The following is a 57,366-nucleotide window of genomic DNA, read 5'->3' as shown; positions in this document are numbered from 1 at the left end:
GGCCCAGGCGAAGATCGAGGTCGAGTTCGTCGATCTCCTCCTCGGTCAGCAAGTAGAGATCGTCCGGATCACTCGAGCCGGTGAGCAACTTCTTCGAGAGTTCGGTGCGGTCGTAGGGTGATCGCACCTTCTCTTCGCCGATGAGGGTGATGCCGCCGGAGTTTCCCAGGCGCCGCAATTCCTGGATCACGTTCATGCCGGCGAGGGAACCGCCGACCACGACGATCCGCTCGAACCTACTCATCACGGGTTCCCAACGCCTTGGCGGGGCAGGATCGAATCGCCCTGTCGGTCTTCGTATGCAAGGACTCGGGCGGGCTTTCCTGCAGCAGGATCACCTTGTTCTCGTCTTCGTCCAGATCGAAGACCTCGGGGGCTTCGAGCATGCAGCTACCGTAACCACGGCACCTGCCGGCATCTGCGGTGACATGCATGACTACACCTCACTGTTGGTGTCGTCCGCGACTGCTCGCGGTTGAAAATTGTTTGGTGACAACATTGTTCGTTCTTTCTCGAGTGGTGCGCCCGGCACGGCACAGCGGCCGGTCAGCCGACGAGGTATCCGCCGTCGATCGGCAGGACGACACCGGTGATGTAGCCGGCTGCGGCGGAGGCGAGGAACGACACTCCGGCCGCTACCTCCTGTGCATCTCCGGGTCGGTTCATCGGGATGTTCCCCCCGACGGGTGAGGGGTCGTCGGGGACGGATCCCCCGGCTCGCCGCAGTGCTGCCGCGCTGGTGGTGAACAGGTCGGTGGGAATCCACCCGGGGGCGACGGCATTGACACGCACCCCGCGACCGGCGTACTCCGCAGCGATTTTCAGGGTCAGACCGACGACCGCGTATTTCGAGGCGATGTAGGCGGACCCGCCGCCGCGGGGCACGAGCCCGGCCGACGAGGCGATGTTGACGATCGCGCCGCGGCCGCGTTCGACCATGAGCGTTCCGACCTCCCGCATCACATTCGCGGTACCCAGGACGTTGACGCGCAGGACCCGTTCCCAGGTGGCGGAGGTGAGCTCGTCGAAATCCAGGTTCTGGTCGAAGATGCCGGCGGCATTGACCAGGACGTCGATCTCTCCCAGGTCGGACGTGATCTCGCCGACCACCGTGCGGACACGCTCCTCGTCGGTGATATCCGCCGCGTAGGCGGTGCTGCGCCCGCCCGTCCCGGAGACGATCTCGGCCGTACGCTTGGCGCCCACGTCGTTGGCGTCGATCACCGCGACCGCGTATCCGTCGTCAGCCAGACGGGTGGCGACAGCGCGTCCGATTCCGCTGCCGCCACCGGTCACGACCGCCACTCGCTCGGCCCAATTCGCCACGGTGCTCACGCCCCCGCGGGCTTCTTGGTGCGCAGCAGGTCCACCGTCGTCCCGATTCCGTTCTGCACGGCCCTGTCGTAGATCACCTTGGCCGCGACCAGGTCCTGCAAGGCGGTGCCGACCGACTTGAACACGGTGATCGCGTCTGCGTCGTGGGCGGGCACTCTGCCGATGGCGAGGTCCGCGAGTGTCACGATCTTGCCGTCGAGGAGCCCCTTCTCGTCGGCCGCGAGCAGATCCCCGGACTCCATACGGGCCTGTTCGGGAGCGTCGCTGACCACGAGTGCGGCCCGGTCGACGACGTCGGTGTCGATCTCCCGCAACGAGGGCATGGTGGAACCGATCGACAGCACCGTGGTCCCGGGCGCGAGCCACTTGCCCTCGAGGGCGATACGTCCTGTTCCGGCACCGGTGTTGGTGGCGACCACGACGACCGGTGCGGCGGCGGCCTCGGCCGGATCGGATACCGGGACGACCTCCACGTCGAGGCGTGCGGCCATCCGCTCGACGAATGCATTCCGCCGCTGCGGGTTCGGGCTGAAGACCCGTACCCGTTTCACCTCGAGGGCGGCGAACACGCCCTCGAGGTTCGTCTCGGCCTCCAACCCGGATCCGATGACCCCGATCTCGACGGCGGTCCGCGGCGCGAGAAGACCGGCGGCCACGCCCGTGGTCGCGCCGGTCCGGGCAGCGGTGAGGTATGCCCCGTCCAGTTGAGCGAGCAACTCACCGGTCAGCTCGTCGAACAGGCCGATCAGGTACTGGACCCCACCTTCGGAGACCTGGTTGAAAACCTTGAATCCCATCAAGCCGGTGCCGGCCGATACGCCCGGCATCAGCCGGAAGAATCCGGGCGTCGACTCCAGGTTGATGCGATCCGGCAGTTGCGCACCGCCGCGGGCCTGCGTGCGGTAGCCCTCGCGGATGGCGCTGACGAGGTCGGACATCTGCGTGAGGCTTCGCACATGCTCGTCGGTCAGTAGCAGCATTGGTCGTTACTCTCTTCCGATTTCGGTGGTCGGGGGATCCTCGGGGCCGAACGGCTGGTCGAGGTAGGCGGAGATCGTTTCTTCGTTCTGCCAGCTCAGCCCTTCGAGCGCGAGGGCATCGAGGCGGATGTGGTGGTCGAGTCGGAGCGAGGTGATCTCGAGCCGTTGCCCGTTGCGGGTCAGGATCTTCCGCACCCGTACGGCGGTGAACTCGTTGACGACGGTGAACTCGGCATCGACGGTTCCGTCGCCACCGTGCGGGGCGAGCGAGTCGTCCGTCGGGCGTGTCCGGGGAGTTGACATCAGATCACCATTCGCAGGTGCGGCAGTCTGACGACGCTCTCGTCGAGATGGACCGTCCGTTCCACGAGACCCCAGCCGTCGCCGCGACGACGCAGGATGTCATGCCGTCCGGCCGCGGTCATCACCACCGGATCCGATTGGTGGACAACGGCCACCAGCACGTTCGACGTGACGGACACCTCGTCGGCGCGCCCGGTGTCGGCGACGGACAGGACCGAGACGAATCGCCGCACCCGCTGGAGTGGGACCTCCCCCCAGGAGAAGTCGATGTGGTCGGGTTCGAGGCGCCTCGCCCAGAGATTGGCCAGGGAGTCGCGGGATTCGTCGAGCAGGTACGCACCCGCCACGAAGGGTGACTGCGACGGGTCGTCGCGTGTCACGGTGACGGGGATCCGGTAGACGAACTCGGGTTCGAGCAGCGGAATCCACCGCGCGTAGTCGTGCGCGTCGAGCAACGCCGTCTCACGGCCGTAGAACCTGCTCACATTGGCGAACGTCGCATCGTCCGCGGCGACATCGATCCGTTCCGCGCTCAGCATTGGTCGGCCGTCCCGGTCGTGCGTGTGCAGATGCTGTCGTCGTCGAGCAGTTCGGACCACCTGCGGAACATCTCCCGCTGGTTGACCTCCGAGTGATCGACGTCGTAGACGGCGCCGGGCCAGCCGACATCGTCGGCCGGTTTGATACCGACACCGCCGGCGTAGACGAAATCGGTGGACTGCGACACCCGACCGCGGCTCATGTCGGCGACGCTCGTCCAGTTCTGGAAGTCGTCGGTGTCGAAGATCCCGGCGAGACCGACCATGCGGAGGTTCGCGCGCTGCGAGTGCGCGCGTTGCTCCTCGTCGTACCACCGCGGCACCAACGCGAACATGATCAGTTCGCAGTGCATCTCGTCGACCGGTTGCCACTGCCGGAGTTGGACGTACGACACGGCCGGGGTGTCGTCCCCGGAATAGAGGGCCGCGGCATCGATGAAGGACAAGTTGGGAAAGACATTTCCGTGTAGGACAGAGATTCTCGACATCAGGTCCGCCTGTCTCGGGTCGAGACCACTCGCGATGTCGGCCCAACGCTCCTCCGGGTATCCGAGAAACACCGGTTCATCGGTTTCCAGGCCGTAGTGCTGGACCCGGAGGGTATGCCCGTTGCCGGCGACGATGCATCGCCCACGCATCGCATCCATCGAGACGTCGTCCAGCTGCGGAAAGGCCTCGGTGTTCAGATACGTGCCCAGGTCTATCGGACTCTTGTGCGTCGTTCCCAGGTGATAACCGTCGCCGGCGAAGTTCTCCGCGCCCAGCTTCCAGTTGGTTCGCACCAGGGCGCGCGCCGGCGGACCGACGACCTGCAGGTCACCGGCCTTGTCGAGCACGGCTTCGAGATACCAGGCCATGTCGCCGAGTTCGTCGAGCAGCGAAGGAGCCTCGGGGTCCCAGCTCGCAAAGATCAGCCCGTGGAAGACGTCGACGTTCGGCGGCCCGACGAGGTTGTACTTGCTCTTGTCGAAGTCCGCGTCGAAGACCTGCTTGCGCTCGGGCACTCCCCGCAACGTGCCCTTGTTGGAGAAGGTCCAGCCGTGGTAGCTGCACCGAAAGTGCGATGAGTTGCCCATGTCGGCACGACACAATTGATTGCCTCGATGCGTGCACGAATTCAGGAGGATGCGGACGTCGCCGGTCTCGTCCCGGACGACGATGACGTCCTCGCCTCCCAGCTTCCTGGTGACGTAATCGCCCGGCGACGGAATTTCGCTCTCGTGGGCGGCGAACAGCCAGCACCGGCCGAAGACTCGTTCCATCTCGGAATCGAATTCGTCTCGGCCCCAGTAGGAACGGCGGCTCACGCGAGTGACGTCCGCGGTAACACGTGTCATCTGGATGACCCCTATCAGGAGTGGATTGATACACCAGGCCGTATGTCCAAATAATGGATACAGGGTCCGTCTGGTGGATGTGATGACGGTAACAACGTTTTGCCGCAGATGTCAAAGGGTCGACCGAGCTGCGCGGCCTCACCCCATCCACCTCACTCGCGGCCAGTCGAGAACGTCGACCGGAGAAATCGTTGACGGCGGACGACAGCCGGTGTTAGCGTCCACACATCCACATACCGGTCTGCATATCCATTATTTGGATATCGGTAAGAGGGTTGATCACCTACCTGCGCGCCGACATCACAGTCCGGCCGGGTACGGGCCGGCCGAAACCGCCCCTGCCTGCGCACCGCAAGAATCCGACGAACGGAGTTCCATTCATGAGCTATTCCCGGTCCGACGCCCGCTCCTGGGCCCAGGCGAACATGAAGGGCATCTGCGGATGCCTCCTGCCCACCTTCACCAGCGATCTGAAGGGAATCAACGAGCGCGCAATCCGGCACGACATCGCCCGAGAGAAGGAGCTGGGGATCTCGGGTGCACTACTCGTCGCCGAATGTGGAACCACTTTCGACGAGCTACTTCAGGTCACCGAAATCGCTGTCGACGAAGCCGCCGGCGGGCTCCAGACCGTGGTGCACGCTGTCCTGCCGACACTCGAAGACAACATCGCACTCGTGCGCGAGTCCGAGCGTCTGGGCGCGGACGTCGTCCTGGTCTCCTACCCGCTCACCTACTACCCGAAGTCCGAAGAGGAAGTCTTCGAGTACACCCGCGCGATCGCCGAGAGCACCAATCTGGGCATCATCGTGTTCGCGATGCACCTGTGGAACTTCCGCCGATTCCACCCGAGCCACTTCTCGCCGGACCTCATCGGCCGGATGATCAACGAGATTCCGAACGTCGTGGCCGTCAAGACGGAGGTCGGCGGTCCCGGCGTCGGCGGCATCGCGCAGATCTTCGAGCGCTACCGAAATGACGTGATCGTCATGGACCCGATCGAGTCGAACTCGCCCGCCTGGCACGCCGCGTACGGCATGCAGTGGATGGGCACGTCGAACTACGAGGCCTACGGCCCGTGGGTCGCCCGCTACTTCGACCTGATGCGCGACGGCAAGTTCGAGGACGCCATGGAGATCTACTGGAAACTCCACCCGATCCGGGAATCCGACGCGGTGGTGGTCGGGCAGGCACTCGCAGGGACCGCGATGGTGCCGCGGTACCTGTGGAAGTACCAGGGGTGGCTCAACGGATTCAACGGTGGTCCGCTGCGAGCCCCTCAGGCGCGCATCAACGACGGGCAGATGAAGCAGTTGCGGGCCGGGGCGGTCGCGGCCGGCCTCGACGTCACCACCTCGCTCGACGAGGAATTCCTGGTGGGCCGCAACCCGGCCTGATTCTCGTCGATCCATCCCACGACAGCCACCGGACTCTGGCCGGACCCAGAAAAGAAGGAAATTTCATGTCGCTCAACTCCGCCACCCTGCCCCGGGAGTTGGTCATCGGCGCACACCCGATCGAACGCACCCGGGAGTCGATCGACGTCCTGAATCCGTCCACCGGTGCGCTGATCGCCACGGTTCCCGACGGCACCGTCGAGGACGGACTGGACGCGGTCGGCGCCGCAGCGGCTGCGCTGCCCGCCTGGCGCGCCACCAGTCCGCGCGAACGCGCGGAAATACTCCGCCGGTGCTGGGAACTGATGACCGACCGCGCCGAGCGCATCGCCGAACTGATCTCCACCGAAAACGGGAAGACGCTCGCCGATTCGCGGGCCGAAACCGCATACGCGGCCGAATTCTTCCGGTGGTACTCGGAGGAAGCGGTCCGCGCGGTGGGACAACTCAGCACCTCTCCGAACGGTGCCAACCGCATATTGGTCGAGTACGAGCCGATCGGCGTCGCCGTGCTCGTCACCCCATGGAACTTTCCGGCCGCGATGGCGACACGCAAGATCGCGCCCGCCCTCGCTGCCGGTTGCACCGTAGTACTCAAACCCGCGACCGAGACTCCTCTCACCAGCCTGCTCATCGCCCAGATCTGCCGTGAGGCAGGCGTTCCGGACGGCGTGATCAATGTGGTGACCACCTCACGCGCGGGTCAGGTCGTCTCCGCCATGCTCCACGACTCACGCGTACGGGCGTTGTCGTTCACCGGCTCCACCGAAGTCGGGCGCACGCTGCTGCGCGAATCGTCGGATTCGATTCTCAAGACGGCCATGGAACTCGGGGGCAACGCGCCGTTCCTCATTCTCGAGGATGCCGACATCGACGAGGCCGTCACCGGCCTCATGATCGCCAAAATGCGGAACGGCGGCCAGGCGTGCACCGCGGCCAACCGCATCTACGTTCACAGGTCGATCATCAACGACGTGGCCGGGCTCCTCGGACAACGGATGGGCACACTGCGCGTCGGCGCCGGCACCAATGAGCGTTCGGAGTGCGGACCACTGATCAACGACAAGGCAGTCGACAAGGTGGAGCAGCTCGTCGACGCCGCCGTCGCCGACGGTGCGTCGGTGCTGACCGGCGGCCAGCGGCCGATCTCGAGGGGCTCCTTCTACTCTCCCACCGTCCTGGTGGGTGTCGACCCGCAATCTGCGATCGTGCGCGAGGAGATCTTCGGACCGGTCGCATCGTTGATCGCGTTCGACACCGACGACGAGGCTGTCGCCGCGGCCAACAGCACCGACCTCGGGCTCGCGGCCTATGTCTACAGCGGCAATCTGCAGCGCGCTCTGTCCGTGGCGAGCCGGTTGGAGGCCGGCATGGTCGCCGTCAATCGGGGTTTGGTGTCCGACCCCGCAGCACCGTTCGGCGGCGTCAAGCAGAGCGGACTCGGCCGCGAGGGCGCGCATGAGGGTCTGCTCGAGTTCATGGAAGCGAAGTACATCGCCACCAACTGGTGACGACGCCGCTCATTTCCCAGTTCAGCTCCAGGAGAAGACATGTCCTTTCCCTCAGTCCATCCCATCACCCACGTCCGCTCGGTCACCATCGCCGTCGAAGAACTCGCCACCGCAACCAACTTCTACCGCGACCTGTGGCAACTCGACCTCGTCACGAAAGATGACGGCAAGGCCTACTTCGGAACCGGATGCGCCGACAACTACGCCATCAAGCTCCGCGAAAACGATGTCGCCGGAATCGAACTGACCACGTTCGATGTGACCGACCGCGCCGGCGTCGACTTCCTCGCCAAGCGGGTCGCCGACAGCGGAGCCCGGATCATCCGCGAACCCGGTGATCGCAGCGACTTCGGCGGCGGCTACTCATGCATCTTCTTCGACTGCGACGGGCGCGCCATCGAACTCGCCGCCGAGATCGACCAGCGAATCTTCCGCGAAGTCGAAGCCGGAGAGTCCCGTCCGAAGTTCATCAGCCACGTCGTATTCAACACCGCCAACCTGCAGAAGACGATCAGATGGTACGGCGAGGTCCTCGGCTTCAAGATCTCGGACTGGCTCCAGGACTTCTTCTGCTTCATGCGCACCGGGCGCTGGCACCACATCATCGCCTTCGCCCAGTCGAAGAACACCAGCCTGAACCACGTCTCGTTCGAACTGTACGGAATCGACGAGTTCATGCGCGGCACCGGCCGCATGATGCGGGCCGGACACCAGCCCCTGTGGGGCCCCGGCCGCCACGGCGCCGGTGACAACACGTACTCGTATTTCCAGGAGCCGTCGAGTGGCTTCGTCATGGAGTACACGACTGCCCTTCAAGTCATCGACGAAGAGCACGGCTGGACTCCGAAGGTGTGGGGCACCAGCCTCGAGGAGCAGGATCAGTGGGGTACTGCCAACGTCTTCGACGAGGTGATCCTCGCAAAGATGGCGCCATCGGACGATCCCGTGCTGTGGACGCCGCCGCAACTGTAGTTCGCCCCGGCCCGCATCACGTGGCGGTGACGACAGCGTTCAGGAACCCGCGCGGAACAGCCGGCCATTCCGCCCGCCATCGGCCGGCTAGTTGCTCCTCCCGAAGTCCGGAGGCAACCGCGACAACCGACGGTCCGGCATCACACACGAGTCGAATGAGATTCAACTCGGCGCATGTCGCAGCAAGGGGGACGAGCTCTTCCATGGCTTCGGCCTTTCTGCCCGATGCAGACAGGCAGGCGGTCAGCAGAAGTCTCGCGTGCAACAACGCCCGCGGTCGATTCTGAGCCGCAACTGCGTGCACCAGGTCGTGAGCCCTGGTGCACGCAGAGCCGGCCTGACCCGGCGACCGTTCGGCGAGTAGTCGCCGGATGGCGCCGGACTCCCTCAGCTGCACCGTGATTGTTTCGATACCGTTGGCAGGCGCCTGATCCATCGCCCCCGGCGAGGGTGGCGCGCCCGTCTCCAGGCCTCGTCGTGGTTGTCGTACGCCGGATGGCACGACGAGCCCGAACCGGATCCTCTCGTCGTCGATCCGCGCCGCCAATCGCGGCAGTGCCATTACCTGCGCAATCCTGTCGCCCTCGTTCAACAGTGTTGTCGCAGATTCCCTGTCACCCGCCAGGACTTTGACGCGCGCCCCGGTCGCATAGATCGCGATCATGAAGTCGACCAAACCGATCTCCGAACCGAGCGCCCGGCTCTCGTCGAGAAGCCGTTCGGCTTCGTCGAGGTTGTTCTGCTCGTACATCATGTCGCCGAGGAGGGCACTGGCCATGCGTGCAGCGTGGGAGTGGATCCCCATCGATTCACGCGCAACCTGCACAGCCTTTCGATAGGTTTCCTCGGCAGCCACGACATCCAACTGCTCATTGGCGGCCAAGCCCGCGTAGCAGTATCCGTACACCGCACTGAACGGGCCGCTGGATTGTTCGTGATACCTGGCGGCCCAATCCTGGATATTTCGAGCCGCATCGAATTCGAACCGGCACATCCCCGCGAAAGAGGCCAGATTCGCCGCCACCGATACGCACCACGGACTCATTGTGTCCGGCTCGGCCAGACAACCCGCCACGAGTTCGTCCACCCTGTCGACGCGATCGGCGGTGACGTCGAGGAGCGCACGGACGAGATCGGATTCCAGCTCCGGGTCGTCGTCAGGCATGGGAATCGATTTCTGTGCGCGTAAGTACTCGGCACGATTCAACGCCGACTCCGCATCCTCGGAGTGGTGCAGGGAAACGTTGGCCCAAGCGAGGGCAATCTGCAATCGCGGGCGTTCCAGGACCGCGGTCGGCGGAAGCTTCGCGACCAGGCCGAGGAGCGTGGCCAGCTGTCCGTGCGAGACCAGGGACATTCCATGGGTCTCCACGAGTTCGACCGCTTCGTCGACCTGGGCGGCGGCAAGGGCGTGATCGACCGCCTCGCTGAGCAATTCGTGGCCGGCGAACCAGCGGAAGGCGATCGTGTGAAGACCTTTCACCCGATCGGGTCGGTCCCGTTCGAGCCGGGCACGGAGAAACTCCGCGAAGACACTACTGAATCGGTACCAGTCCCCCTCGTCGTCGACCCGGTACAGGAACAGGTCCCTGCTCTCGACCTCCTCCAACATCGCGCGACCATCGTCGCTGTGGACGAGCGACGACGCGAGATCCCCGCACATTCGTTCGGGCAGACAGATCGACAGTAGGAAGTTCACGGTCTTCGGCTCGAGCGAATCCAGGACATTCGCCACGAGATATTCCCCGAGCGCGCGGTGCCGCCCCGACAGCTTCTCGATGAATGTCGCTGGGTCGCCACGGCCGCGTAACGAGAGCGACACCAGTTGAAGCGCGGCCACCCATCCATCGGTCGATCCCACAATCGAGGCGACCTGTGCGTTCCCGAGCGCCAGCCCTCTCGACTCCACGAGAAACTCGGTCGACTCCCTGATATCGAATCTCAAGTCATGGAAGTCGATTTCGACCAACTCGTCGCGAACTCGGGCCCGACTCATCGGGAGCCCGGACTTGTTCCTGCTCGTCACGATGAGCTGCAGATGGTGGCAGCCGTTGTCGATCAGGTATTCCACTGCGGCAACGGAGGCGGTGTCCGTCACTCGATGCCAGTCATCGATCACGATTGCCAGACGCTCGCCCCCCTCGTGTATCTCGTCGATCAACGACGCGAGGACGAACCGTTCGACATCGTCACCGTGTTCTTCCAGCACTCGCACCAACTCTTCGGCGACGTTCGACCGGACCTGCCTGATCGCCTCGATCAGGTGGGCGAGGAACCAGTCCACGTTGTTGTCGTCGTGGTCGATCGCGAGCCACGCGACCGCGATTCCTTCCGCAATCAACTGGTTTCGCCATTGGGCGGCCAACGTGGTCTTGCCGAATCCTGCGGGACCGTGGATCACCGTCAGTCGTCGCCCCTGGCCCGCGCGAAGAATCCCGACCAACCGGCTGCGGTCGACCAACGGGTGGACGGCGGTCGGCGGCCGGTACTTGGTACGCGGCGTGGGCGGAGTCGACCGTGGCGGGCGCTCTGCTCTGCTCCCCTGCTCACCCGGCAGAGCCATGTCGTCGATGGTGAGCGAGTGCCTGCTCTGGACGAGGCGGAGCTCGTTGCCGAATTCGACAGCGGTTCCGGGGCGGTCGGCCGGATCCTGCTCCATCGCGTGCTCGATCGCAGCGCAGAGATCATCCGGAATGTCGTCGTATCGCAGGTCCGGGACCGGTTGGCGCACAATGCGAAGGAATTGGGCAACCACACTTTCGCCGGATCGGCGTTCGAATGCGGCGTGGCCGGTGAGGAGGCAGAACAGTGTCGCTCCGAGCGAGTAGACGTCCGATGCAGCGGTGGGCGCCTGCCCCTGGAGCAACTCGGGAGCAGTGAACGCAGGTGAGGCGGTGATGATGCTTTCGGACGTCTCGAACCCACCCTCGATCCGCGCGATCCCGAAATCGGTCAGCGCCGGCTCGTCGTAATCGGTGAGCAGGATGTTGGACGGTTTGATGTCACGGTGGAGAATGCCGAACCGGTGGGCAACTTCGAGAGCACCCGCCAGTCTGACTGCGATGCTGACCGCTGCTCGCCAGTCGAGGGGCCCCTCACCTCGAATCCGCGCATCGAGCGAACCTCTCGCGTGGTACGGCATCACGAGGTAGGGATGCCCGGATTTTGTGACCCCGCTGTGGAGGATGGCGACGATGTTCGGATGCCCGGACAACGCCCCCATGGCCTGCTGCTCGCGAAGGAAGCGCTCGCGGTTGTCGCGATCGACGTCCGACTGCAGGACCTTGATCGCGACGACGCGGTTCAGGTTGCGCTGGTCGAGCCGGTACACCGTGCCGAACCCGCCTCGCCCCACTACCCGGGCATTGTCGAACCCCTCGGCCTCCAGTTCGGCCGCGATATCCACGGCAGCATCCCGCTGAGTCGCTAGCGGATCGAACTCGACCATCGCCGGCCTCGACTTCCGGATCGGCTGATCACACCGTAGCGTCAGCATAGTGCCTGGTGAGCGGCGAAACTACTCGCACAGTCTCGACTCGGCACATCCCGGTGAGCGAGTACGGTTACTCGAAGATCCCGTGAGAGGAAAGCGACAGTTGTCATGTCCGCCGCACAACGCAAGTTGGGAAATGTGCCGTGTGAGCTGACCAGCTTCGTCGGTCGGCGCCGTGAAGCGGCGGAGACGAAACGGTTGCTGTCCGTGTCGAGACTGGTGACGCTGACCGGTATCGGCGGTGTAGGCAAGACTCGACTCGCGCTCCGGGTCGCCGACGACGCTCGCCGCGCGTTCGCCAACGGAGTGTGGCTTGTGGGGTTCGGTGAACTGCAGGCTCCGGAACTGGTCGAAGAAGCCGTTGCGAGCGCGCTCGGCGTGCGGGAACAGTCGGCATCGGGAACTTCGTCGATCCTGCAGAGGCATCTTCACGATCAGCAGTTACTGCTGGTGCTGGACAACTGCGAGCACCTGGTGGATGCCGTCGCGGCGCTGGCCGAGTCACTCCTGAAGACGTGCCCGAAGCTCCGGATCCTCGCGACCAGCCGCGAGCCACTCGGCATCGACGGCGAGGCCACCCTCCGGGTCCCGCCGCTGCCGTTTCCGGATTCGAGTCGACCGTCCCCTCCCGCGGGGCTCGCCCGTTACGACTCCGTTGCCCTCTTCGCTGAACGCGCTTCCAGGGCTTTACCCGGCTTCGCCATCACCGACGACAACGGCTCGACGATTGCCAGAATCTGTGAGCGTCTGGACGGACTGCCGCTGCCGATCGAGTTGGCGACAGCTCGGCTGCGGGCGATGACTGCGCAACAGATCCTCGACCGGCTCACCGACCGGTACACGTTGCTCACCTCGAGCACCCGAGGCGCTCCCTCTCGCCAGCAAACGCTACGTCTGTGCGTCGATTGGAGTTATGACCTGTGCACCCCGGACGAACGGGCACTGTGGGGTCGGCTGGCGGTCTTCGCCGGTGGGTTCGAGCTGGATTCGGCTGAAGGAATCTGCGCGGGCGATCTCGCCCCGGACGACGTGCTCGACGTGGTCGCGTCGCTGGTCGACAAATCGATCCTGATACGGGAAGAGGCCGGTGATGTCGTCCGCTTTCGATTACTCGACACACTTCGCGACTACGGCCTGGAAAGACTGCGCGAATCAGGTGAATACGACAGCGTGAGACGAAAGCACCGCGACTGGTTCGAGCGTCTGGCGTCGGACGCTCGATCCGGATGGATCGGCCCGAGACAGCTGGAGTGGGTTGCCCGGCTGAATCGTGAACAACCGAATCTTCGTGAGGCACTCGAATTCTCCGTGCGGCAGCCCACCGAGAACGAGTCCGCCCTTCGTATCGCCAACGCCCTGTATCTGTTCTGGCGCTCGTTCGGTCTGCTGAACGAAGGTAGGCACTGGTTCGATCGTGCGCTGACTCCGGCGCCTACGGCAGACACCGCCGAGAGGATCACCGCCTTGCACGCCGCCGGTATGCTGGCCGGGGCTCAGGGGGATCTCGAGGTTGCTCGTGCGTTCGTGGAGGAGGGACGAGTCCTCGCCGACCGGTCCGGGGACACGTCGATGCGGGCGCTCGTCACGTCTGCCGAGGGATTCATATCCCTGTTCCGTGGTGACGACCTCGCGTACGCGCTCGCGTGCTTCGAGAGCGCTCGGGAAGTCTTCCACACGGAAGGCGATTCACTCCAAGAAATTTGGGCACTCCTCGGACTCGGCCTGGCGAGCGCGCACCTCGGAGACGTGACCCGAGCTGTCGATTACCAGCGGAAGATTCAGGAGATCACCGAAGCACACGGCGAGTCGGTGTACCGCGGGTGGTCGCTGTGGACCGCGGCGCTGGCAATGTGGCAACGCGGCGAGCACGAACGGGCCAACGATTTCCTGCAGGACGGATTGCGCCAGACACGTCGGGCGGACGACCGCATCAACTCCGCGTGGTGCATGCAGATCCTGGCCTGGATCGCCGCCGACGATCACTCACCGGAACGCGCCGCGACCCTCATGGGTGCCGCCGAAGCGCTGTGGCAGGGTGTGGGCAGCCCGGCAGAGGTCTTTCCGCAGCTCGCAGGCCACCAGGACGAGCGCGAACGTCGAACCCGCCGTGATCTGGGCGGAAAGGCATTCGACACCGCCTTCCGGCATGGATCGAGCCTCAGCTTCGGGGACGCCGTCGCGTTCGCCTTGAACGAGCGGCCACGACCGATCGCGCAGTCACACAGCGACAATCCTTCCCTGAGCCGACGCGAGCGGCAGGTCGCCGAACTCGTCGCAGAGGGACTCACCAACAAGGCGATCGCGACCACTCTGGTCATCTCGCAACGCACCGCGCAGGGCCACGTCGAGCACATACTCGTCAAGCTCGGGTTCAGCTCTCGCGCCCAGATCGCCGCCTGGGTGGTCGAGCAGGGTCAGAGCGACCAGATCTGATCAGACCTTGCCGATCGTGTCGAGCACCCAGGCGAATTCGAACGCTACTTCCTTCCACTTCTCGTAACGTCCGCTGACGCCGCCGTGCCCGGCGCTCATCTCCGTCTTGAGTAGCAGCGGCGAGTCGCCCGTCTTGGTGGCGCGCAGTTTGGCGACCCACTTCGCCGGTTCGACGTAGAGCACCCTGGTGTCGTTGATGCTGGTGATCGCGAGGATCGCCGGGTAGTCCTTGGCCTCGACGTTCTCGTACGGACTGTACGAGCGCATGTATTCGTAGACCTCGGCATTCTCCAGCGGGTTGCCCCACTCGTCCCATTCGATGACGGTCAGCGGCAGCGAGGGGTCGAGGATCGACGTCAGCGGGTCCACGAAGGGGACGTTGGCGAGGATGCCGGCGAACAGTTCGGGAGCCAGGTTGGCCACCGCACCCATCAGCAGGCCGCCCGCGCTGCCGCCGTCGGCGACCAACTGCTGCGGCGTGGTGCGTCCGGTGTCGATCAAATGCCGTGCGCTCGCGACGAAATCGGTGAAGGTGTTCTTCTTCGTGAGCGTCTTGCCGGTCTCGTACCAGTGCCTGCCCATCTCGCCGCCGCCGCGCACGTGCGCGACCACGAACACCACGCCGCGATCGAGCAGCGACAGCCGGGCGACCGAGAACGCGGGATCCATGCTGGCCTCGTACGAGCCGTACCCGTAGAGGAGCGTGGGGGCGGGGTCGTCGGTGCCGTTCGTCTTCCGCCGGACGATCGAGAGCGGGATGCGCGTCCCGTCCTCGGCGACGGCCCAGTCGCGTTGCTGCTCGTAGTTGCCGGCGTCGAAATCGCCGAGCACGGGTTGCGACTTGCGCAGGGCGAGTTCACCCGTCGACAGCACGTAGTCGTAGACCTGACCGGGCGTGATGAACGACGTGAACGCCATCCGCAATGTCGGCTGCCGCCATTCCGGGTTGGCCCCGAGCCCGACGCTGAAGAGTTCCTCGTCGAATGYGATTTCGGTGAACTCGCCGTAGCCGCCCTCGCCGAGCGGCCAGATGGCCAGCCGGGTCAACGCTTCCCTGCGGTACCCGAGCACCAGGTGATCGGCGAACGCGTCGACCTCCTCCAACCGCACGTCGGAGCGGTGCGGAATGAGGATGGTCAGCGACGTCGGGTCGGACACCGGCGCCTCGGCGAGCACGAAGTTCTCGGCCTTCTCACCGTCGACGACGTCGTTGTGCATGATCAGGAAGCGGTCTTCGCCGGCGACGACGGCGTGTTCGACGCCGTACTCGACGCCCTCGCGCCGCGGCAGCACCACCCGGAACTCGCCCTCCGGATTCTCCGATTCGAGCACCCAGCCTTCGCTGGTGATCTTCGACCCCACCCAGATCACGAGGTACTTCTCGCTGCGGGTGGACCCGACCGACACCCAGAACCGTTCGTCCGGCTCGTGGAACACGGTGACGTCCTGCGCGCGGTCGGTGCCGAGCTTGTGCCGCCACACGGTATCGGGGCGCCAGGAGTCGTCGACGGTGAGATAGAAGACGTGACTGTGGTCGATCGCCCAGGTGACGCCGGGCGCGGTGTCGGGGATCTCGTCGGGCAGCAGTTCCCCGGTCTCGAGGTTCTTGAAGCGCAGCGTGTAGCGCTCGTCGCCGACCACGTCGACCGAGTACGCGAGGAGCGTGCCGTCGTGGCTGAGGGAGAAGGCGCCGACGGAGAAGAAGTCGTGGCCCTCGGCCTCGGCGTTGCCGTCGAGCAGAACCTGCTCACCGGGCAGTTCGACGCCCGGGGCCAGTTCCGGCGGGGTCCAGTCGTCGGCGCCCGCGATCGGGGCCCGGCACTGGACGCCGTACTGCTTGCCCTCGATGGTGCGGGCGTAGTACCACCAGTCGCCCATCCGGGTGGGAACCGACATGTCGGTTTCCTGCGTGCGGGACTTGATCTCCTGGAAGATCTGGTCCCGCAACGGCGCGAGATGCGCGGTCTGCTGCTCGGTGTACGCGTTCTCGGACTCGAGGTACGCGACGACCTCGGCGTCTTCCTTGGCCCGCAGCCACTCGTACTCGTCGACGAATGTGTGACCGTGGTGGACGCGTTCGGTGGCGACCTTCTTCGCGACCGGCGGGGTGAGTTTCGCGCCTTCGGAGGTCATGTCTCAGCCCACCCAGTCCGCGAACGACAGACCCGAGATCCGCTCGTACGCCTCGATGTACCGCTCACGGGTCGCCTCCACGATCTCCGCGGGCAGCGGCGGCGGCGGAGTGTCTGATGCCCGGTCCCAGCCCGATTCGGGTCCGGTGAGCCAGTTGCGGACGAACTGCTTGTCGAAGCTCGGCTGCACCTTCCCGGCCTCGTAGCCGTCGGCCGGCCAGTACCGGGACGAGTCGGGGGTGAGGACCTCGTCTGCGAGAATCAGGTTGCCCTTCGGGTCCAGTCCGAATTCGAGTTTGGTGTCGGCGAGGATGATGCCCCGGTCGGCGGCGAAGTTGGACGCCCGGCCGTAGACGTCGAGGGTGTCGTCGCGCAGCTTCACGGCCAGATCCTGACCCACCTTGTCGACCACGGCCTCGAAGCTGATGTTCTCGTCGTGCTCGCCCAGCTCGGCCTTGCTGGCGGGCGTGAAGATCGGGTCGGGAAGCTGACTCGCCTCCACCAGCCCCTCGGGCAGTGCGACTCCGCACACCGCGCCGGTCTCGTTGTAGTCGATCAGCCCGGATCCGGTGAGGTACCCGCGGGCGACGCACTCGACGGGAACCATCTTCAGCTTCCGGACCACCAGCGCGCGGCCGAGGACCTCTTCGGGGATCCGGCTGTCGTCGGGTTCACCGGCCAGGTGGTTGTTGCCGCCGAGGACGCCGAAGAAGAAGACGCTCATCGCGGTGAGCACCCGCCCCTTGTCCGGGATCGGGGTGCTGAGGACGTGGTCGTAGGCGGAGATCCGGTCGCTCGCGACCAACAGGAGGTGCTCGTCGTCGATCGTGTAGAGGTCGCGGACCTTGCCACCGGCCAGATGGGCGTATGAATCGAGTGAGGGGCGCACGGTGATCCAGCCTATCGGTCGGGCACCGACCGCCGGCCGCTGACCTTCGAGCTGGGGAGACGCCCCGCGGTCGACTTCCCCGTCATCTCGTCGTCCTCGACGAGCACGTCGAACTTCAGGTGCAGTCGCAGCGGCTTGGTGATGGACTGCGTCCAGGTGAGCCGGTTCCCGTCGAGGACGGGATCGGTGAGCGGCACCTCTTCGGCGTCGCCGCGGGCGATCCCGCGGAGTTCGCCGTCCTCGGTGAAGAAGGTCAGCTCGACCCGTTGCTTCCCGATGGGGGTGGCGATCACGACGTTCCAGGTGCCTTCGACAGACATGGCTGTGCTCCTCAGATGGTGGTGGGTTCGAACCCGCGGGGCCGCCAGACGGTGCCGCGGCGTTCGTGGGCGAACATCTGCTCGACGGCGTGCGCGATGCGCGGTCCCAGCTCCCGCTCGAGCAGATACAGGCCGAGGTCGAGCCCGGAGGTGACGCCGGCCGCGGTGACGAGGTCGCCGTCGTCGACGACCCGGGCGTCGACGACGACCACCCCGGTGGCGTCGAGCAGATCCATCCCCAGATGATGGGTGACGGCGTGGCGGCCCTCGATCAAGCCGGCCATCGCGAGCACCAGCGATCCGCCGCAGACGGTGGCGACGATCAGTTCCGGGTCGGTGCAGGCCTCCCGCAGCACGTCGGGGAGCCGTGTCTCGAGGGTCCGCCCGAGAATTTTCGGGATGGTGTCGTCGCCCTCGGTGCGCTCCTCCACGCGCCCCGACGCGCCCGGCACGAGGATCACATCGGCCCGGGACGTGTCGAGCACCTCGGTGGCGCGCAGGCTCAGCGACCCCGTTCCGCTGGGAACGTCGCGTGCACCCTCGACCGACGCCAATGCGACGGTCACCGCGCCTGCGGCGAACAGCCCACCCGCGTGGAGCACCTCGAAGGGAGCGATGACGTCGAGCGGGTCGAAGCCGTCGAACAGCGCGATCTGGACATGCATCGGTGGGACCTTTCATGGCGTGCCCCCGGCCGAATGCCGGGGCCGTGATGACGCTAGCCAGCCGGCCGATCCCGGAGAACTGGCATTTCTGCCATGATGCAACGGATTTTCGCCAGCCGACATCTCGCGATTACGACGGGCCGTGCCCTGAATTTCCCACGCTTCACATGCGGTTGGCGAGAACTCGTCGACTGCGTAGGTTGTAGCCATGCACACCGTGGCGGTTCTGGCGCTCGACGGGGTGATCGCGTTCGACCTCGCCACCCCGGTCGAGGTGTTCGGCCGCACCCGGTTGCCGGACGGACGCGCCGCCTACCGGGTGAAGGTGTGCGCACCGGACGGGGATGTGGACGCCGGCGCGTTCACGCTCCGCGCGCCCTGGGATCTGCGCGCCCTGGACACGGCAGACACGATCATCCTGCCGGGACTGGCCGACCCGACCGCCCCACTTCCGTCCGGCGTGCTCGAGGCGCTGCGCCGGGCCGCCGGCAGCGGCACCCGGATCGCGTCGATCTGCGTGGGAGCGTTCACCCTGGCGGCGACCGGACTGCTCGACGGCCGCCGGGCGACGACGCACTGGGCGGCGGCCGACCTCCTCGCCGCGCGCCACCCCCTCGTCGACGTGGACCCGGCCGTGCTCTACGTCGACAACGGCCAGTTCCTGACGTCGGCCGGTGCGGCGGCGGGCCTCGACCTGTGCCTGCACATGATCCGCTCCGATCACGGATCCGCCGTCGCCGCCGACGCCGCCCGGCTGTCGGTGATGCCGCTGGAACGCGAAGGCGGGCAGGCGCAGTTCATCGTCCACGACCGTCCCCCGTCCGCGGAACTGTCCAGCCTGGACCCGCTGCTCCGGTGGATGCACGAGAACAGCCGCGAAGACCTGACGCTCGACGAACTTGCCCGGCGGGCCGGGATGAGCGCCCGCACCCTGAACCGGAGGTTCCGCGAGCAGACCGGCACCACACCGTTGCAGTGGCTCCACCGCATCCGGATCCATCAGGCGCAGTATCTGCTCGAGACCACCTCGCACTCCGTCGACCGCATCGCCGTGCAGGTGGGGTTCGGTTCGCCGACCGCGTTCCGCGAGCGGTTCAAGCGCGTCGTCGGGACGAGCCCCCACTCCTACCGCGCGGCGTTCCGCGGATCCTCCGCCACCGCGTAGCCGCCCCGCGGGCACGGCCGTGGAACACATCGCCGCCCGGTGTCGTTACCGTTGTTCAGGAACTCTTGTGAGCGCGGTAACGGGAAAGGTGGCTAATGGCGACGGACACGGCCCAGGTGGACGTCGGATTCCGTTCGGAACGCGGACCGATTCTCGTGTCGCTGATGCTCACGACGTCACTGGTCGCGCTCGACGCGACCATCATCTCGACCGCGGTGTTCACCATCGTCGGGGATCTCGGCGGGTTCACGCAGTTCCCGTGGCTGTTCTCGATCTACCTGCTCACCCAGGCCGTGTCGGTGCCGATCTACGGCAAACTGGCGGACATCTTCGGCCGGAAACCGGTGATGCTCCTCGGCATTGCCCTGTTCGGCGTCGGCTCGGTGCTGTGCGGGATCGCGTGGAGCATGCCCGCGCTCATCGCGTTCCGCGCGGTGCAGGGACTCGGCGCCGGAGCGGTTCAGCCGATGAGCATGACCATCGCCGGAGACATCTACACCCTCGCCGAACGCGCCAAGGCCCAGGGCTACCTCGCCAGCGTGTGGGGCATGTCGGCGGTGGTCGGCCCGACCCTCGGCGGCCTGTTCTCCGAGTACCTGTCGTGGCGGTGGATCTTCTTCGTCAACATTCCCCTGTGTCTGCTCGCGGCCGTGATGCTGATCCGCAACTTCGACGAGAAGCGGGTGCGCACCCAGCGGTCCGTCGACTACGCAGGCGCCGGCATCCTGGCCGTCGGGGCGACGCTGCTCATCCTGGGACTCCTGGAAGGCGGCCAGGCCTGGGCGTGGAGTTCACCGGTCAGCCTCGGAATCTTCGCCGCGGGATTCGTGTTCCTCATCGCGTTCGTCCTCGTGGAACGACGCGCCGCCGAACCGGTCCTGCCGCTGTGGGTGTTCACCCGCAGGGTTCTCGCGGCCAGCAATCTCGTCTCCCTGCTGGTCGGGGCCATCGTCCTCGGCCTGACCACCTACGTCCCCACGTTCACCCAGGGCGTGCTCGGGACGGGCGCACTCGTGGCCGGGTTCGCGCTGGCCACCCTGACCATCGGCTGGCCGATCGCCGCATCGCAGTCCGGTCGGGTGTACCTGCGCTTCGGCTTCCGTGTCACGGCCACCGCGGGCAGCCTGCTGGTCGTCGCGGGCACCGCACTCACCCTGGCCCTGTCCATCGAGTCGGCGGTGTGGCAGGTGGCGATCTGCTGCTTCGTCATCGGCGGCGGCATGGGTCTCGTCGCGAGCCCCACCCTCATCGCCGCGCAGTCGAGCGTCGACTGGTCGGAGCGCGGCGTCGTCACGTCGACCAACATGTTCGCCCGGTCCATCGGCAGCGCCGTGGGGGTCGCCCTGTTCGGCGCCCTCGTCAATGCGCGGCTGGGCGGCGACGACCACCCGGCGCCGGTCGATCTGGCCGGCGCCCTGCACCTGGTGTTCCTGGCCGCTCTCGGCGCGGCCGTCGTGCTCGTCGTCGCCGCGGCGGCGATGCCGAAATCCGCCGCCGCACCGGAGGTCGAGCCGAACGCAGCGACGTCCGACCGTCCGCACTGAAGGAGACACCGTGCCCGACCCGTGCGTCGACGTGCTCATCGCGTCGTATCTCGAGCAGGACCTGGTCGACAGGATCGCAGGCAGCGACCCGCGGATCCGGGTGTCGTACGCCCCCGAACTGCTCCCCCGGCCCCGGTGGCACAGCGATCACGTCGGGGTGCCGCGCGAACTGACGGCCGGCGAGCACGACCGGTGGACGTCGATGCTGCGGACCGCCGACATCATGTTCGATTTCGACTGGCGCCACCCCGAACGCACGCTCGAACAGTCGCCGAATCTGCACTGGATTCAGGCGACGTCCGCGGGCGCCGGACAGCTCATCGAGAAATTCGGGCTGTCGCACGCCCCACTGACGGTGACGACCGCCGCGGGCGTCCACGCCGATCCCCTGGCGGAGTTCGCGCTCGCCGGCATTCTGCATTTCGCGCGCGGACTCCCCCGGCTCATCGCCGACCGGCGCGACCGGACGTGGCGCAAACAGGCGACGACAGAACTCGCGGGACGTCACGCGCTGATCGTGGGCGCAGGCAAGATCGGCTCGCGCACAGCGGAACTGCTCCGCTGCTTCGCCGTCACCGCCACCGGCGTCGCCCGCACGCCGCGACCCGCCGGCGGACCCTTCGACGTCATGACCACCACCGACCGGATCGCCGAGCATCTGCCCACCGCAGACATTCTCGTGATCTCCTGTGCCCTCACCGAGCACACGCGCGGCCTGATCGGACAGCTGGAACTCGCCGCCCTCCCCGAGGGCGCACTGGTCGTCAACCTCGGCCGGGGGCCGATCATCGACGAAGACGCCCTCGCGGAAGCACTGTCGGCAGGGCGCCTCGGCGGGGCGGTCCTGGACGTCACGTCCACCGAACCGCTGCGGGAGGACTCGCCGCTGTGGACGGCCGACAACGTCATCCTCAGCCCGCACAGCGCATCCAACGTGCCGTCGGAGAACGGGAAGATCGCCGATCTGTTCGTCGAGAATCTCGGACGCTACCTGTCGGGTGACGCCGCCCTGATCAACGAGTTCGACTTCGACGCGGGTTACTGACGGCCGCCGCCGACCGGTACCGGGTCACGCAGAATTCGAGCCCCCGAATGCCAGTCGGCGGAGCCGTACCCAGTCCACCGGCCGGGTCGGCGGGCGGACACCGGGACGGTTGCGTGGAACCCGTACCCGCAGCGCCCCGGGAGTGACGGTGCACCGTACGGGCGTCGGGATCACGAGGGCTTCGCCGTCGATCCCGGCGGGAATCGAGGGCGCGTCTGCGGTGATGACGACCTCGCGACCGGAATGCTGGATCAGCCCCTCCTGGCGCGCACGACGAAGCAGAGCCACGGCCTGCCGGGTGCTGCTCACCGAGATCGTCACCACGCCGAGGGTGCCGCGGTCGAGTCGCGGGCGGCGTCCGAGACCGGCCAGATCGTAGATCTCGTACGGCCCGTTGCTCACCAGAACGGCCTGGGGTCCCTCGACCTTCCTGTCCCCTAACCGGGCGAGGAGGCGTGCCCCGCGCTGCCCCTCGATCAGATCGGGAAGCATCCGCAGGGTGGTGCCGGTCTTGTCGTCCCGATAGGCGGGGCTCTGTACCACCTCGGCGTAGGCGCCGAACGAGGCATTGTTGACGAAGGTTCGTTCGCCGACCTTGCCGAGGTCGATGCGCAGTTCGATCCCGTCCGTCAGCGCGTCGAGGCAGCGGGACGGATCCTCACGGTCCAATCCGAGATCCAACGCGAAGTGGTTGCGGGTGCCCGCGCTGATCACCAGGAACGGGAGGTCGTGCTCGGCGGCGATGCCGGCGACCAGCGCCTGTGTGCCGTCGCCGCCGGCCACGCCGAGCAGGTCGGCGCCGCGTGCCACCGCGTCCCTGGCCAGTGCTTCGACGTCCACCGTCCCCGGTCCTTCGAGCAGGGCCACCTCGGCGCCGAGTGCCTCGGCTCGTTTCTTCAGATCGAACTTCCCGACCTTCCCGCCACCCGAGTGCGGATTCATCACCAGGAAGGCGCGTTTCGGCGGCACGGCCGGATGCTCGGGCATCACCCAGTCCGAGCGATCCCGGCCGAGGGCGGCGCGGGCGCACACGACGGCGAGCGCGGCGAGCGCCGCGGCGAGCAACACCACCCACAACAGACGGGCGCTGACCAGAAGCCAGAGCACGACGATCGGAGTCAGAATGAGCACGACCAGCGATACCCAGCGGAGCGCGCCGCGGCTCGTGAGGAACCAGAACAGCGCCGCGACCTCCACCACCGCAGCGCCGACGGCCACGATCAGCAGCGTCAGGGTGTGCAATCCGGCGAACACCAGCAGCACTGCAACCGAGGCGAAGATCGCCAGGTAGGCGGCCCGGGCCAGCCAACGCCGGCGCCCGCTCGCAGGATCCGCAGATTCTGCCGAGTCCCTCTCGTGGAGTGCCATCGCCACCACCTCGCCATTTCCGGGCGTCCCCTTTCAGTATCCATCACGAGTGCGCTCCGTCGCGGGCACTTCCCACGCAGAGGGTGTTCGCTCCGCGTACTGTCGCGCCTCGTCCATGAGCGTCCGCGCGGGTGGCGTGAGGTGGCTCTGCCGGCAGACGGCGGCGACGTGGAGGTAGGACTCGGGGACGATGCGGTGCACGGTGGCGCCCGCCTGCCGGGCCGACGGCGCCCAGGACGACGGCATGACGGCCTGGCCGAATCCGCTGAGCACCATCGGCAGGATCGACGTGCGGTGCGCGACCTCGGCGACGATGGTGGCCGCGACGCCGCTGGCGAGCACCTCGTCGACGAGGGTCCGCATCAACGACCCCCGCTGCGACACGATCAACCGGAATCCGGACAGTTCCGATCTCCGAATCTCCGGGCGCTCCGGCGTTTCGGCGCCCGGCCCGGAGATGAGGATCAGCGGCTGGCTTTCCAGCGCGACGACGTCGAGTTCGGGGGCACGCACCGCGGCGGGGGAACCGAGGATCCCGACCTCGCAGACGCCGGTGCGCACGGCGTGCAGAACCTCCTCGGGTGTGAACGCCGCCTGGGCGTTGACGGTGACCGACGGATAGGTGCGGCTGAAACTGGTGAGGATCGTGGTGAGGGGTTCGATCCCGGGTGACGGCATCGTGATCAGGTCGACGCGGCCGGCACGCAGCCCCTTCAGCGCATCGACGGACGCCTTCGCGTCCTCGAGGTCGCGCAGCACCACACGGGCCGGGCCGACGAGTGTTTCGCCGGCGTCGCTGAGTACCAGCCTGCGTCCGACGCGGTGGAAGAGCGGCACCCCCAGTTCCCGTTCGAGCGCGGATATCGACTGCGAGAGCGACGGCTGCGCGATCAGCAGTGTTTCCGCCGCGCGGTTGATGCCACCCTGATCGACCACCGCCAGGAAGTACCGCAACTGCCGCGCGTCCACCGGCTCACCTCGTTTCCGTTCACCTCGCGCCGAACCGCTGTCCGAGCCACTCACTCTACCTGCGGGAACACTCGCCGATTAGGTGAAACCTATAAGGCGAATCACTTCTTGGTCATGGACGCTACGCGAGTGTGACGGGTTAATGGATGCATCACACACTGTGACGAGCACAACACGATGGAGGCAACGACATGGCACCGCAGACGTTCAAGATTGCATCGATCCCCGCCGACGGCGTCGGCAAGGAGGTCGTCGCTGCCGGACGGCGCGTGCTCGACGTCCTCGCAGAACAGTCCGGTGGGCGTTTCGCCTTCGAATGGGAAGAGTTCCCCTGGGGCTGCGGGTACTACGAGCAGACCGGGAAGATGATGGCCGACGACGGCCTCGACACCCTGAAGGCCTTCGACGCCATCTACTTCGGTGCGGTCGGCTGGGAGAACGTCCCCGATCACATCAGCCTCTGGGGGCTGCGGCTCAACATCACCCAGAACTTCGACCAGTGGGCGAACGTGCGACCGGTGAAGTTCCTCCCCGGCGTGCAGTCCCCGCTCCGCAAGGCGGACGACACCGAACTCGACTGGGTCGTCGTCCGGGAGAACAGCGAAGGCGAATACGCCGGCCTCGGCGGACGTAACCTCAGCGGCCGCGGACCGGGCAACGAGGTCGCCCTGCAGACCGCGCTGTTCACCGAGAAGGGATGCGAGCGCATCATGCGCTTCGCGTTCGACCTGGCCCGCACCCGCACGGTGAAGAAGGTCTCCAGCGTCACCAAGTCCAACGCCCAGCAGTACGGCATGGTCCTGTGGGACGACGTCTTCAAGCGCGTTTCCCTCGACTACCCGGACGTCGCGACCGAAAGCGTCCTCGTCGACGCGATGAGCGCSAAGTTCATCCTGCACCCGGAGGACCTGTCCGTGGTGGTGGCGTCGAACCTCAACGCCGACATCCTCTCCGACCTCGGCTCCGCGCTCGCGGGAAGCCTCGGGGTTGCGGCGAGCGCGAACCTCAACCCGGAGCGCCGCTTCCCCAGCATGTTCGAACCCGTCCACGGTTCCGCCCCCGACATCGCGGGCCAGGGCATCAGCAACCCGATCGGCGCGATCGCCAGCGCCGCCCTGATGCTCGACCACTTCGGCCTGCACGACGAGGCCCGCCGCGTCGAAGCCGCCATCGAGGCCGCCACCGCGAGCGGCGCACTGACCCGCGACATCGGCGGCTCGTCGGACACCGCGGCCGTCACCGAAGCGATCGTGCACGCCCTGCAGACCGCACTGACCCCTGCCTGACCGACCCACACACCGCCGGCCCGACTCGGCATGATCTGCCGGGTCGGGTCGTCACTGCTCGAACGGTCGGTAACTCTCGGCCACCCCGTCTTCATACCTGAACACTCTCACCCGAGGTGAATGTCATGGAAACACTCAGCAGCGCAGCGAGTTACCCGCCGGCGACGGTGAAGAAACCCTGGTACAGGCAACTGTACTTCTGGGTCCTGATCGCGATCGTGCTCGGCATCCTCGTCGGGTGGCTCTGGCCCGACACCGGCGAGGCGATGGAGCCGATCGGCACCACCTTCATCACGGCGATGAAGATGCTGATCTGCCCGATCGTGTTCCTGACGATCGTCGGCGGGATCGCGAGTGTCGCGGATCTGAAGAAGGTCGGGCTGACCGGAATCAAGGCGCTGACCTACTTCCAGGTCGGAACGATCCTCGCGCTGCTGACCGGACTCGTCGCGATCAACCTCTTCCGCCTCGGGGACGGGGTGAATGCCGACGCATCCGCCCTCGAAACCACCGAATCCGCCGGCAAACTCATCAAGGCCGGCGAGGAGAAGGAGTGGTGGGAGTTCATCACCCACCTGGTCCCGGACAGCGTGTTCGGACCGTTCGTCGAGGGCGACATCCTGCAGGTCATCTTCCTCGCCGTCATCTTCGGTGTGGCCATCAACGCGGTGGGACAGATCGCCGCGCCGATCCGGGACGCCGTCGAACGCCTCACCGCAGTGGTGTTCAAGGTCCTGAGTTTCATCATGAAACTCGCACCGCTCGGCGCGTTCGGCGCCATGGCCTTCGCCATCGGCAAGTACGGTGTCTCCACCCTCACCAGCCTCGGCAGCCTGATCCTGCTGTTCTACGCCACCTCCGCGTTCTTCGTCGTCGTGGTCCTCGGATCCGTCATGGCGTATTTGCGGCTCAACATCTTCCGCATGCTCGGCTTCTTCAAGGAAGAACTGCTGCTCATTCTCGGCACCTCCACCGCCGAGCCCGCGCTGCCCGGTTTGATGCGCAAACTGGAGTACGCCGGAGTCAAGAAGCCCACAGTGGGTCTCGTCGTGCCCACCGGCTACAGTTTCAACCTCGACGGCGCCGCCATCTATCTCTCCCTCGCCGCGCTGTACATCGCCCAGGCCACCAACACCGACCTGTCGATCCCTCAGCAACTCGGCCTGCTCGGGGTCATGCTGCTGACCTCGAAGGGCGCCGCAGGTGTCGCCGGCGGCGGATTCATCGCCCTGACAGCCACGTTGAGCACCCTCGGCACCATCCCCGCGGCCGGCATCATGCTCATCTTCGGCATCGACAAGTTCATGTCCGAATGCCGCGCCCTGGTGAACTTCATCGGCAACGCCGTCGCCACCCTGTTCGTCGCCAAATGGAACCACGAACTCGACGTCGACCGCGCCCGCCGCGTCTTCGCCGGCGAGGTCCTTCCCGCACCCGAGGGTGAGGTCGAGAACGACTTCGACCTGGAGGTGCTTGAACAGGAACCACGACCGGAACGCATCGACCACGAACGGCTCGATCCCGCGGCGGCGCCCGCGCACTCCGCACAGCGATAACCGCAGTCGCACTGCACACGAGAGAGGAAGGCCGATGAGGGTTCTGGTTGTCCCGGACAAATTCCAGGGCTCGCTCTCCGCGGCCGATGTCGCGGAACATCTCTCGGCCGGACTCGCCTCGGCGGGCATCACGAGCAGGCAACGTCCTCTCGGGATGCTCGCCGCCCTCGGGTTCACCTTTTCCGACACCTCGGGACGACCCTGCGGGCGTGCGGGCGAACCCTTCCCGACGTCGCGACGATCGACTCCGCCCGCGCAGCGCACCTGTCCGGAATCGAGATCAGCCACATCGGGCGCGAAATCGGCCAGACCTACTCCTGACTCGGCTCGATCCGGTCGCTCAGTCCGGCGGCGAGATGGTCGACGAGAGCGCGGATACGACGGGGCACGTGCGACGTGGCGGAGTACAGCGCGTTGATGTCGGCGGAGGGCGTGGGGAAGTCGGACAACACCTGCACGAGTGCCCCCTCACGAAGAAGCGGAGCCACGTGCCACAGGGAACGCATGATCAAGCCGTGTCCTTCCACGCACCAGCGCGTGGTGACGTCCCCGTCGTTGCACAGAAGGTTTCCGGCCACTCGAATGGCGATCTCGTCGTTCGCCGGCCCGAACCGCCACAGTGCGTAGTCGCCTTCGTTCTCACGCAACACGATGCAGTTGTGGTGTTCGAGGTCTTTGGGCTGTGTGGGCGTTCCATGCCGTTCGAGATAGCCCGGAGCGGCACACACCACGCGGCGGTTCCGGCTCAGGCGTTTGGCGGTCAACCTCGAGTCCTGCAACGACCCGACACGGATGCCGACGTCGAACGTGGTCCCGGCGATGTTGAGCGGGAGCGGCGAGAGGTCGAGTTCGATCTGCACACGAGGATGCTCGTCGAGGAACTGTCCGACCAGCGGCGCTATGTGCGCTCGGCCCAGGCCCAAAGTGGCATGCACCCGCACGCGGCCGACGAGTTCGGCGTGCTGCTCGGAGATCGATTCCTCGAGTTCGGTCACTTCTGCGGCGATGACCGCCGCCCCCGCCGCGTAGCGCTCACCCTCCGAGGTGAGCGTGAGCCGGCGAGTCGTTCGCTGGATCAACCGGACCCCTAGCCGCTTCTCGATCCGACTCAGCCTCTTACTCACCGACGAGACCGACACGCCGAACTCGCGGGCCGCTTCGGTCAGGCTCGACGACCGCGCGACGACGTCGAAGAACAGTACGTCCTCGGCCGATGCATCACTTGTCATAGGTCCATTCTTTCCCTCGAGGAAAAACTGTCTTGCGTATTCACCGCTTTTCTATCCGATTGTTGCCCAATAGGCTGTGATCAGTCCCACAGTAGTTGGCATCGCGCAGTCCGGTCACTCCGCTTTCCGCGGAATACGCCGCGTGCCAGACTTTCTCACCCCAGTAAGGAGCACACGCATCATGGGCGCAACGCATCGGATAGCAGTCATTCCCGGCGACGGAATCGGCACGGAGGTCGTCCCCGAGGGTCTGCGGGTCCTCGACGCCGCGGCGTCGGCGTTCGACTTCCAACTCGACTACGAGCAGTTCGACTACGCGAGCGCCGACTACTACACCACGACGGGCACGATGCTGCCCGACGGCTGGTTCGATCAGCTCAGCCGCTTCGACTCGATCTTCTTCGGCGCCGTCGGCTGGCCGGACGTCGTCCCCGACCACATCAGCCTGTGGGGAAGCCTGCTGCAGTTCCGCCGCCACTTCGACCAGTACGTGAGCCTGCGCCCGGTCAAACTSCTCCSCGGCATCACCAGCCCGCTSRCCGGMCGYSAACCCGGTGACGTCGACTTCTACGTCGTGCGGGAAAACACCGAGGGCGAATACTCGAGCATCGGCGGCAAGATCTTCGARGGCACCGACCGCGAAACCGTCATCCAGGAAACGGTSATGACSCGMACCGGKGTGGACCGAATCCTGAAGTACGCCTTCGAYCTCGCCCAGTCCCGGCCSAAGAARCAYCTSACCTCSGCGACGAAGAGCAACGGCATCTCSATCWCGATGCCGTACTGGGAYCAGCGCGTCGAAGCRATGGCCCAGAACTTCGCGGACGTCGCGGTGGACAAGTACCACATCGACATCCTCACCGCGAACTTCGTCCTGCACCCGGACTGGTTCGAYGTCGTCGTMGCCAGCAACCTGTTCGGKGACATCCTCTCCGACCTCGGCCCGGCCTGCACCGGCACCATCGGCGTGGCCCCSAGCGGAAACATCAACCCCGAGCGCAAGTTCCCGAGCCTGTTCGARCCGGTCCACGGRTCGGCCCCCGACATCGCGGGCAAGGGMATCGCCAACCCGATCGGGCAGATCTGGAGCGCAAGCATGATGCTCGAGCACCTCGGCGAGACCGAGGCCGCCGCCGCCGTCATGACCGCTGTCGAGGACGTCCTCGCGGTCGGCGGTAACACGCTCACACCCGACATGGGCGGCTCCGCCACCACCGTCTCGCTCGGTGAAGCGGTCACCCGGCAGTTCGAGACCAACACCAGCCTCCGACTGGTCCGTTCCTGACGCATTCCCGCCGGCCGCGCCCTGCGCACCCATCGAGCGTGACCACCTCCGCTCCCTCCACCTGCGGCTTGCGAGGCCGCCACACCCCCCGAGGGGAAAACCCATGAGCATCGAGACTCGACCAGAGATTGCTTCACCCTTCCGCCGAGCCAAGCTCGACGGCGTGCCGCTGATCATTCCCATCGCACTGACCGCCGTTGTGATGGTCGCCGGCCTGTTCAACTCCATTCCCAAGAACATGATCGGCGGTCTCGCGGTGATCGTCGGATTGGGAATGCTGCTCGGACCGTTGGGTAATCGACTTCCGATCATCTCCAAGATCGGCGGTGGCGCACTCGTCTGCCTGATGACCCCGTCCATCCTGGTCTACTTCGGGGTCTTCAACGACAACACACTCGACGCCGTGCACTCATTGATGAAAGAAGCCAACTTCCTCTATTTCGTCATCTGCACACTGGTGGTCGGCAGCATCCTGGGCATGAGCCGCAAGGTCATGATCGGCGGCCTCGTCAAGATCTTCCCGCCGCTGTTCGTCGGCACCGCCGTCGCCGTCTCGGTCGGCATCGGCGTTGCGATGCTCTTCGGCTACGACTTCCACCGCGCGCTGTTCTTCATCGTCGTCCCCATCCTCGGCGGCGGAATCGGCGAGGGAGTCATCCCGCTCTCGGCGGCGTACGCCTCGGCGATGGGCGGCGAATCGTCCACCTACATCTCGCAGCTCATCCCCGCCGCGATCATCGGCAACATCGTCGCCATCATCAGCGCCGGCGTCCTACGCCGGATCGGTGACCGCAAACCCCACCTCGACGGCGGAGGCCAGCTGGTCAAGACCGGCGACACCGACGACCTGCTCGCCCCCTCGGACGAGGCCGCCGAACGCGAATCGAGCACATCACCCAACTACGCGATGGGTGTGCTGACGATCTGCAGTCTGTTCGTCCTGGGCACCTTGCTCGAGCATTTCGTCCACCTGCCGGCACCGGTTCTCGTCATCCTCATCTCGGTGATCTGCAAGCTGTTCAACGTCTTCCCGCAGAGCGTCGAGGACAGCGCCCGGGGCGTCTACAAGATCATCTCCGGATACTTCATCTACCCCGTCATGATCGGTCTCGGGATGCTCTACGTCCCGCTGGCCGATGTCATCGATGTCGTCTCCATCGGATACGTGATCACCTGCACCGCCGTGGTGCTCTCGATGGTGCTCGTCGGGTTCTACGTGGGCAAGGCGATCGGCATGTACCCGGTCGACGCGTCCCTGGTGACCGTCTGCCACAGCGGCCTCGGCGGAACCGGCGACGTTGCGATCCTGTCTGCGTCCCAACGCATGAACCTCATGCCCTTCGCCCAGATCTCGACCCGGCTCGGCGGTGTCACCACGGTCATCTCCGCCGCCTCTCTCATCCGGATCCTCGGCTGACTCCCGACACGGCCGTGGTCGAGGTCGCCGACACCTGCGGCCAGGCCACTCTCCCGAGCGGCCGGCTCTCCCCCGCACACCGTCGGATCCACCAACCTCATCCACGTCCACCGGGTCGGCGACGACGACTTCACGACGGGATGGACGCTGCTGCCGTCTCGAGCAGGTGCGGGCGAACGGCTCCGACCGGGCCGAGCTGCTCGTAGGCCCGGGCAACGTCGAGCAGGAACAGGTCGTTGCCCGGGGCGGCGACGATCTGCACGCCGACCGGCAGACCCTCGGCGCTGAACCCGGCGGGGACGGAGATCGCGGGGCACCCCAGCACCGTCACGGTCAGCGCCGACGTCATCCAGTCGAGGTAGTCGTCGCAGCGGCGGCCGTCGACCGCCGCCGGGTACTCGAGTTCGGCGTCGAACGGCAGCACCTGGGACACGGGCATCACCAAGACGTCGTGGCGGGAGAAGAATTCGACGGCGCGAGCCTGGATCTCCGCCTGGGCCACCATGGCTTTCGCGATGTCGTCTGCGGAGAGCCGGTCCGCCTGCCGGATGTTGTCGAGCAGCGACGGCTTCAGCAGTTCGGGGGTGGCGTCGGCGCGGTCACCGAGGTCGATCTTGAACCGCCACGCCCGCAGGGTGCGGAACACCCACTCGGCGTCGGGAATCGACGGCGCGTCCTCGGCGACGACCGCACCCGCGGCGGCGAAGATCGACGACTGACGGTCGTGGATCTCGCGGACCGGCGCGTCCACCGGGAAGAGGCCGTTCAGATCCGCGGACACCGCGACACGCAGACCCTGCAGGCCGGCGACACCGTGCCGGGGCGCGAGCGCATCGGCACCGAGCGAGCTGCGGATCCGCGCGTCGGGTCCGGAGATCACCGACAGCAGCAGTTCCAGGTCGTCGACGTTGCGGGCCATCGGCCCCTGCGTCACCAGTGCGTCCCAGGGCGCGCTGTTGGGCCAGCACGGCACGCGGCCGGGCGTGGGGCGCAGTCCGACGACGTTGCAGAACGACGCCGGGTTGCGCAGCGAACCGCCCATGTCGCTGCCGTCGGCGAGCGGAATCAGTCCCGCGCCCAGTGCGGCTGCGGCGCCGCCGCTCGAGCCACCCGCGCTCCTGGTGGGGTCGTACGGGTTGGTGGTGGTCCCGAAGACGGGGTTGAACGTGTGCGATCCGGCGGCGAACTCGGGAACGTTCGTCTTGCCGACCGTGACGGCGCCGGCCGCGGTGACGCGTTCGGCGATCAGCTCACTGGTCTGGGGCACGTTGTCGACGAGCATGGGCGAACCGGCGACCGTGGGGAATCCGGTGACGTCGTGAGTGTCCTTGAATGCGAACGGAAGTCCGTGCAGCGGACCCACAGGGTCGCCGGCGGCTGTCTGCGCGTCGGCGGCGGCGGCGGTGGCGTGCGCGCGGTCCAGGTCGAGGCTGACGAGCGCGTTGACCGTCGGATTCACCTGTGCGATCCGGTCCGTGTGCAGGGCGAGTAGCTCGCGGGCCGAGATGTCCCTGCTGCGGAGTGCGGTGAGCATCTCACGCGCGGTCGAGTAGTGGTCGAGCGTCATTTCGAGGTCTCCAGGATCGGGGCGGTGGCCGGACGGTCTTCCGACGGCGCGGGGGTCGGGGGGCGGGGACGGGCGAGGCGAACCACGGTCTCGACCGCGGCGATCACCGCGAGGTTGAGGACCAGGCCGCAGATGCCCGCGTCGATGTTGGCGAGGTTGAGGTCGAACACGGTCATCACGATGACGGTGAGCATTCCCACGAGCAGACCGGCGAACACGGATTGCTTGGCGAGCAGCGGCTTCTCGGGCAGGGCGAGCGCCAGGCCGGGGGCGAGCTGGCTGAGACCGCCGAACGTGAGCAGCAGCAGATTGGCCAGCAGGTCGGGGCGGGTCAGGCCGAGCACCAGAGCCATGGTGGCGGCGGCGATCACGACGAGGTGGTTGAACCGGAGCTTCGTGCGCTCGCTCTCGATCTTCACCAGGTTGTGCGAGGCCAGGGTGGAGATGCCGATGCAGATGGCGCCGGCGGGCAGCATCGCGGCGGAGGCGGCGGCGATCGCGATCAGGCCGAGCGCCCAGTTCGGCAGCGCTCCCCCGGCCAGCGTGAGCAGGACGGCGTTGCTGCTGGTGTTCGGATTCAGTGCGAGGATCCCGACGAAACCCAGCATGATCGGGAGGATCATGACCACCTGGTACATCGGCAGAAAAGTGTTGTTGGAGCGGATCACCCGGCCGTTCTTCGCGGCGAGCAGCGGCGGCCACAGGTGCGGGGTGGTGAGGAAGCCGCAGCCGATCGCGGAGATCAGCAGGCTGGTGGTCCACCAGACCTTGTCGTAGTCGCCGGGGTTCACGGTCAGCATCTCGCTGTGGGTCTGCGCGATCTGGCCGAACACGTCGCCGATGCCACCGGCGAAGTGCAGCGGGATCACGATGGACAGCACCACGACGGCGAGCAGGATCAGGACGTCCTTGACGTAGGCGGTGCGCGCCAGGCCGTGGATGCCCGCCCACAGCACGAACCCGACGACGAGGACGGTCGCGACGATCATGCTCAGCGTGCCCGAACTCGCGCTGCCCGTGACGAGGCGGACGATGAGGCCGAGGCCGGTGATCTGCAACTGCAGGTACGGCAGCAGGAAGATGATGCCGCACAACGCGACCAGCCGGCCGAGGAGCGGGCTGCGGTAGCGGTCGGCGAAGAAGTCGGCCTGGGTGATGTACCCGCGATCCTTGCTGAGCTTCCAGATCCGCGGTCCGATGAAATACAGGGCCACGTAGCCGAGCGGGATGTACGGGATGGCGTAGGTGGCGCCGATGCCCGCGGTGAACGCGATCCCTGCGACGCCGAGGAAAGTGAACGTGGTGAACGATTCACCGGCCTGCAGGAAGAAGCTGGTCACCACACCGAAGTTCCGCTTGCCGACCGTCCACTCGCTCAGGCTCTGAGCGCGTTTCCGGTGTCCGCCGACGGCGATCACGGCGAGACCGATCATGCCTGCCAGGGTGATCCACAGTGCCGAGTTCGTCATCGGAGGCTCGCTTCCTCGAGGCGGAGGCCGTCCTCGAACGGCCGGACGAGGCCGAGCTCCACCACCGCCAGCGCGGGCAGCAGCAGGAGCACCCACGCCGAGCACCACACGAGCAGCCGGGGCATGCCCAGCCACAGATCGGCCGTGTTCACAAACGGCAGCCACACGGCGGTGACGAGTGCGAGCACCGGGGCGACCGGGACGAGCAGCAGCCAGCGGCGCTGCGGCGAATCCTCGATCGCCCCGAGAATGGCTTCTCGTTGCATGCTGTTCCTTCTTCCATCCAGGGAGTAGAGGAAGCATGCGTGGTGCGGGTCACAGCACTCAACCGCTGAGGGAGGTTCGGCGAAATCGGCCACCCACCTGTCGGAGATCGCAATCAGACGCGCCGGAGGGGCCGTCTGATGTCGAAATCCGTCACATCACCCTGCCGCTGCGCTTGACCGCCTGCACCACCATGTTGGTTTCCAGCGCCAGCGCGTCCGCCACCCACGGGGCGGTGGTGATGTAGTCGTAGAGCACCGACTCGTCGGGTGCGGCGATGTTCGCGACCACCTGGTACTCGCCGGCCGTGCCCGCGGCGTACCGCACGTAGGGCATCTCGAGCATTCCCCGCACCAGCGGTTCGATCCGGTTGCGCTGGGTCTTGATGAACAGCATCGCCTCGGCCCGCAGCCCGAACAGTGCCGGATCCACCACCACCCGGAGACTGATCGCCCCCTCGGTGAGCAGCGACTGGACGCGTCGCCGCGCCGTCGCCTCGGACACCCCCGCGGTCCGGGCGAGGGCCGTGGTGCCCACCCGCCCGTTCTGCATGAGTTCGCGGATGATGGTGCGGTCGATGGGATCCCGGGTTCCGCGTTCCAGGTCGGTGAGGAACGACGCCGGAGGCGCGACCCCGCCGATCGATTCCTTCTCGGCGGGGGTCAGCACCCCGGCCTCCCATTCACGGACCGTGCGGAAGTACCGCAGCACGGGGTCCGTCCAGCTCCGGACGACGCCCATCGTCGCGGGCAGTTCGTCCATGACGAGTTTCGGCAGGCGGTCCCGCGACACGTGGATCTCGGCCACGCAGTCGGCGGTGCCGGTGAGGATGTACACGAAGATGCAGTCACTGCGCTGGGCGAGGGCGCTCGCCGCCACCCGCACCGTTCCCGGGGAGCACTGGAGACGGACGATCGCGGTGCCGCCGCTGTTCGCGACGGCGGTGACGGCCACTCGGCCGGACTCGAGGAGCGCGATGCCGTGCCGGGTCACGTTCCGCTCGGGTTCGCCGAGCGCCTGGGCGATCCGACTCCACGAGCACCGCCCGTCGACCTGGAGGGCGGCGACGATCCGCTGATCGAGCGAGAACCTGCGTTCGGTCATTGCAGAAGCCTGCCCTCCATGCCACGTGTGCATGCGATGTTAGGCCAGTCGTTGACGTCGAGAACTCCGATCCGGTCGCGGACCGAATCGCACCCGCGCATGAAGGATCGAAACCGCTGGACTGCAGGGCAATACGCCCCGGTCTCGGACCGCCGGCCGAGAAGGTGAGCCGCCAAAGGTTAGGCTAACCGTATATGGTCGGGGTGTGACGGTACGCATCGCGACGCGCGCCGCAGTTGTCCACTACGAAAGGTGATCGCACATGCAGTCGACGGCCGTTGCCGGGTCCGCAGAGACTTCGGCGGACCTTCCGCCGGGCGCGCCGTTCGTCCTCTCCCGCCCGCACGGCACCGTGATCGCGGACGGCACCCGCACCGGTTTCGACTCCGCCCGCGACGCCGCCGCCGCCCTGAAGAGCGGCACCGTGACCTCGGTGGCCGGGGCACTCGCCTTCGACCCGTCCCACCCCGCCGCGCTGGTCGCGCCGCAGACGCTGCGTCATCACCCGGGAAGCTGGGCTCCTCGCCTGCAGACGATTCCGCACGTGCGCGCCGGAACGTCGGTCCCCCCGGAGGACGACCACCTCGCCCGCGTCGCCGCCGCGATCCACGTGCTGCGCGAACCCGAGGCCGCACTGCACAAGGTGGTGCTCGCCCGATCGGTCGTCCTGCACGCCGAAGAACCGTTGCACCCGCACACGCTGCTCGCCCGGCTCGTCGCGAACGACCTCGGCGGCAACGGCTTCAGCGTCGACCTGGGCTCCGCGGGCACCGGATGGTCGGGACGGCACCTCGTCGGCTCGAGCCCGGAGGTACTCATCCGCCGCCGCGGCGACACCGTGACCTGCCATCCTCTCGCCGGCTCGGCTCCCCGGCACGCCGACCCCGAGATCGACCGGCAGACAGCGGAGAACCTCGCCTCCTCGGAGAAGAACCTGCGTGAACACGCCCTCGTCGTCGACGCGCTGCGCGCGAGCCTCGAACCGTTCTGCACCGAACTCGACATCCCCGACCGGCCCACCCTCACCAGCACACCCCAACTGTGGCACCTCGGCACACCCGTGGCGGGACGGCTGCGGGACCGCTCGGTGACCGCGCTGGACCTGGCCGTCGCCGTGCACCCGACACCGGCGGTGTGCGGCACCCCCACCGACGCCGCGCGTACGCTGATCGGCGAACTCGAGGGCGACCGCGGCTTCTACGCCGGCGCCGTGGGCTGGGCCGACGCCGACGGTGACGGCGAATGGATGGTCACCATCCGGTGCGCGCAGATCGACGCCGACGGCACCACCGTCACGGCGTACGCGGGCGGGGGCATCGTCGCCGCGTCCGAACCGGACGACGAACTCGCCGAGACCACAACCAAACTGGGCACCGTCCTCGCGGCACTGGGACTTCCCCGATGAGCGGCACGACACTGGTCGTCGGGGCGGCGCAGGGCATCGGGCGGGCCACCGCCGTCACCCTGTCGCGGTCCGGTCACCGCCTGGTACTGCTCGATCGGGACGCCGACGGCCTCGCCGCCACCGCCGCACTGCTCGACGCCCCTCCGCTCGGCACCGCCGTCACCGACATCCGCGACACCGCCGGGGTCACGGACACGGTTCGCCGGATCGAGGACGAGCACGGTCCCGTCACCGCCCTCGCGCACGTGGCCGGGGTACTCGAAACCGGGTCGGTGCTCGACGCCGATCCCGCGAGCTGGCAGCGCGTGTTCGACGTCAACGTCACCGGCCTCGTCAACGTGTTGCGGGCCGTCGGCACCGGAATGCGGGACCGCTCAGCCGGTTCCATCGTCGTGGTCGGCTCCAACGCCGCGGGCGTCCCCCGCACCGGGATGGGCGCGTACGGCGCGTCCAAGGCCGCCGTCGCGATGATCGTCCGGGTACTCGGCCTCGAGCTGGCCGAATACGGGATCCGCGCCAACATCGTCGCCCCCGGCTCGACGGACACCGCGATGCAGCGGTCACTGTGGTCGGACCCCGACGACGACACCGGGGCGCGCGGCGCGATCGACGGCGACCTGGGCTCGTTCAAGGTCGGCATCCCGCTGGGTCGCATCGCCGACGCCGCCGACATCGCCGACTCCGTCGAGTTCCTCCTGTCGGATCGCGCGCGGCATATCACCATGCAGGCGCTCTACGTCGACGGCGGCGCTACCCTCCAAGCCTGACCGCCCCGAACAGCCGTGCCCGTGAAAGGACTTTCGATGACCACGAGCGTTCGCGCTCCCCTGGAGACCACCACCGGCTATCCCGCCGAACTCGTCGCACGGTACCGTGCCGCCGGGTACTGGACGGACGAGACGTTCCAGCAGTTCCTGGGCGCCCGCGCCGAGCGATTCGGGGACGCGATCGCCGTGACCGGACCGGACGCGTCCGGGACCGACCGCGCCCTCACCTACCGGGAACTGTCCGACCGCGCCGACCGGCTCGCCGCCGGGCTGCAGTCGTCGGGGGTGCAGCCCGGCGATCGGGTGGTGGTGCAACTGCCGAACATCGTCGAGTACGTCGAGGTGATCTTCGCGGTCTTCCGGCTCGGCGCCCTGCCGGTGTTCGCGTTGCCCGCGCACCGCTCCCAGGAGATCTCCTACTTCTGCAGTTTCGCCGACGCCGCGGCCTACGTCGTCACCGACACGCACGCCGGTTTCGACTATCGCACGCTCGCCCGCGACGTGGTGGCGTCGGCGGAGAACCCGCCGACAGTCTTCGTGGCCGGGGACGCGGAGGAGTTCACCTCCCTCGACGAACTGCGCACGGCGGACCCGATCTCGGACGAGCCGGCGGCAGGTCCGGAATCCGTGGCATTCCTGCAGCTCTCCGGCGGAACGACCGGGGTGTCGAAGCTGATCCCGCGCACCCACACCGACTACCTGTACTCGGTGCGTGAGTCGGACCGCATCTGCGGCATCGACGAGAACACCCGCCTGCTGGTCGTTCTCCCTGCGGCGCACAACTTCCCGATGAGCTCCCCCGGCATCCTCGGCGTGCTGCACGCCGGTGGCCGCGTGGTGCTCGCACCGGATCCGAGTCCCGACACCGCGTTCGCGCTCATCGAGCGGGAGGGCGTCACGATCGCGTCGCTGGTGCCGCCGCTCGCGTTGGCGTGGCTGTCCGCCGCCGCCCGCACGGAACGGGACATCTCGAGTCTCGAGGTGCTGCAGGTCGGTGGCGCGAAGTTCAGCGCCGAGGCCGCCAAGCGGGTGCGGCCCGAACTCGCGTGCACGCTGCAGCAGGTCTTCGGGATGGCCGAGGGACTGGTCAACTACACCCGGCTCGACGACCCGGAAGACACGATCGTCACCACCCAGGGCCGGCCGATCAGCCCCGACGACGAGGTGCGGGTCGTCGACGACCACGGCGAACCCGTCCCGAGCGGCACGTCCGGTCATCTGCTCACCCGCGGCCCCTACACCATCCGCGGGTACTACCGGGCCCCCGAACACAATTCGACGGCGTTCACCGAGGACGGCTTCTACCGCACCGGCGACATCGTCCGCCTCACCGACGACGGCTATCTCGTCGTCGAGGGCCGCGCGAAGGACCAGATCAACCGCGGCGGCGAGAAGGTGGCCGCGGAAGAGGTCGAGAACCATCTGCTCGTGCACCCCGCCGTCGCCGACGTCGCGGTCGTGTCGATGCCCGACCAGTACCTCGGCGAACGCAGTTGCGCGTTCGTCGTCGTCCAGGGCGAGCAGCCGAAGGCCGTGGAACTCAAGAAGTTCGTCCGCGGCCGCGGACTCGCCGACTACAAGGTGCCCGACAAGGTGGTGTTCGTCGACGAGTTCCCGGTCACCGGTATCGGCAAGATCAGCAAGTCGGAACTGCGCCGGGCACTGGAGAAGACGTTCGTCACGTCGTGACCCGGCCGGCTACCGGGACAGTCTCCCCAGCAGCGCGGACGCGACGGCGATCCCGAGCACCGCGGCTGCCACGAGCACCCCGAAATCGAGCCAGTAGTTGGTCGGCTGGCCGATGAGCAGCCCCCTGAGCGCGGACACCTCGTAGCTCAGCGGGTTGACCCGGCTGATCGCCTGGACCCATCCCGGCATGAGTTCCACCGGATACAGCGCGTTCGACGCGAAGAACAGCGGCATGGTGATCGCCTGCCCGATCCCCATCAGCCGGTCACGTTTGAGCACCACCCCCGCGATCGCCACCGACAGGCACGAGAAGAACGCCGCTCCCAGCACCACCACCACGACGACGCCCAGGAGGCGCAGCGGGTTCCACGTCATCGCGACGCCGAGCAGCGCCGCCACGACCACCACGACCACGGCCTGGGCCACCGCGCGGACACCGGCCGCGAACGCCTTGCCCGTCACGAGAGCCGCACGCGGAGTGGGTGTCACGAGCAATTTGGTGAGGACACCGGCGTCGCGTTCCCAGATGATCTGGATGCCGTAGAAGATCGCGACGAACAGCGCCGACTGCGCGATGATGCCCGGCGCCAGGTAGTCCAGATAGGGGACGTCGCCGGTCGGGATCGCACGGATGCGGCTGAACGTCTCCCCGAAGATGACGAGCCACAGGATCGGCTGGATCGCACGGGTCACCAACTCCGTTCGGTCGTGACGGAGTTTCTGCAACTCGACCAGACAGAACGTGGCGATCCGCGAGATCAGCCGGAGCACACCGCGGGTCGGCGGTTCACCCCAGACGACGCGCGGTGCGGCGGGCGCTACGGACATCCCGGAGCCCTCCCTTCTCGTCGGCGGTGAGACTGTCACCGGTGTAGTGGCGGAAGACGTCGTCGAGCGTCGCGTCCGGCCCGAGTGCGGCGACGAGTCCGGCCGGCGAACCGACCGCGCGCAGTTCGCCCCGGTGCATCAGCGCGATCCGATCACACAGCGCCTCGGCCTCTTCCATGTAGTGGGTGGTGAGCAGCACCGTCATCCCGTACTGCTTCTGCATCTCGGTGACGCGGGTCCACACCGAATCCCGCGCGACCGGATCGAGCCCGACCGTCGGTTCGTCGAGCACCAGCAGCGACGGCCGGTTGACCAGCGCCTGCGCGAGTTCGAGGCGCCGGACCATGCCGCCGGAGAAACTCGACGCCACCCGATCGGCGACGTCGGCGAGATCCACCATCTCCAGCACCTCGTTCACCCGGCCGCGGCGTTCGGACCGCGGGACGTCGTAGAGGCGGGCGAACCAGGACACGTTCTCCCGGGCGGTGAGCGCGCCTTCGATCGACAACTGCTGCGGCACGTACCCCAGCAGCCGTCGAACGGACATCGCCTGAGAGCGCACGTCGTATCCGAAGATGCCGACGTCACCGTCCTGCAGCGGAAGAAGCGTGTTGAGCAGCCGGATCGTCGTGGTCTTCCCCGCGCCGTTCGGGCCGAGAAGGCCGAAACACTCGCCCGCCTCGATCACGAGGCTCAGGTCGTTCACCGCGGTGTAGTCGCCGAACCGGTAGGTCACATGCGACAGTTCCAGCGCGTTGCGGGACGGCCGCGCTCGTGCGGCGGCCTTCTCCCTGCGAAATATCATCGGGCGACCTCCTGATCGCTGTCCTCGGCGCGATCCGGATGGAGCGCTCCGGCGAGGCGGATGAGGGCGGGAATGGCGGATTCGATGGCCGCCCTGTCCTCGGCGCTCAGTCCGTCGAATGCGGCCGCGACCTCGAGATTGCGGCGGTCGCGCCAGCGCTCGACCTGCGACCGCGCCGCGCCGGTGAGCGCCAGGCGGGCGACGCGGCGGTCGGACTCGTCCCGCACCCGTTCGATCAGCCCGGCGTCCGTGAGTTGCCGCACGAGGGTGGAGACGGTGTTCGCCGCGAGACCCAGTGCCGCCGCGGCCTCCGCGACGGAGGTCCCGGGCCTGCGGCGGAGCAGTCGCACCAACTCCACCTGCGACCCGGTCAGCGGCGTCTCCGGCCACGGCCGGCCGACGCGTCGGCGGGTGTGCCTGCGCAACAATCCGATTGCGGCGAAGAGTTGCTCGGCAGGCGCCAACCCGGAGTGGTCGGGAGCCTCGTTCTGTGCCATACCCACAATATAGCTCTGTTTCAGAGGTATTACGAGGGCGGCTACGCTCGGGCCTGCAACCGTGTAACCGAGGGTGACGAGGAGACGTCCGTATGTGCCTGGTTCTGTTCGCCTGGCATACCCGCCCCGATCTCCCCCTCGTCGTCGCGGCCAACCGCGACGAGTTCTACGCCCGCCCCACCGAACCGCTGCACCGATGGGAGGACGGCTTCGTCGCGGGCCGCGATCTGCTCGCAGGCGGAACGTGGATGGGCATCTCCGACGCCCTGCGGTTCGCGGCCGTCACCAACGTCCGCGACGGCGCCCCCGCGACCGGGGCCCGGTCCCGCGGAGACCTGCCCGTCGACTACCTCCGCGGCCTGCTCTCACCCGCCGACCACGCCGAACAGGTGGCCGCGACCGGCGCCGAGTACGGCAGCTTCAACCTGCTCGTCGGCGACGCCGCAGAACTGTGGTGGGTCACCAACCGGCCCCACGGTCGCATCCAGCGCGTCGAACCCGGCGTCCACGGCCTGTCCAACGCCGAACTCGACACCCCGTGGCCGAAGGTGACGGGCGGCAAACAGGCGTTCGCCGCCGCGCTCGCCGCGGACGACGGCAGCCCCGACACAGATCCGGGGGCGTACTTCGACGTGCTCGCCGACAGCGACCCGGCACCGTGGGACGCGCTGCCCGACACGGGCGTCGCACCCGAACTCGAACGCGCCCTGTCGTCCCGGTTCATCCGCCACGGCGAGTACGGGACGCGGGCGTCGACCCTGCTGCGGGTCCGGGCGGACGGCACCTACGACATCACCGAGCGACGCTTCGACGAGAACGGCCCCCTCCCCACGTGAGTGGCAAAGTGTGCTCCCGCACGCTTTGCCACTCACCTCAGAGGGAGGACCGGATGACCCCCGCCGTCTGATCGAGCGCGATCCGGCTCGGCGACTTCGGCATTCCGCGCAACCCGAACCCGTCACCGGCAGTCCGCGGAACGACGTGCAGGTGGACGTGGAAGACCTCCTGGCCGGCGGCGATCCCGTCGGCCAGGAACAGGTTGACGCCCTGAGCCCGCATCGGCCCGTGCCGCAGCGCGGTCGCGAGACGCTGCCCCACCGCGAACACCGCCGCGCCGTCGCCCGGGTCGAGGTCGGCGAGCCCGCTCGCATGCCGCTTCGGGACCACCAGCAGATGTCCGGACGTCCACGGCCGGATGTCCATGAACGCCATCACGTTCTCGTCCTCGTACACGACGCTGGCATCGGAACGGCCGGACACGATCTCGCAGAAAATGCAGTTCACGTAGGCACCTCCGGTGCTTGTGCGCCTTTTTGGTAGTCCCAGCAACCAGAAAGGCGCACGGGCGGCGGAGCCGCCTACAGGATCGGGGACGGCTGGTAGGCGGCCGCCTCGGGGTTGGCGTCGACGAGCTTCTGCACCTGCGCCACGACCGTGGCGACCTGCGCCTCTGCGGCACCGATGAACGCCTTCTTGTCGGCGAGAGCCTGGTCGAGGGCGGCCCGGTCGAGGGGCAGGCGGTCGTCGGCGGCGAGCCGGTCGAGGAGGTCGGGCTCCTTGCCCTGCTCACGCATCGCCAGCGCGACGGCGACGGCGTGTTCCTTGATGACCTCGTGCGCGGTCTCCCGGCCCACTCCGGCCCGCACCAGCGCCATCAGGACCTTGGTGGTGGCGAGGAACGGCAGGTACCGGGTGAGTTCCTTCTCGATGACGGCGGGGTAGGCGCCGAATTCGGCGAGCACCGTCAGGAACGTCTCGATGAGTCCGTCGATCGCGAAGAACGCGTCCGGCAGCGCGACGCGGCGCACCACCGAGCAGAACACGTCACCCTCGTTCCACTGCGCGCCCGCCAGTTCGGCGGCCATCGACGCGTATCCGCGGAGCACGACCTGCAGTCCGTTGACGCGCTCGCAGGAGCGGGTGTTCATCTTGTGCGGCATCGCCGACGACCCGACCTGCCCGGGCTGGAAGCCCTCGGTGACCAGTTCGTGGCCCGCCATCAGGCGGATGGTGTGCGCGAACGACGACGGCCCCGCCGCCACCTGCACCAGCGCGGACAGCACGTCGTGGTCCAGCGACCGCGGGTACACCTGGCCGACGCTCGTGAACACGTGGGAGAAGCCGAGATGCTCGGCGACCTTCTGCTCCAGCGCCTCCAGCTTGGACGAGTCACCGTCGAGGAGGTCGAGCATGTCCTGCGCGGTGCCCATGGGGCCCTTGATGCCGCGCAGCGGGTAGCGGTCGATCAGCTCACGCAGCCGGGTGAGCGCGACGAGCAGTTCGTCGGCGGCGGACGCGAACCGCTTGCCCAGGGTGGTGGCCTGCGCCGCGACGTTGTGCGAGCGGCCTGCCATGACGAGGCTGCTGTACTCGGCGGCCCGCTCGGCCAGCCGGGCCGCGACCGCGACACCGTGTGCGTGGACGTGCTCGAGCGACCGCAGGATCTGCAACTGCTCGACGTTCTCGGTGAGGTCGCGGCTGGTCAGCCCCTTGTGGACCTGCTCGTGGCCGGCGAGGGCGTTGAACTCCTCGATGCGGGCCTTCACGTCGTGGCGGGTGACGCGCTCGCGGTCGGCGATGGAGTCGAGGTCCACCTGCTCGAGCACGCGTTCGTAGTCGGCGAGCGCCTCGGCCGGCACGTCGATCCCGAGTTCCGCCTGAGCCCGCAGCACGGCGAGCCACAGCTGACGCTCGAGGACGATCTTGTGCTCGGGCGACCACAACTCGACGAGTTCGGGGCTGGCGTAACGGTTGGCAAGGACGTTCGGGATGCGGCTCACGAGTCCTCAGTTTACGGCGGCGCTACAGCTCGACGTGGTCCGGCCGGTCGAGGGCGGGCGCGACGACGTCGACGACGTCGAGCAGCATCGCCCGGGCGAGGGCCCGCAGGTCGGGGTCGTGCTCGCCGAGCGCGGTGACCACGGCTCCGTCGACGACGGCGACGAGCCGCCGGAGTTGCTCCTGCCGGACGTCGCGGTCGGAGCGCCGCAGCGCCTCGGTCAGGACGTCGTCCAGTTGCGCGCGCAACCGCAACTGGACTTCGCGCAGTTCGGGGCGGCGCGCGCAGGCCGTGAACCGCTCGTACCGGGAGATCAGCCTCTCGCGGCAGTCCTCACTGATCAGGGCCGGTCCGACGAGCAGGTCGAGGAGGAGGTCGACGGTGGACTCGCGGCCGCGGCGCCGGTGCGTCACGTCCTCGACGCGGCCGCGCATGACCGCGAGGTCGCGGTTGCCGTTGCATTCGACTGCCTTCGCGATCAGGTCGTCCAGCGACTCGAAGTAGTAGGTGGTCGACGCGAGCGGAAGGTCGGCGCGGGTGGCCACCGAGCGGTGCCGGACCGCGTCGAATCCACCCTCGAGGAGCAGATCGGCGGCAGCCTCGACCAGCGCCTGTCGGCGCCGTTCGCCCTTCGGAGTTGCCGCGGATGACACCAATTCATCCTGCCAGCCGCGGATGCCGCACCAGGGCAGATTGGGCGACAGACCGCGAAGTATGTGGGTGGTGCCGCGCACCGGCGTAGCGTCGGAACGATGCGGGTGTCGGTGCGGATGCTGGCCCTGGGATGCGCGGCGACGGCGCCGATGGTCCTGGCGTCGGCGTGCGGGTCCGCCGGCGATCCGGCACCCGATCCGGCGGCCGTCTTCACCGCCGCCGCATGCCCGTCGCCGAACGTCCCCGGACTGCCGCAACTGGACCTCGGCGCCGAGTTCAGCTGYGGCACGTTGACCGTTCCGGAGGACCGCTCCCGTCCGGACGGACGACGCATCGAACTGGCCGTGACGCGGCTCGGTGCCACGTCCGCGACCCCGCGACCCGACCCTCTCGTCTATCTCACGGGAGGTCCGGGCGGGCCCGCGCCGGCGAGTGCCGCCCAGGTCGCGCCGCTCGGGCTGAACCGGGATCGCGACGTCCTGTTCCTCGGCCAGCGCGGCACCATGCATTCCGACCCCTTCCTGGCATGCCCCGAGATCGACGAGTTCCAGGCGGCGCAGACGGCTCTGAGCCCGCTCGATCCGGCGACCGCACCCCTCGACGTCGAGGCCACTCGGACCTGCCGCGACCGGGTCACCGGGGGCGGTTACGACCTCGGCGCCTACGACACCGCGGAGAACGCCGCCGACGTCGCGGATCTGCGGGTGGCGCTCGGCCTCGACGAGTGGAACGTCTACGGCGTCTCGTACGGCACCGACCTCGCACTCACCGTGCTCCGCGACCACCCGGACGGCATCCGCAGCGTGGTGCTGGACTCGGTCGTGCCGACGCAGAACAACATCATCGAGGGCTTCTGGCCGGGCGCCGCCGCGGGCTACCGAGCACTGTTCGACGCGTGCGCGGCGCAGCCGGCGTGCGCCGAGGCCTACCCGGGCCTCGAGGACGAATTCACCGCGACCGTGAACCGCCTGGCCGTCGCTCCGCTGACCGTCGACCTGTCCGGCAGACGCGTCGTGCTCGACGGGTACACGTTCGCGAATCTGGTCATCCAGCAGAGCCTCGCGCCGGGCAACTACGCCGGACTCCCCGCGCTCGTCCACGCGACCGCCACCGGCGACGGCGTCCCGGCCGCGACCGCACTGCTCGGCACGGTGACGCCGCCCGGCCTCATCGGCTACGGACTGACGTTCGGGGTGTTCTGCGGTGAGCAGACGGCGTTCACCGACCGTGGGCAGGTTGCCGCCACCGCGAAGCAGGTGCTCCCGGACTTCCCGGACGCGGTGCTGTCGCTGGTGCCGCAGGCCGCCCGGATCTTCGACGACTGCGACGTCTGGGACGTGCCCGCGTCCGACGTCCGCGTGCACGAGCCGACGGGAAGCAACGTGCCGACCCTGCTCCTCACCGGATCGCTCGACGCCGTTACTCCGCCGTCGCAGGCGCGCACCGCTGCCGCCACCCTGTCGCGGTCCGAGGTGCTCGAGTTTCCCGGACTCGGCCACGACGTGCTGCAGTCCTCGGACTGCGCCCCGGCCGTCACGATCGGCTTCCTCGAGCAGCCGACCGGCGGCTACGACACGAGTTGCCTCACGCGAGTGCAGATGCCGGTGTTCACGACCGGGTGAGAGCCGGAGGCCGGCAGGCGAGGCGACGGAGCCGCAGCGCGATCGCCACCAGCGCCGGGAACGTGACGGCGAGAACTGTCATGCGCTGGAGGAGCCCGGCGACCTCGTGCAACGGTGCGCCGCCCGGCATCGCGAACCGGCCGAGCAACACGAAACAGCCCAGACCGAGAATTCCGGCGACCCCGACGTACCGCGCCAGGCCGCGCCACCGCGGATCGGCGGCGAACCGGCGCGACAGCACCACCAGGGCGAGGGCGCTGCACGAGAAGAACGTGACCCCCGCGATCACGTGGTGGCCCGGGTCGTAGGGCTCCCCTGCCGGATCTTCGCGCAACGGAAACACTGCGGCGAGTATCAGCCCCACCGCCGCCACGCCGAGCAGAGCGGGCCCTGCCCAGCCGTACCGCGTTTTCGCGATGCCGCGATGGAGTCCGATCGCGAAGATCGTCAGCAGCACGGCGAAGGCCACGAAATTCAGCTGTTGGATCCATCCGCGTGGGTCCGCCTCGAGAGCACTGATCGGGTCGGCGATCCGGCTGTAGTCGCCTTGGCGAAATGCCTCCTGGACGAAAAATCCCGCGGTGAACAACACCGGACCCGCGACGCCCGCGCGGGCCGCCCACCGCTGGAAGTCGGGGCGTGACACGCGAACTGACGTGGTGACCATGACCACGACGCTAGGGCGACGTCACCGTCCGGGCATCGGGTAACTTACCCATCTTCCCGAGACGGTCATCTGAGTCGTTCTACCCACTGCGGTCAGTTGTCGGGGAGGACGGCCCCGGTCGCCTCGTCGACGTTGACGTCGTAGTCCCAGCCCTTGGCGTCGCGGATGTGAATGTGCCACACCGGCTTACCGTCCCGCTGCTGCTGCTCCGAATTCGCGACCGTGCCGCCCGGGACCGTTGCCAGGGCGATCTGCTCCGCCTGCTGCTGGGTCACCGCGCCGGCGGGCGGTGCGGGTGCGGCCGCCGTGGTGGTCTGCCCGTCCTGGCTGTCGGACACCACGGTGCCGGTCGCCGCGTCGACGTTCACGTCGTAGTCGTAGCCCCGTGTGTCGCGGATGTGGACGTGCCACACCGGCTTACCGTCCCGCTGCTGCTGCTCCGAGTTCACGACCGTGCCGCCCGGGACCGTCGCGACAGCGGTCTGCTCCGCCTGTTCCTTGGTGACCGCCGCGGCCCCTGCCGCGCTCGTGGCGGTCGGCGACGTCATCGCAGCGGAGGCCGACGCCGTGGCACTGGCGGAGGTCGACGGGGTGTCACCGCTGTCAGAACCGCATCCGCCCAGCAGCAGCGCGGAGGCCGCGACTACCGGGATCAGGCTCGCACAGCGCACAATTCTGCTGGTCATCGTGGCTCCTCGATCGCTCGACGGCGTCAAACCTGCCTGTCAGAGTACGGGAGCCACAACCGACCTCGCGGTAGTTTTCGCCAGTTCTCGGCCCGAGTCAGACCCTCACCACGCCCGACACGACCCCCGCCCGAAGCTGCGCCGGGCGAGCACGAGCCACACGATGGGCAGGAAGACGAGCGGGGGGACGCGGACCAACGCGACCCACAGGATCGCGGCGAGGATGGCCACCACGAACACGAGTACCCGCAGCGCCGCCGCCTCCCGCCCGGGGTCGCGTCGCACGCGCACCCGTTCGGGTTCGGGCGTGAAGCGCTGCTTGTCCGGAAGATCCGCGAACAGCGGCACGAGGTCGCCGGCGGTCTTGGCGAGGTACGCCGCCCGCACCCGGGCGTCGAACTCGTCGGTCTCGAGCCGTCCGGCTGCGAAATGTTCGGCGAGTGCCGCCGCTGCTTGCTCCCGCTCCACGGTCCCGATGCGGACTCCGCCAGGAAGGGGTGGCTGTGGATGACTGATGTCGCTCATGTCGTCGCCTCGCGCCTGGTTTGTAACACTGTAATCCTAGCCACAGTGTAGGCCTTCTATTCCTGGTCGCGCCCGTGGAAACCTTGCCGGCGCTGTTCCTCCGCGCGTTCCCGGCACCGCCGCACGAACTCGGCTTCCTCCGGATCGGCGGGCAGCCGATCGCGCGGAATCTTCTGCGGCCGCCCGGCCACGAGCCACAGCACCGAGCCGACGAGCGGAAGCAGCAGCACGATCACCAGCCACCCCTCCTTCGAGAGGTTCCGGAACTGGTCGTCGTCGGTGGTGACGGCGTCGGCGAAGCACAGGACCCACAACACGAATGCGAGCAACGCGACGTACAGCATCGTCGTTCTCCTTGCCTGGCGCGCCCGAACACGCGGTGCGCCCAAGTCCATCGAACAACTGCTGCGGCATCGCCGCAAGAGTGAACCGCGGCTACAGCCAGCGGCCCAGTCGCACCAGGGATTCCCGGACCTCGGCCGTGGACCCGGCGAACGACAGCCGGACGGTCTTGTCTCCGTGGACGGTGTCGAAATCGATGCCGGGGGCCAGCGCAAGACCGGTGTCCTGCAGCAGCCGCGAGCACCATTCCGTCGACGTCGCGCCGTGGGATCCGCCGAGCAGGTGCCCGATGTCGGCGTAGACGTAGAACGCCCCGTCGGCGGGTGCCAGGTCGGTGATGCCCAGCTCGGGAAGTCCGGTGAGCAGCAACTCCCGGTTGACGGCGTAGCGCTGGACGTGGCCGTCGAGTTCGGCCCTCGATTCCTCGGTGAACGCCGCGATCGCCGCGTACTGGGAGATGGCGGGCGGGCACACCGTCATGTTCGACGCCAGCCGCTGCAACGGCCGGCGCAGCCCCTCGGGGACCAGCATCCAGCCCAGCCGCCAGCCCGTCATCGAGAAGTACTTGGACACCGAGCCGACGACGACGGATTCGCGGGACGTCTCCCACGAGCTGGTCATCGCCTGATCGCCGTATCCGATGCCGTGATAGATCTCGTCGGAGATCAGCAGCGTCCCGTGGGCGTCGCACCAGCGGGCGAGGGCGGCCAGTTCGCCGGGGTCGATGACGGTGCCGGTGGGGTTGGCGGGGCTCGCGACGATCAGTCCGGCGGGCGGCTCGGGCAGGGCGTCGAGCATCGCGACCGTCGGCTGGAACCGGGTGTCGGCTCCGCAGTCGATCTCGATGACGTTGCAGCCGAGCGCGGCGAGCGTGTTCCGGTAGGCCGGGTAGCCGGGGCGGGCCACCACGACGGTGTCGCCGACGTCGAAGGCGGCGAGGAACAGCAGCGTGAATGCGCCGGAGGAACCGGTGGTCACGACGACGTCCTCGGCGTCGACGTCGATCCCGGACTTGCCGGCGTGATATCCGGCGATCGCCTCCCGCAGCGGCAGGATCCCGAACGTCTCGGTGTAGCCGAGCAGGTGCCCGTCGAGCACTTCCCGCGTCGCGCGGAGCACCGGCTGCGGCGCGGGCGTGGACGGCTGCCCGGCCGCGAGGGTCAGCACGTCGCCGTGGGTGCGCTGACGTTCGGTGGCGGCCTTCCACACGTCCATCACGTGGAAGGTCTGGATGTTGGACCGCTGGGATTCGGGACGCACCCCATGACGCTAGCGTGACGCGCTCACTCCCCCGCCAACGCGTCCCGCTGCGATTCCACCGTCTCCCGGATCGCCCCCACCACCGCCGCGACCTCCGGTCGTCGCAGCGACTCGGGCCGCGCCACGAGCCAGTACGCCAGCGTGGCCTCGACCTGCCCGGGCAGCACCCGCACGAGGTCGTCGTGGCGGTCGGCCATGAAGCACGGCAGCAGCCCGATGCCAGCCGACGCCCGGGTGGCCTCGACGTGCACGAACACGTTGGTGGACGTCACCGATTCGCGCATCGAGACGGTGAGGCGGCGCGCCAGGTCGAGTTCGTCGACCTGCAGCATCGAGTCGATGAAGTAGACGAGTGAATGATCGGCCAGATCATTCACTCGGGTCGGGGTGCCGTGTTCGGACAGATACGACCGCGCCCCGTACAGGCCGAGGGTGTAGTCGGCCAGCCACAGCGCCTCCGCCCGGTGCACCTGCGGTTTGCCCACGACGATCTCGATGTCGAGTCCCGAGCGATGCTGCGAGGCCCGGCGGGTGATCGCGACGATCTCCACGGACACGTCGGGGTGCCTGCTGCGGATCAGCGCGCCTGCGGGCGCCGCGATGTAGGCGCTGAACCCGTCGGTCGCCGACACCCGGACCACTCCCTTCAGGTGGTCGGCGCCGCCGGGTTCGGCGACGAGTCCGTGGACGGCGGCCTCCACGCGTTCGGCCGCGGTCAGCGCCTGCCGCCCGAGGTCGGTGAGTTCCCATCCGCCCGCGGCCTTCACGAGCACCCGGCCGCCGAGGCTTTTCTCCAGACTCGCGATCCGGCGCGAGATGGTCGTGTGGTTGACACCCAGGTCGTCGGCGGCCGTATTGAAGCGGCCGGTTCGCCCCACTGCCAGCAGAACGAGGAGGTCGTCGGGGCTGGGCATGGCTGTTCCGGGCGTCACTTCTGCATATTTGCACATGCGGGTTGCAGGTTGCGTCATTGTGTGCGCACAAATATGCATCAATACTCGGCAGGACCAATGAACTGTGCCCCCAGTCACAACAGGGTGCGGAGTGTGAAGAGGAGCGACAGATGAGCGTCGACGATACAGCGCACGTGAAGGAAGCCCCGCCGTCCGGGCTGAAGAAGGTGGTCGGCGCATCCATGGCCGGCACCGTCGTCGAGTGGTACGAGTTCTTCCTCTACGGGACCGCGGCGACGCTCGTGTTCAGCAAGGTCTTCTTCGCGGCCGGGGGCAACGAACTCGACGCGATCATCGCGGCGTTCGTGACCTACGCCGTGGGCTTCGTCGCCCGGCCGCTCGGCGGCATCGTCTTCGGTCACTTCGGCGACAAGTTCGGCCGCAAGCAGTTACTGCAGTTCAGCCTCCTGCTCGTCGGCACGGCCACGTTCCTGATGGGCTGCCTGCCCACCTACGGCCAGATCGGGTACTGGGCCCCCGCCCTGCTCGTCACGCTCCGCTTCATCCAGGGATTCGCCGTCGGCGGCGAGTGGGGCGGCGCGGTGCTGCTGGTGGCCGAGCACAGCCCCAGCAAATCCCGCGGCTTCTGGGCGTCGTGGCCGCAGGCCGGTGTGCCCGCGGGCAACCTCGTCGCGACCGTGGTCCTGCTGATCCTCACGACGACGCTGTCCGACGAGTCCTTCCTCAGCTGGGGCTGGCGTGTGGCGTTCTGGTTGTCCGCCGTCATCGTCCTCGTCGGCTACTACATCCGCACGAAGGTGACGGACGCGCCGATCTTCATCCAGGCGCAGAAGGAAGCGGAGCACATCAAGGAGACGTCGTTCAGCGTCTTCGAGGTGCTCAAGCGTTACCCCCGCGGCGTGCTGACGGCGATGGGCCTGCGCTTCGGTGAGAACGTCATGTACTACCTGGTGGTCACGTTCTCGATCACGTACCTCAAGGTGGTCGTCCACACGGACACCGCGCAGATCCTCTGGTGGATGCTGATCGCCCATGCCGTGCACTTCGCGGCGATCCCGCTCGTCGGGCGGCTCTCCGACATCATCGGCCGTCGTCCCGTCTACATGATCGGTGCGCTGACCGCGGGCACGTGGGGCTTCTTCGCCTTCCCGATGATGAACAGCGGGCACAACGCCGTCATCCTTGCGGCGATCATCATCGGACTGGTGTTCCACGCGTTCATGTACGCCGGTCAGCCGGCGATCATGGCCGAGATGTTCCCGACCCGCATGCGGTACTCGGGTGTCTCCCTCGGCTACCAGGTGACGTCGATCGTGGCGGGTTCGCTGGCGCCGATCATCGCGGCCAGCCTGCTCAGCAAGTACGACTCGGCCGTTCCGATCGCGATCTACCTGGCGATCGCCTGCCTGATCACCGCCGTCGCCGTCGTCGTCGCCCGGGAGACCAAGGGCATCTCGCTCGAGTCGATCGACGCGGCGGACGCGCAGATCCTCGCCGACGAGAAGGCCGCAGGCGCGAAGAACGAGGTCCCGGCATGACCGAGCAGAACCTGAGCGGGCGCACCGCGCTCGTCACCGGCGGCGCCAGCGGCATCGGCGCGGCCTGCGCCCGGGCGCTCGCCGCGCGCGGAGCCCACGTCACCGTCGCCGATGTCGACGACGTGGCCGCCAAGAGCCTCGCCGACGACATCGACGGAACGGCGTGGCACGTCGACCTCCTCGACACCGATCCGCTCACCGAGTTGCGGCTCGAGACGGACATCCTCGTCAACAACGCCGGGATCCAAACCATCAGTCCCATCGAGGAATTCCGCCCCGAGGACTTCCGGCGCATCCAGACTCTGATGGTCGAGGCGCCGTTCCTGCTGATCCGTGCCGCCCTGCCGCACATGTATGCGACGGGTTTCGGGCGCATCGTCAACGTCTCGTCGGTGCACGGACTCCGCGCGTCGGCGTTCAAGGCCGCGTACGTCACCGCCAAGCACGGGCTCGAGGGACTGTCGAAGGTGACGGCCCTCGAGGGCGGTCCGCACGGCGTCACCAGCAACTGCGTCAACCCCGGATACGTCCTGACGCCGTTGGTGCAGAAGCAGATCGCGGATCAGGCGCAGGTGCACGGCATCAGCGAGTCCGAGGTGATCGAGAAGGTGATGCTCACCGAGAGTGCGATCAAGCGACTGGTGGAACCGTCGGAGGTCGCTTCCCTCGTCGCGTGGCTCGCGTCCGCCGACGCAGGCATGGTCACCCCCCGGATACTCCGGGGGTGCACGCCTGCTTCTACAGTGCTTCGACCTCAGGGAATGGCGATGCGGCCCTCGACCGCGGCCAGCCCGATGTCCTTCCGGAAGTGGCTTCCCGGCAGCTTGATCGCGGAGATCTTGGAGTACGCGTCGGCGCGCGCCGCGTCGAGGTCGGCTCCGACGCCGACCACGCTGAGCACGCGTCCGCCTGCGGAGACCACCTGGTCGTCGACGAGCTTCGTGCCTGCGTGCAGGACGCCGTCACCGTCGGCGCCGGTGATCACGTCGCCGGTACGCGGGGTCGCCGGGTAGTGCTCGGCCGCGACCACGACAGTCACCGCCGAGCCGTCCTGCCATTCGAGCGGCGCGACCCGGTCGAGCGTTCCGGTGGCCGCCGCGTTCAGCAGCTCCCCGAGCGGGCTCTTCAGCAGCGCGAGAACCGCCTGGGTCTCGGGGTCACCGAAACGGCAGTTGAACTCGACGACGGCCGGGCCGTCCTTGCCGATCGCCAGCCCGGCGTACAGCAGACCGCTGAAGGCGCTGCCGCGGGCGACGAGCTCGGCGGCCACCGGCTTCACGACGTCGTCGACGATCTGGGTCACGGTCTGCTCCGGCAGCCACGGGAGCGGCGTGTAGGCGCCCATGCCGCCGGTGTTGGGTCCGGTGTCGCCGTCGCCGACCCGCTTGTGGTCCTGGGCCGGCAGCAGCGGCACGACGGTCTCACCGTCGACGACGCAGAACAGCGACACCTCGGGACCGTCGAGGAAGGATTCGAGGAGGACGGGGTGGCCGTTCTCGAGCAGTTCGGCCGCGTGGTCGCGGGCGGCGTCCCGATCGGTGGTGACCACGACACCCTTGCCCGCCGCGAGGCCGTCGTCCTTGACCACCCAGTTGGGCCCGAAGCGGTCCAGTGCCTCGTCCAGCTTGGCGGGCGAGTCGACGATCTCGCTGTGCGCGGTCTTCACGCCGGCGGCGGCCATGACGTCCTTCGCGAACGCCTTGGAACCCTCGATACGCGCGGCGTCGGCCGACGGGCCGAAGCAGGCGATGCCTGCCGCGCGGACGGCGTCCGCGACACCGAGCACCAGCGGGACCTCGGGGCCCACCACGACGAGGTCGGCGTCCAGCTTCTTCGCGAGGGCCGACACCGCCTCCCCGGACGCGATGTCGACCGAGTGCTGCTCGGCGATCTTGCCGATCCCGGCATTGCCGGGCGCGCACATCAGGGCACTGACACCCGGATCGCGAGCAAGGGCGAGAAGGAGGGCATGTTCACGGGCTCCGGAGCCGATAACGAGTACGCGCACGGGTGTCAGCCTACGGGCCGCGCCAGGCTGCGGCTCCGCCACCCGTGAGTACTTGTTAACCGCCGGCGGTTGACAATTACTCACGGGCGTCAGCAAGCTGCTCGATCCGCGGCGGCCAAGCCGAACACCAGAGCAGGTGCGATACCTCCGGTGTATGCGCGGTTGTAGAGTCCGCCGGTGTCCGATCCGGCGGCAAACAGTCCACTGATCGTGCCGCCCGCCGAATCGAGGACACGGCCGTGCTCGTCGATGCGGATGCCGTGGAACGGGAACGTCAGAGCCGGGCATGCCTCGACGAGGTAGTACGGACCCTCGTCGAGCGGGGACGAGTCGAACCTCCGCGGAGGCTGCCCGTCCGCACCCGCCGCGTTGAGAGAGCGGATCTGATGTGCGATCGCAGCGCCGTCGTAGCCCCACTCCTCGGGAAGGTAGGCGAACTCGTCCAGGTTCTCGGCGATTCCACACCGCCCACCCCGGCGCTGCGCGAGGTCGAACTTGTCGAGAGACGCGGCGCCTTCCACGTAGCTGCCGGTGATCCAGTCGCGGTAGACCCGCGCATCGGCAACGAGCAACCCTCGCGACTCGGGCTGCTCCAGCAGGTCCATCGTGGTCAGATGGTCCCCGACGGTCTCATCCGTGAAACGGCGGTTGTCGAGGTTGAACAACAGCGCGTGCTCGCTGTAGTAGAGCGAGAGTGCGACGAAATCGGACGGGTCGCGGAAGCGCACGCCCGTCGGTACGAGGTGGCCGTAGAAGCCGGACCGATCCGTCCCGGTCGCCGCGCCGACGGCCTCGGCCAGGCGAAGTCCGTCTCCCGCACTGGTGGGATTGGAACGCAGTTGCATCTCGCTCGCCGCGGGGTGGATGTGCGCGGAGGCCAACTCGGGATTCGCCTGGAATCCGCCCGTCGCAAGAATCGTCGCCGGGGAATGTATTTCACATTCGGTGCCGTCCGCGAGCTGGACACGCGCACCGGCGACTCCACCGTCCAGCGGGAGCAGCGCGAGAGTCTCTGCCCCTGTGTGCACCTCACCGCCGTGACTTCGGATTCGGCGACGACACTCGTCGATGTACCGGTTGGTGTCGAACTGATGCCCGGTGCCGTAGCGGAGTACGGTGACCGCGTCCGCGCAGTCGACGCCGAGGGACCGGATCCAGTCGATTCCGTCGGAGAACCCGTCGACCAGCGCTCGCCGCAATTCCGGATCACCGTCCGGGTTGACCTCGTCCATGACCTCGTGCGAAGGCGCGGTCCATGCGTATCCGGCGAACTGCGCGGACCCGCCGATCGCCGCGGACTTCTCGACGACGACAACCGATTTTCCGCTGGTCGCCGCCCGCGCGGCCGCAGTCAACCCGGCCATCCCGGCGCCGATCACAAGTACGTCGGTTTCGATTTCTGCCATCCAATGCTCCTCATCGCATGTGACCGAGCCGTTGTGTTACCACCGACACACTAACTCTTTAACTGAAGTCAGTTCAATAGTTCGGGAGATTGCCGAGCCGCGCGGCTCCGCGTCGTGCACGAATGTGATTGCCGACACACGAGTTCCCCTATAACATCCATTGAACTGAACTCGATTCAAGGAGTGGATGTGCGGAAAATTCTTCTCACGGTCGGCGTGGTTCTCGCCACAACCTTGACCGCCTGCGGAACGCATGCCGGCGACGGCGATGCGGGTGGCCCGATCAAACTCGGTGCGTGGCTTCCCCTCTCGGGGCCACAGGCGTCGGGCGGTCTTCCGCAGGAGGCGGGCACCCAAGCGTTCTTCGATCAGCTCAATGCGGCAGGGGGGATCCACGGACGCCCCGTCGAGTGGACGCCGGTCGACAATGCCTTCGATCCGCAGCAGACGATTCAGGTGGCGCGACAGTTGGTCTCTCGCGACCGGGTTGTCGCGATTGTCGGCGCCAACGGCACGGCCACCACGGAAGCAACGTTTCCGTTCGTCCTCGAACAGAACAAGATCCCCGTGTTCGGGACCTACGGCGGCTCCGCCGCCTGGTACGACCCGCCGCGGGACGGGTTGTTCGGCAGCCAGACGCTCTACGAGAACCAGGCGCGCGCTGCCGCGCAGTGGGCACTCGACGAGGGTGCCAAGAAGGTCACGATCATCCGCAACGATCCGGCCGCGTTCGTGAATGTGGGCGCAGTCGCCACGACCGAGCTCGAGAAGGCCGGTGCGGAGGTTTCGACGGTGGAGGTCAAGCTCGGTACCACGGACTACAGCCCGTTCGTGTCCCAGATCCGTGCGGCCGCACCCGACGCGGTCCTCACGATTCTGCCGATCCAGGAGGCCGCCGCCTACCTCAACGAGATGGCGCTGCAGGGTGTGAAGATTCCCAGCTACGGCTACTCCCCTACGGTCGGCAACAGCCTGCTCGACCTGGCAGGTAAGAATGCGGACGGATTCCGCGCCGTGTCACTCACGCTGCCTCCCACCGCCGACACCCCGGAGGTCGAGGAATACCGTCAGGCACTGGCGAAGTACAAGCCCGGCGAGAAGCCCGATTTCTACTCGCTGGCAACCTACGGTTCGGCCAAAGCGTTCGCCCAGGTTCTCGCGACCATCGACGGCGAGATCACGTCCGAGTCCATCACCGACGCGATAGTCGCGAGCGGCACCCTCGACACAGGCGTCATGCCTCCGCTCACGTTCAGCGCCGACGAGCATGTCGGCACCCGCAGCGTGGTCCGGGTCCAGGTCGAGGACGGCAAGTTCGTCCCCATCGGCGACTTCGTGTCGCCGCAGTAGCACCGCAGTAGCACTGTGTCCCGCCCCTGAATTCAGGGGCGGGACACAGT

The 57,366-nt window shown here is 67.5% G+C and carries 51 protein-coding genes and 1 pseudogene (1 of these 52 only partly in view); 19 read left to right on the top strand and 33 right to left on the bottom strand.

Annotated features, from left to right (window positions below; translation table 11 throughout):
- From AC1DWT_RS06350 to AC1DWT_RS06320, 7 genes are all read right to left on the bottom strand, one after another.
- A protein-coding gene (locus tag AC1DWT_RS06350; RefSeq protein WP_072942989.1) for an NAD(P)/FAD-dependent oxidoreductase crosses the window boundary here: on the bottom strand, positions 1–244 show its start. 965 nt of this gene lie to the left of the window's left edge; 244 of the gene's 1,209 nt are visible here — the first part of the coding sequence; its start codon is at positions 242–244; the stop codon falls past the left edge of the window.
- Positions 237–434 carry a ferredoxin gene (locus tag AC1DWT_RS06345; RefSeq protein WP_072942987.1) on the bottom strand — a complete coding sequence of 66 codons (198 nt, stop codon included), beginning with the start codon at positions 432–434 and terminating at the stop codon, positions 237–239. The genes AC1DWT_RS06350 and AC1DWT_RS06345 overlap by 8 nt, the downstream gene beginning before the upstream one ends.
- A 112-nt stretch (positions 435–546) precedes the next feature.
- Positions 547–1,335, bottom strand: coding sequence for an SDR family NAD(P)-dependent oxidoreductase (locus AC1DWT_RS06340; RefSeq protein WP_095863299.1), 789 nt, complete (start codon positions 1,333–1,335; stop codon positions 547–549).
- On the bottom strand, positions 1,332–2,315 hold the full coding sequence (locus tag AC1DWT_RS06335; protein ID WP_072942986.1) for an ornithine cyclodeaminase family protein: 984 nt from the start codon (positions 2,313–2,315) through the stop codon (positions 1,332–1,334). The genes AC1DWT_RS06340 and AC1DWT_RS06335 overlap by 4 nt, the downstream gene beginning before the upstream one ends.
- Positions 2,316–2,321: 6 nt before the next feature.
- Positions 2,322–2,618: a dihydrodiol dehydrogenase gene (locus tag AC1DWT_RS06330; protein WP_241031472.1), complete on the bottom strand. Its 297-nt coding sequence runs from the start codon at positions 2,616–2,618 to the stop codon at positions 2,322–2,324.
- Entirely contained in the window at positions 2,618–3,157 is a 540-nt protein-coding gene (locus AC1DWT_RS06325) for an aromatic-ring-hydroxylating dioxygenase subunit beta (RefSeq protein WP_072942985.1), read from the bottom strand. Before AC1DWT_RS06325 ends, AC1DWT_RS06330 begins: the two co-directional genes overlap by 1 nt.
- Positions 3,151–4,419, bottom strand: a complete 1,269-nt coding sequence (locus AC1DWT_RS06320) for an aromatic ring-hydroxylating oxygenase subunit alpha (RefSeq protein ID WP_072942984.1) — start codon at positions 4,417–4,419, stop codon at positions 3,151–3,153. The genes AC1DWT_RS06325 and AC1DWT_RS06320 overlap by 7 nt, the downstream gene beginning before the upstream one ends.
- 455 nt (positions 4,420–4,874) lie before the next feature.
- On the opposite strand from AC1DWT_RS06320, the gene AC1DWT_RS06315 reads away from it, so the two are divergent.
- The 3 genes from AC1DWT_RS06315 (at position 4,875) to AC1DWT_RS06305 (ending at position 8,374) form a co-directional block, all read left to right on the top strand.
- On the top strand, positions 4,875–5,891 hold the full coding sequence (locus tag AC1DWT_RS06315) for a dihydrodipicolinate synthase family protein (protein WP_072943161.1): 1,017 nt from the start codon (positions 4,875–4,877) through the stop codon (positions 5,889–5,891).
- A gap of 65 nt (positions 5,892–5,956) precedes the next feature.
- Entirely contained in the window at positions 5,957–7,402 is a 1,446-nt protein-coding gene (locus AC1DWT_RS06310) for an NAD-dependent succinate-semialdehyde dehydrogenase (RefSeq protein ID WP_095863298.1), read from the top strand.
- A gap of 39 nt (positions 7,403–7,441) precedes the next feature.
- Positions 7,442–8,374: a VOC family protein gene (locus tag AC1DWT_RS06305; protein WP_072942982.1), complete on the top strand. Its 933-nt coding sequence runs from the start codon at positions 7,442–7,444 to the stop codon at positions 8,372–8,374.
- A 16-nt stretch (positions 8,375–8,390) separates the two neighbouring features.
- Here AC1DWT_RS06305 and AC1DWT_RS06300 read toward each other — a convergent pair whose 3' ends face one another.
- Positions 8,391–11,822: a serine/threonine-protein kinase gene (locus AC1DWT_RS06300; protein WP_095863297.1), complete on the bottom strand. Its 3,432-nt coding sequence runs from the start codon at positions 11,820–11,822 to the stop codon at positions 8,391–8,393.
- 153 nt (positions 11,823–11,975) lie between these two features.
- Between AC1DWT_RS06300 and AC1DWT_RS06295 the strand changes: the two genes are divergently transcribed.
- Entirely contained in the window at positions 11,976–14,300 is a 2,325-nt protein-coding gene (locus AC1DWT_RS06295; protein WP_477920038.1) for an ATP-binding protein, read from the top strand.
- Here AC1DWT_RS06295 and AC1DWT_RS06290 read toward each other — a convergent pair whose 3' ends face one another.
- The 4 genes from AC1DWT_RS06290 to AC1DWT_RS06275 are packed head-to-tail and all read right to left on the bottom strand — an operon-like array spanning position 14,301 to position 18,306.
- Positions 14,301–16,433 carry a S9 family peptidase gene (locus AC1DWT_RS06290; protein WP_477920037.1) on the bottom strand — a complete coding sequence of 711 codons (2,133 nt, stop codon included), beginning with the start codon at positions 16,431–16,433 and terminating at the stop codon, positions 14,301–14,303. It abuts the gene before it with no gap.
- A 3-nt stretch (positions 16,434–16,436) separates the two neighbouring features.
- Entirely contained in the window at positions 16,437–17,321 is an 885-nt protein-coding gene (locus AC1DWT_RS06285; RefSeq protein WP_072942978.1) for a phosphoribosylaminoimidazolesuccinocarboxamide synthase, read from the bottom strand.
- Between the two features lie 11 nt (positions 17,322–17,332).
- On the bottom strand, positions 17,333–17,641 hold the full coding sequence (locus AC1DWT_RS06280) for a hypothetical protein (RefSeq protein ID WP_095863294.1): 309 nt from the start codon (positions 17,639–17,641) through the stop codon (positions 17,333–17,335).
- A gap of 11 nt (positions 17,642–17,652) precedes the next feature.
- On the bottom strand, positions 17,653–18,306 hold the full coding sequence (locus tag AC1DWT_RS06275) for a DJ-1/PfpI family protein (protein WP_095863293.1): 654 nt from the start codon (positions 18,304–18,306) through the stop codon (positions 17,653–17,655).
- Between the two features lie 208 nt (positions 18,307–18,514).
- Here AC1DWT_RS06275 and AC1DWT_RS06270 point away from each other — a divergent pair, with 208 nt between their 5' ends.
- The 3 genes from AC1DWT_RS06270 to AC1DWT_RS06260 all read left to right on the top strand — a co-directional run bounded on the left by AC1DWT_RS06270 (position 18,515) and on the right by AC1DWT_RS06260 (position 22,060).
- Positions 18,515–19,471 carry a GlxA family transcriptional regulator gene (locus AC1DWT_RS06270; RefSeq protein WP_072942973.1) on the top strand — a complete coding sequence of 319 codons (957 nt, stop codon included), beginning with the start codon at positions 18,515–18,517 and terminating at the stop codon, positions 19,469–19,471.
- A 95-nt stretch (positions 19,472–19,566) separates the two neighbouring features.
- Complete coding sequence (locus tag AC1DWT_RS06265; protein WP_095863292.1) at positions 19,567–21,015, top strand: MDR family MFS transporter; 1,449 nt, start codon at positions 19,567–19,569, stop codon at positions 21,013–21,015.
- A 10-nt stretch (positions 21,016–21,025) separates the two neighbouring features.
- Positions 21,026–22,060 carry a D-2-hydroxyacid dehydrogenase gene (locus AC1DWT_RS06260; RefSeq protein WP_095863291.1) on the top strand — a complete coding sequence of 345 codons (1,035 nt, stop codon included), beginning with the start codon at positions 21,026–21,028 and terminating at the stop codon, positions 22,058–22,060.
- A gap of 24 nt (positions 22,061–22,084) precedes the next feature.
- Here the strand turns inward: AC1DWT_RS06260 and AC1DWT_RS06255 are convergent, their stop codons facing one another.
- Together AC1DWT_RS06255 and AC1DWT_RS06250 are read right to left on the bottom strand one after the other, a co-directional pair.
- Positions 22,085–23,428 (bottom strand): diacylglycerol/lipid kinase family protein, encoded by a 1,344-nt coding sequence (locus AC1DWT_RS06255; protein ID WP_072943159.1) that lies wholly within the window; start codon positions 23,426–23,428, stop codon positions 22,085–22,087.
- A 33-nt stretch (positions 23,429–23,461) separates the two neighbouring features.
- Positions 23,462–24,397, bottom strand: a complete 936-nt coding sequence (locus AC1DWT_RS06250) for a LysR family transcriptional regulator (protein WP_095863290.1) — start codon at positions 24,395–24,397, stop codon at positions 23,462–23,464.
- A 191-nt stretch (positions 24,398–24,588) separates the two neighbouring features.
- On the opposite strand from AC1DWT_RS06250, the gene AC1DWT_RS06245 reads away from it, so the two are divergent.
- Together AC1DWT_RS06245 and dctA are read left to right on the top strand one after the other, a co-directional pair.
- On the top strand, positions 24,589–25,683 hold the full coding sequence (locus AC1DWT_RS06245) for a tartrate dehydrogenase (RefSeq protein ID WP_072942967.1): 1,095 nt from the start codon (positions 24,589–24,591) through the stop codon (positions 25,681–25,683).
- A 125-nt stretch (positions 25,684–25,808) separates the two neighbouring features.
- The gene (gene dctA / locus AC1DWT_RS06240; protein ID WP_095863289.1) at positions 25,809–27,239 is read left to right on the top strand and encodes a C4-dicarboxylate transporter DctA; all 1,431 of its coding nucleotides are present in this window, start codon (positions 25,809–25,811) and stop codon (positions 27,237–27,239) included.
- A 311-nt stretch (positions 27,240–27,550) separates the two neighbouring features.
- Here the strand turns inward: dctA and AC1DWT_RS06235 are convergent, their stop codons facing one another.
- On the bottom strand, positions 27,551–28,468 hold the full coding sequence (locus AC1DWT_RS06235) for a LysR family transcriptional regulator (protein ID WP_072942964.1): 918 nt from the start codon (positions 28,466–28,468) through the stop codon (positions 27,551–27,553).
- Positions 28,469–28,649: 181 nt separating this feature from the next.
- Here AC1DWT_RS06235 and AC1DWT_RS06230 point away from each other — a divergent pair, with 181 nt between their 5' ends.
- Positions 28,650–29,753, top strand: a complete 1,104-nt coding sequence (locus AC1DWT_RS06230; protein WP_477920035.1) for a tartrate dehydrogenase — start codon at positions 28,650–28,652, stop codon at positions 29,751–29,753.
- A gap of 103 nt (positions 29,754–29,856) precedes the next feature.
- Positions 29,857–31,170 (top strand): 2-hydroxycarboxylate transporter family protein, encoded by a 1,314-nt coding sequence (locus AC1DWT_RS06225; protein ID WP_206014763.1) that lies wholly within the window; start codon positions 29,857–29,859, stop codon positions 31,168–31,170.
- A 130-nt stretch (positions 31,171–31,300) separates the two neighbouring features.
- Here AC1DWT_RS06225 and AC1DWT_RS06220 read toward each other — a convergent pair whose 3' ends face one another.
- The 4 genes from AC1DWT_RS06220 to AC1DWT_RS06205 all read right to left on the bottom strand — a co-directional run bounded on the left by AC1DWT_RS06220 (position 31,301) and on the right by AC1DWT_RS06205 (position 35,574).
- A complete protein-coding gene (locus tag AC1DWT_RS06220; protein ID WP_095863286.1) occupies positions 31,301–32,737 on the bottom strand; it encodes an amidase family protein in 1,437 nt (478 codons plus the stop codon).
- The gene (locus AC1DWT_RS06215; RefSeq protein ID WP_095863285.1) at positions 32,734–34,206 is read right to left on the bottom strand and encodes a sodium:solute symporter family protein; all 1,473 of its coding nucleotides are present in this window, start codon (positions 34,204–34,206) and stop codon (positions 32,734–32,736) included. The genes AC1DWT_RS06220 and AC1DWT_RS06215 overlap by 4 nt, the downstream gene beginning before the upstream one ends.
- Positions 34,203–34,472, bottom strand: coding sequence for a hypothetical protein (locus AC1DWT_RS06210; RefSeq protein WP_095863284.1), 270 nt, complete (start codon positions 34,470–34,472; stop codon positions 34,203–34,205). The genes AC1DWT_RS06215 and AC1DWT_RS06210 overlap by 4 nt, the downstream gene beginning before the upstream one ends.
- Positions 34,473–34,623: 151 nt before the next feature.
- The gene (locus AC1DWT_RS06205) at positions 34,624–35,574 is read right to left on the bottom strand and encodes an Lrp/AsnC family transcriptional regulator (protein ID WP_072942954.1); all 951 of its coding nucleotides are present in this window, start codon (positions 35,572–35,574) and stop codon (positions 34,624–34,626) included.
- A gap of 262 nt (positions 35,575–35,836) precedes the next feature.
- On the opposite strand from AC1DWT_RS06205, the gene AC1DWT_RS06200 reads away from it, so the two are divergent.
- Genes AC1DWT_RS06200 through AC1DWT_RS06190 form a run of 3 tightly spaced genes read left to right on the top strand, consistent with a single transcriptional unit; the run spans position 35,837 to position 39,435 of the window.
- Positions 35,837–36,979, top strand: a complete 1,143-nt coding sequence (locus tag AC1DWT_RS06200; RefSeq protein WP_477920034.1) for an isochorismate synthase — start codon at positions 35,837–35,839, stop codon at positions 36,977–36,979.
- Positions 36,976–37,746: an SDR family oxidoreductase gene (locus tag AC1DWT_RS06195; RefSeq protein WP_095863282.1), complete on the top strand. Its 771-nt coding sequence runs from the start codon at positions 36,976–36,978 to the stop codon at positions 37,744–37,746. The genes AC1DWT_RS06200 and AC1DWT_RS06195 overlap by 4 nt, the downstream gene beginning before the upstream one ends.
- Positions 37,747–37,782: 36 nt before the next feature.
- Entirely contained in the window at positions 37,783–39,435 is a 1,653-nt protein-coding gene (locus AC1DWT_RS06190) for a (2,3-dihydroxybenzoyl)adenylate synthase (protein WP_095863281.1), read from the top strand.
- A 9-nt stretch (positions 39,436–39,444) separates the two neighbouring features.
- On the opposite strand, the gene AC1DWT_RS06185 is transcribed toward AC1DWT_RS06190, so the two are convergent.
- The 3 genes from AC1DWT_RS06185 to AC1DWT_RS06175 are packed head-to-tail and all read right to left on the bottom strand — an operon-like array spanning position 39,445 to position 41,565.
- Positions 39,445–40,263, bottom strand: a complete 819-nt coding sequence (locus AC1DWT_RS06185; RefSeq protein ID WP_072942946.1) for an ABC transporter permease — start codon at positions 40,261–40,263, stop codon at positions 39,445–39,447.
- The gene (locus AC1DWT_RS06180) at positions 40,223–41,068 is read right to left on the bottom strand and encodes an ABC transporter ATP-binding protein (protein ID WP_095863280.1); all 846 of its coding nucleotides are present in this window, start codon (positions 41,066–41,068) and stop codon (positions 40,223–40,225) included. Before AC1DWT_RS06180 ends, AC1DWT_RS06185 begins: the two co-directional genes overlap by 41 nt.
- Positions 41,065–41,565, bottom strand: coding sequence for a MarR family winged helix-turn-helix transcriptional regulator (locus tag AC1DWT_RS06175; RefSeq protein WP_072942942.1), 501 nt, complete (start codon positions 41,563–41,565; stop codon positions 41,065–41,067). The genes AC1DWT_RS06180 and AC1DWT_RS06175 overlap by 4 nt, the downstream gene beginning before the upstream one ends.
- Before the next feature lie 92 nt (positions 41,566–41,657).
- Between AC1DWT_RS06175 and AC1DWT_RS06170 the strand changes: the two genes are divergently transcribed.
- Positions 41,658–42,401: an NRDE family protein gene (locus tag AC1DWT_RS06170; RefSeq protein WP_095863279.1), complete on the top strand. Its 744-nt coding sequence runs from the start codon at positions 41,658–41,660 to the stop codon at positions 42,399–42,401.
- A 37-nt stretch (positions 42,402–42,438) separates the two neighbouring features.
- Here AC1DWT_RS06170 and AC1DWT_RS06165 read toward each other — a convergent pair whose 3' ends face one another.
- The 3 genes from AC1DWT_RS06165 to AC1DWT_RS06155 form a co-directional block, all read right to left on the bottom strand.
- Positions 42,439–42,849, bottom strand: a complete 411-nt coding sequence (locus AC1DWT_RS06165; RefSeq protein WP_095863278.1) for an HIT family protein — start codon at positions 42,847–42,849, stop codon at positions 42,439–42,441.
- Positions 42,850–42,923: 74 nt separating this feature from the next.
- Complete coding sequence (gene purB / locus AC1DWT_RS06160; RefSeq protein WP_072942936.1) at positions 42,924–44,345, bottom strand: adenylosuccinate lyase; 1,422 nt, start codon at positions 44,343–44,345, stop codon at positions 42,924–42,926.
- A gap of 22 nt (positions 44,346–44,367) precedes the next feature.
- Positions 44,368–44,997: a TetR/AcrR family transcriptional regulator gene (locus tag AC1DWT_RS06155; protein ID WP_015888636.1), complete on the bottom strand. Its 630-nt coding sequence runs from the start codon at positions 44,995–44,997 to the stop codon at positions 44,368–44,370.
- Positions 44,998–45,096: 99 nt separating this feature from the next.
- Here AC1DWT_RS06155 and AC1DWT_RS06150 point away from each other — a divergent pair, with 99 nt between their 5' ends.
- A complete protein-coding gene (locus AC1DWT_RS06150; protein ID WP_095863277.1) occupies positions 45,097–46,620 on the top strand; it encodes an alpha/beta fold hydrolase in 1,524 nt (507 codons plus the stop codon).
- Here the strand turns inward: AC1DWT_RS06150 and AC1DWT_RS06145 are convergent.
- From AC1DWT_RS06145 to AC1DWT_RS06120, 6 genes are all read right to left on the bottom strand, one after another.
- Positions 46,607–47,287 carry a DUF998 domain-containing protein gene (locus tag AC1DWT_RS06145; RefSeq protein ID WP_095863617.1) on the bottom strand — a complete coding sequence of 227 codons (681 nt, stop codon included), beginning with the start codon at positions 47,285–47,287 and terminating at the stop codon, positions 46,607–46,609. The genes AC1DWT_RS06150 and AC1DWT_RS06145 overlap by 14 nt on opposite strands.
- Before the next feature lie 92 nt (positions 47,288–47,379).
- The gene (locus AC1DWT_RS06140; RefSeq protein WP_072942929.1) at positions 47,380–47,973 is read right to left on the bottom strand and encodes a PepSY domain-containing protein; all 594 of its coding nucleotides are present in this window, start codon (positions 47,971–47,973) and stop codon (positions 47,380–47,382) included.
- Positions 47,974–48,078: 105 nt separating this feature from the next.
- Complete coding sequence (locus AC1DWT_RS06135; protein WP_072942927.1) at positions 48,079–48,498, bottom strand: DUF1707 SHOCT-like domain-containing protein; 420 nt, start codon at positions 48,496–48,498, stop codon at positions 48,079–48,081.
- Between the two features lie 56 nt (positions 48,499–48,554).
- Complete coding sequence (locus AC1DWT_RS06130) at positions 48,555–48,842, bottom strand: PLDc N-terminal domain-containing protein (RefSeq protein ID WP_072942926.1); 288 nt, start codon at positions 48,840–48,842, stop codon at positions 48,555–48,557.
- A 91-nt stretch (positions 48,843–48,933) separates the two neighbouring features.
- Entirely contained in the window at positions 48,934–50,100 is a 1,167-nt protein-coding gene (locus AC1DWT_RS06125; RefSeq protein WP_072942924.1) for a pyridoxal phosphate-dependent aminotransferase, read from the bottom strand.
- Between the two features lie 23 nt (positions 50,101–50,123).
- A complete protein-coding gene (locus AC1DWT_RS06120) occupies positions 50,124–51,050 on the bottom strand; it encodes a LysR family transcriptional regulator (RefSeq protein WP_095863275.1) in 927 nt (308 codons plus the stop codon).
- Positions 51,051–51,163: 113 nt separating this feature from the next.
- Here AC1DWT_RS06120 and AC1DWT_RS06115 point away from each other — a divergent pair, with 113 nt between their 5' ends.
- Both AC1DWT_RS06115 and AC1DWT_RS06110 read left to right on the top strand, forming a co-directional pair.
- The gene (locus AC1DWT_RS06115; RefSeq protein WP_095863274.1) at positions 51,164–52,552 is read left to right on the top strand and encodes an MFS transporter; all 1,389 of its coding nucleotides are present in this window, start codon (positions 51,164–51,166) and stop codon (positions 52,550–52,552) included.
- A pseudogene (locus tag AC1DWT_RS06110) lies at positions 52,549–53,259 on the top strand (SDR family NAD(P)-dependent oxidoreductase); the annotation flags it as partial. The gene AC1DWT_RS06115 and the pseudogene AC1DWT_RS06110, both read left to right, overlap by 4 nt.
- A 47-nt stretch (positions 53,260–53,306) precedes the next feature.
- On the opposite strand, the gene purD reads toward AC1DWT_RS06110, so the two are convergent.
- Together purD and AC1DWT_RS06100 are read right to left on the bottom strand one after the other, a co-directional pair.
- The gene (purD, locus tag AC1DWT_RS06105) at positions 53,307–54,560 is read right to left on the bottom strand and encodes a phosphoribosylamine--glycine ligase (RefSeq protein ID WP_095863273.1); all 1,254 of its coding nucleotides are present in this window, start codon (positions 54,558–54,560) and stop codon (positions 53,307–53,309) included.
- Positions 54,561–54,649: 89 nt separating this feature from the next.
- A complete protein-coding gene (locus AC1DWT_RS06100; protein ID WP_095863272.1) occupies positions 54,650–55,966 on the bottom strand; it encodes an FAD-dependent oxidoreductase in 1,317 nt (438 codons plus the stop codon).
- 189 nt (positions 55,967–56,155) lie between these two features.
- Here AC1DWT_RS06100 and AC1DWT_RS06095 point away from each other — a divergent pair, with 189 nt between their 5' ends.
- Positions 56,156–57,316 carry an ABC transporter substrate-binding protein gene (locus AC1DWT_RS06095; protein ID WP_072943157.1) on the top strand — a complete coding sequence of 387 codons (1,161 nt, stop codon included), beginning with the start codon at positions 56,156–56,158 and terminating at the stop codon, positions 57,314–57,316.
- Positions 57,317–57,366: the final 50 nt, after the last annotated feature.

Source organism: Rhodococcus sp. P4_B6 (genome assembly GCF_056402215.1).
This window is presented reverse-complemented; position numbering and strand designations above follow the sequence as displayed.

Coding starts and splice junctions, on each gene's coding strand:
- AC1DWT_RS06265 (WP_095863292.1), top strand. CDS start 19,567: ATGGCGACGGACACGGCCCAGGTGGACGTCGGATTCCGTTCGGAACGC.
- dctA (WP_095863289.1), top strand. CDS start 25,809: ATGGAAACACTCAGCAGCGCAGCGAGTTACCCGCCGGCGACGGTGAAG.
- AC1DWT_RS06200 (WP_477920034.1), top strand. CDS start 35,837: ATGCAGTCGACGGCCGTTGCCGGGTCCGCAGAGACTTCGGCGGACCTT.
- AC1DWT_RS06175 (WP_072942942.1), bottom strand. CDS start 41,565: ATGGCACAGAACGAGGCTCCCGACCACTCCGGGTTGGCGCCTGCCGAG.
- AC1DWT_RS06210 (WP_095863284.1), bottom strand. CDS start 34,472: ATGCAACGAGAAGCCATTCTCGGGGCGATCGAGGATTCGCCGCAGCGC.
- AC1DWT_RS06180 (WP_095863280.1), bottom strand. CDS start 41,068: ATGATATTTCGCAGGGAGAAGGCCGCCGCACGAGCGCGGCCGTCCCGC.
- AC1DWT_RS06215 (WP_095863285.1), bottom strand. CDS start 34,206: ATGACGAACTCGGCACTGTGGATCACCCTGGCAGGCATGATCGGTCTC.
- AC1DWT_RS06235 (WP_072942964.1), bottom strand. CDS start 28,468: ATGACAAGTGATGCATCGGCCGAGGACGTACTGTTCTTCGACGTCGTC.
- AC1DWT_RS06205 (WP_072942954.1), bottom strand. CDS start 35,574: ATGACCGAACGCAGGTTCTCGCTCGATCAGCGGATCGTCGCCGCCCTC.
- AC1DWT_RS06190 (WP_095863281.1), top strand. CDS start 37,783: ATGACCACGAGCGTTCGCGCTCCCCTGGAGACCACCACCGGCTATCCC.
- AC1DWT_RS06345 (WP_072942987.1), bottom strand. CDS start 434: ATGCATGTCACCGCAGATGCCGGCAGGTGCCGTGGTTACGGTAGCTGC.
- AC1DWT_RS06330 (WP_241031472.1), bottom strand. CDS start 2,618: ATGTCAACTCCCCGGACACGCCCGACGGACGACTCGCTCGCCCCGCAC.
- AC1DWT_RS06195 (WP_095863282.1), top strand. CDS start 36,976: ATGAGCGGCACGACACTGGTCGTCGGGGCGGCGCAGGGCATCGGGCGG.
- AC1DWT_RS06135 (WP_072942927.1), bottom strand. CDS start 48,498: ATGAGCGACATCAGTCATCCACAGCCACCCCTTCCTGGCGGAGTCCGC.
- AC1DWT_RS06300 (WP_095863297.1), bottom strand. CDS start 11,822: ATGGTCGAGTTCGATCCGCTAGCGACTCAGCGGGATGCTGCCGTGGAT.
- AC1DWT_RS06220 (WP_095863286.1), bottom strand. CDS start 32,737: ATGACGCTCGACCACTACTCGACCGCGCGTGAGATGCTCACCGCACTC.
- AC1DWT_RS06145 (WP_095863617.1), bottom strand. CDS start 47,287: ATGGTCACCACGTCAGTTCGCGTGTCACGCCCCGACTTCCAGCGGTGG.
- AC1DWT_RS06120 (WP_095863275.1), bottom strand. CDS start 51,050: ATGTGCAAATATGCAGAAGTGACGCCCGGAACAGCCATGCCCAGCCCC.
- AC1DWT_RS06315 (WP_072943161.1), top strand. CDS start 4,875: ATGAGCTATTCCCGGTCCGACGCCCGCTCCTGGGCCCAGGCGAACATG.
- AC1DWT_RS06130 (WP_072942926.1), bottom strand. CDS start 48,842: ATGCTGTACGTCGCGTTGCTCGCATTCGTGTTGTGGGTCCTGTGCTTC.
- AC1DWT_RS06170 (WP_095863279.1), top strand. CDS start 41,658: ATGTGCCTGGTTCTGTTCGCCTGGCATACCCGCCCCGATCTCCCCCTC.
- AC1DWT_RS06325 (WP_072942985.1), bottom strand. CDS start 3,157: ATGCTGAGCGCGGAACGGATCGATGTCGCCGCGGACGATGCGACGTTC.
- AC1DWT_RS06225 (WP_206014763.1), top strand. CDS start 29,857: ATGAGCATCGAGACTCGACCAGAGATTGCTTCACCCTTCCGCCGAGCC.
- AC1DWT_RS06280 (WP_095863294.1), bottom strand. CDS start 17,641: ATGTCTGTCGAAGGCACCTGGAACGTCGTGATCGCCACCCCCATCGGG.
- AC1DWT_RS06275 (WP_095863293.1), bottom strand. CDS start 18,306: ATGCATGTCCAGATCGCGCTGTTCGACGGCTTCGACCCGCTCGACGTC.
- AC1DWT_RS06295 (WP_477920038.1), top strand. CDS start 11,976: ATGTCCGCCGCACAACGCAAGTTGGGAAATGTGCCGTGTGAGCTGACC.
- AC1DWT_RS06255 (WP_072943159.1), bottom strand. CDS start 23,428: ATGGCACTCCACGAGAGGGACTCGGCAGAATCTGCGGATCCTGCGAGC.
- AC1DWT_RS06320 (WP_072942984.1), bottom strand. CDS start 4,419: ATGGAACGAGTCTTCGGCCGGTGCTGGCTGTTCGCCGCCCACGAGAGC.
- AC1DWT_RS06100 (WP_095863272.1), bottom strand. CDS start 55,966: ATGGCAGAAATCGAAACCGACGTACTTGTGATCGGCGCCGGGATGGCC.
- AC1DWT_RS06335 (WP_072942986.1), bottom strand. CDS start 2,315: ATGCTGCTACTGACCGACGAGCATGTGCGAAGCCTCACGCAGATGTCC.
- AC1DWT_RS06310 (WP_095863298.1), top strand. CDS start 5,957: ATGTCGCTCAACTCCGCCACCCTGCCCCGGGAGTTGGTCATCGGCGCA.
- AC1DWT_RS06140 (WP_072942929.1), bottom strand. CDS start 47,973: ATGACCAGCAGAATTGTGCGCTGTGCGAGCCTGATCCCGGTAGTCGCG.
- AC1DWT_RS06185 (WP_072942946.1), bottom strand. CDS start 40,263: ATGTCCGTAGCGCCCGCCGCACCGCGCGTCGTCTGGGGTGAACCGCCG.
- AC1DWT_RS06115 (WP_095863274.1), top strand. CDS start 51,164: ATGAGCGTCGACGATACAGCGCACGTGAAGGAAGCCCCGCCGTCCGGG.
- AC1DWT_RS06305 (WP_072942982.1), top strand. CDS start 7,442: ATGTCCTTTCCCTCAGTCCATCCCATCACCCACGTCCGCTCGGTCACC.
- AC1DWT_RS06270 (WP_072942973.1), top strand. CDS start 18,515: ATGCACACCGTGGCGGTTCTGGCGCTCGACGGGGTGATCGCGTTCGAC.